At 67.3% G+C, this 57,671-nt stretch carries 41 protein-coding genes and 3 pseudogenes (1 of these 44 running past the window's edge); 17 read left to right on the top strand and 27 right to left on the bottom strand.

Annotated elements, in window-relative coordinates:
- The gene (locus ADK54_RS27795) for an IS3 family transposase (RefSeq protein WP_107090631.1) occupies positions 1–211 on the top strand (it extends 952 nt beyond the left edge of the window). Within the gene, positions 1–211 belong to an annotated coding region that runs on past the window's edge; the region does not span the whole gene.
- A gap of 274 nt (positions 212–485) precedes the next feature.
- Here ADK54_RS27795 and ADK54_RS27790 read toward each other — a convergent pair.
- Complete coding sequence (locus ADK54_RS27790; RefSeq protein ID WP_053728474.1) at positions 486–4,340, bottom strand: FG-GAP-like repeat-containing protein; 3,855 nt, start codon at positions 4,338–4,340, stop codon at positions 486–488.
- Positions 4,341–5,035: 695 nt separating this feature from the next.
- Between ADK54_RS27790 and ADK54_RS48355 the strand changes: the two genes are divergently transcribed.
- Together ADK54_RS48355 and ADK54_RS46270 are read left to right on the top strand one after the other, a co-directional pair.
- Positions 5,036–11,854 carry an RHS repeat-associated core domain-containing protein gene (locus ADK54_RS48355; RefSeq protein WP_159047915.1) on the top strand — a complete coding sequence of 2,273 codons (6,819 nt, stop codon included), beginning with the start codon at positions 5,036–5,038 and terminating at the stop codon, positions 11,852–11,854.
- Positions 11,851–12,441 (top strand): hypothetical protein, encoded by a 591-nt coding sequence (locus ADK54_RS46270; protein ID WP_159047914.1) that lies wholly within the window; start codon positions 11,851–11,853, stop codon positions 12,439–12,441. The genes ADK54_RS48355 and ADK54_RS46270 overlap by 4 nt, the downstream gene beginning before the upstream one ends.
- Positions 12,442–12,634: 193 nt before the next feature.
- Here ADK54_RS46270 and ADK54_RS27780 read toward each other — a convergent pair whose 3' ends face one another.
- Positions 12,635–13,300, bottom strand: coding sequence for an integrase core domain-containing protein (locus ADK54_RS27780; protein WP_234392225.1), 666 nt, complete (start codon positions 13,298–13,300; stop codon positions 12,635–12,637).
- 454 nt (positions 13,301–13,754) lie between these two features.
- Here ADK54_RS27780 and ADK54_RS27775 point away from each other — a divergent pair, with 454 nt between their 5' ends.
- Complete coding sequence (locus ADK54_RS27775) at positions 13,755–14,105, top strand: SH3 domain-containing protein (protein WP_053728472.1); 351 nt, start codon at positions 13,755–13,757, stop codon at positions 14,103–14,105.
- Between the two features lie 79 nt (positions 14,106–14,184).
- On the opposite strand, the gene ADK54_RS27770 is transcribed toward ADK54_RS27775, so the two are convergent.
- From ADK54_RS27770 to ADK54_RS27720, 12 genes and pseudogenes are all read right to left on the bottom strand, one after another.
- The gene (locus ADK54_RS27770) at positions 14,185–14,970 is read right to left on the bottom strand and encodes a helix-turn-helix domain-containing protein (RefSeq protein ID WP_053728471.1); all 786 of its coding nucleotides are present in this window, start codon (positions 14,968–14,970) and stop codon (positions 14,185–14,187) included.
- A gap of 260 nt (positions 14,971–15,230) precedes the next feature.
- Positions 15,231–16,070: a hypothetical protein gene (locus tag ADK54_RS27765; protein WP_053728470.1), complete on the bottom strand. Its 840-nt coding sequence runs from the start codon at positions 16,068–16,070 to the stop codon at positions 15,231–15,233.
- Positions 16,067–16,972 carry an NlpC/P60 family protein gene (locus ADK54_RS27760; protein ID WP_053728469.1) on the bottom strand — a complete coding sequence of 302 codons (906 nt, stop codon included), beginning with the start codon at positions 16,970–16,972 and terminating at the stop codon, positions 16,067–16,069. Before ADK54_RS27760 ends, ADK54_RS27765 begins: the two co-directional genes overlap by 4 nt.
- A gap of 27 nt (positions 16,973–16,999) precedes the next feature.
- The gene (locus tag ADK54_RS27755; protein ID WP_053728468.1) at positions 17,000–17,980 is read right to left on the bottom strand and encodes a replication-relaxation family protein; all 981 of its coding nucleotides are present in this window, start codon (positions 17,978–17,980) and stop codon (positions 17,000–17,002) included.
- A 23-nt stretch (positions 17,981–18,003) separates the two neighbouring features.
- A complete protein-coding gene (locus ADK54_RS27750; protein ID WP_107090629.1) occupies positions 18,004–20,400 on the bottom strand; it encodes a type IV secretory system conjugative DNA transfer family protein in 2,397 nt (798 codons plus the stop codon).
- Complete coding sequence (locus ADK54_RS27745) at positions 20,397–22,187, bottom strand: VirB4 family type IV secretion system protein (protein WP_324610200.1); 1,791 nt, start codon at positions 22,185–22,187, stop codon at positions 20,397–20,399. Before ADK54_RS27745 ends, ADK54_RS27750 begins: the two co-directional genes overlap by 4 nt.
- A gap of 44 nt (positions 22,188–22,231) precedes the next feature.
- On the bottom strand, positions 22,232–23,137 hold the full coding sequence (locus ADK54_RS27740; protein ID WP_053728466.1) for a PrgI family protein: 906 nt from the start codon (positions 23,135–23,137) through the stop codon (positions 22,232–22,234).
- 6 nt (positions 23,138–23,143) lie between these two features.
- Positions 23,144–24,694, bottom strand: a complete 1,551-nt coding sequence (locus ADK54_RS45130) for a hypothetical protein (protein ID WP_053728465.1) — start codon at positions 24,692–24,694, stop codon at positions 23,144–23,146.
- A 386-nt stretch (positions 24,695–25,080) separates the two neighbouring features.
- Positions 25,081–25,380: a pilin gene (locus ADK54_RS27730; RefSeq protein ID WP_107090633.1), complete on the bottom strand. Its 300-nt coding sequence runs from the start codon at positions 25,378–25,380 to the stop codon at positions 25,081–25,083.
- A gap of 484 nt (positions 25,381–25,864) precedes the next feature.
- Positions 25,865–26,515: a hypothetical protein gene (locus ADK54_RS46265; RefSeq protein WP_053728464.1), complete on the bottom strand. Its 651-nt coding sequence runs from the start codon at positions 26,513–26,515 to the stop codon at positions 25,865–25,867.
- Positions 26,516–26,864: 349 nt separating this feature from the next.
- Positions 26,865–26,980: pseudogene (locus ADK54_RS46870) on the bottom strand (transposase); the annotation flags it as partial.
- 171 nt (positions 26,981–27,151) lie between these two features.
- Positions 27,152–28,213, bottom strand: coding sequence for an LAETG motif-containing sortase-dependent surface protein (locus ADK54_RS27720; RefSeq protein ID WP_053728463.1), 1,062 nt, complete (start codon positions 28,211–28,213; stop codon positions 27,152–27,154).
- A gap of 578 nt (positions 28,214–28,791) precedes the next feature.
- On the opposite strand from ADK54_RS27720, the gene ADK54_RS45120 reads away from it, so the two are divergent.
- The 7 genes and pseudogenes from ADK54_RS45120 (at position 28,792) to ADK54_RS47725 (ending at position 35,750) form a co-directional block, all read left to right on the top strand.
- Positions 28,792–29,433, top strand: a complete 642-nt coding sequence (locus tag ADK54_RS45120; RefSeq protein ID WP_053728462.1) for a hypothetical protein — start codon at positions 28,792–28,794, stop codon at positions 29,431–29,433.
- Between the two features lie 13 nt (positions 29,434–29,446).
- Positions 29,447–30,355, top strand: coding sequence for a TRM11 family SAM-dependent methyltransferase (locus tag ADK54_RS27710; protein ID WP_078966683.1), 909 nt, complete (start codon positions 29,447–29,449; stop codon positions 30,353–30,355).
- Positions 30,352–31,260 carry a DNA-methyltransferase gene (locus ADK54_RS27705; RefSeq protein ID WP_063802065.1) on the top strand — a complete coding sequence of 303 codons (909 nt, stop codon included), beginning with the start codon at positions 30,352–30,354 and terminating at the stop codon, positions 31,258–31,260. Before ADK54_RS27710 ends, ADK54_RS27705 begins: the two co-directional genes overlap by 4 nt.
- A gap of 268 nt (positions 31,261–31,528) precedes the next feature.
- Positions 31,529–31,618, top strand: a pseudogene (locus tag ADK54_RS47730) (DNA-binding protein); the annotation flags it as partial.
- A gap of 401 nt (positions 31,619–32,019) precedes the next feature.
- Positions 32,020–32,907, top strand: coding sequence for a GNAT family N-acetyltransferase (locus tag ADK54_RS27700; protein ID WP_053728460.1), 888 nt, complete (start codon positions 32,020–32,022; stop codon positions 32,905–32,907).
- 429 nt (positions 32,908–33,336) lie between these two features.
- The gene (locus ADK54_RS27695; protein ID WP_053728459.1) at positions 33,337–34,197 is read left to right on the top strand and encodes a hypothetical protein; all 861 of its coding nucleotides are present in this window, start codon (positions 33,337–33,339) and stop codon (positions 34,195–34,197) included.
- Between the two features lie 71 nt (positions 34,198–34,268).
- Positions 34,269–35,750: a hypothetical protein gene (locus ADK54_RS47725; protein WP_234392224.1), complete on the top strand. Its 1,482-nt coding sequence runs from the start codon at positions 34,269–34,271 to the stop codon at positions 35,748–35,750.
- 44 nt (positions 35,751–35,794) lie between these two features.
- On the opposite strand, the pseudogene tuf reads toward ADK54_RS47725, so the two are convergent.
- Positions 35,795–36,971 (bottom strand): annotated as a pseudogene (gene tuf, locus ADK54_RS27685) (elongation factor Tu).
- A 571-nt stretch (positions 36,972–37,542) separates the two neighbouring features.
- Between tuf and ADK54_RS27680 the strand changes: the two are divergent.
- Positions 37,543–38,676 carry a hypothetical protein gene (locus ADK54_RS27680; protein ID WP_053728458.1) on the top strand — a complete coding sequence of 378 codons (1,134 nt, stop codon included), beginning with the start codon at positions 37,543–37,545 and terminating at the stop codon, positions 38,674–38,676.
- Here the strand turns inward: ADK54_RS27680 and ADK54_RS27675 are convergent.
- Positions 38,648–39,325, bottom strand: coding sequence for a hypothetical protein (locus tag ADK54_RS27675; protein ID WP_159047913.1), 678 nt, complete (start codon positions 39,323–39,325; stop codon positions 38,648–38,650). The genes ADK54_RS27680 and ADK54_RS27675 overlap by 29 nt on opposite strands.
- 1,726 nt (positions 39,326–41,051) lie before the next feature.
- Between ADK54_RS27675 and ADK54_RS27670 the strand changes: the two genes are divergently transcribed.
- On the top strand, positions 41,052–41,870 hold the full coding sequence (locus tag ADK54_RS27670; protein WP_053728477.1) for an SDR family NAD(P)-dependent oxidoreductase: 819 nt from the start codon (positions 41,052–41,054) through the stop codon (positions 41,868–41,870).
- Positions 41,871–41,872: 2 nt separating this feature from the next.
- Here the strand turns inward: ADK54_RS27670 and ADK54_RS43845 are convergent, their stop codons facing one another.
- From ADK54_RS43845 to ADK54_RS27660, 3 genes are all read right to left on the bottom strand, one after another.
- Positions 41,873–43,030 carry an MAB_1171c family putative transporter gene (locus ADK54_RS43845; RefSeq protein ID WP_159047912.1) on the bottom strand — a complete coding sequence of 386 codons (1,158 nt, stop codon included), beginning with the start codon at positions 43,028–43,030 and terminating at the stop codon, positions 41,873–41,875.
- Positions 43,020–43,541, bottom strand: a complete 522-nt coding sequence (locus ADK54_RS43840) for a hypothetical protein (protein ID WP_078966681.1) — start codon at positions 43,539–43,541, stop codon at positions 43,020–43,022. The genes ADK54_RS43845 and ADK54_RS43840 overlap by 11 nt, the downstream gene beginning before the upstream one ends.
- Positions 43,542–43,649: 108 nt before the next feature.
- Positions 43,650–44,126: a hypothetical protein gene (locus ADK54_RS27660; protein ID WP_053728455.1), complete on the bottom strand. Its 477-nt coding sequence runs from the start codon at positions 44,124–44,126 to the stop codon at positions 43,650–43,652.
- A gap of 1,621 nt (positions 44,127–45,747) precedes the next feature.
- On the opposite strand from ADK54_RS27660, the gene ADK54_RS27655 reads away from it, so the two are divergent.
- Positions 45,748–46,569 (top strand): AfsR/SARP family transcriptional regulator, encoded by an 822-nt coding sequence (locus tag ADK54_RS27655; protein ID WP_078966680.1) that lies wholly within the window; start codon positions 45,748–45,750, stop codon positions 46,567–46,569.
- Positions 46,570–46,688: 119 nt separating this feature from the next.
- Here the strand turns inward: ADK54_RS27655 and ADK54_RS27650 are convergent, their stop codons facing one another.
- Both ADK54_RS27650 and ADK54_RS27645 read right to left on the bottom strand, forming a co-directional pair.
- Positions 46,689–47,165 carry a hypothetical protein gene (locus ADK54_RS27650; protein WP_053728454.1) on the bottom strand — a complete coding sequence of 159 codons (477 nt, stop codon included), beginning with the start codon at positions 47,163–47,165 and terminating at the stop codon, positions 46,689–46,691.
- 51 nt (positions 47,166–47,216) lie between these two features.
- Entirely contained in the window at positions 47,217–48,425 is a 1,209-nt protein-coding gene (locus tag ADK54_RS27645; protein ID WP_053728453.1) for an MFS transporter, read from the bottom strand.
- Between the two features lie 156 nt (positions 48,426–48,581).
- Here ADK54_RS27645 and ADK54_RS27640 point away from each other — a divergent pair, with 156 nt between their 5' ends.
- On the top strand, positions 48,582–49,241 hold the full coding sequence (locus tag ADK54_RS27640) for a TetR/AcrR family transcriptional regulator (protein ID WP_053728452.1): 660 nt from the start codon (positions 48,582–48,584) through the stop codon (positions 49,239–49,241).
- 53 nt (positions 49,242–49,294) lie between these two features.
- Here the strand turns inward: ADK54_RS27640 and ADK54_RS27635 are convergent, their stop codons facing one another.
- The 6 genes from ADK54_RS27635 to ADK54_RS27610 all read right to left on the bottom strand — a co-directional run bounded on the left by ADK54_RS27635 (position 49,295) and on the right by ADK54_RS27610 (position 55,953).
- Positions 49,295–51,070, bottom strand: a complete 1,776-nt coding sequence (locus ADK54_RS27635) for a pyridoxal-dependent decarboxylase (protein ID WP_234392222.1) — start codon at positions 51,068–51,070, stop codon at positions 49,295–49,297.
- Positions 51,071–51,128: 58 nt separating this feature from the next.
- Positions 51,129–52,631 carry an APC family permease gene (locus ADK54_RS27630; protein ID WP_078966678.1) on the bottom strand — a complete coding sequence of 501 codons (1,503 nt, stop codon included), beginning with the start codon at positions 52,629–52,631 and terminating at the stop codon, positions 51,129–51,131.
- A gap of 62 nt (positions 52,632–52,693) precedes the next feature.
- Positions 52,694–53,671 carry a hypothetical protein gene (locus ADK54_RS27625; protein ID WP_053728451.1) on the bottom strand — a complete coding sequence of 326 codons (978 nt, stop codon included), beginning with the start codon at positions 53,669–53,671 and terminating at the stop codon, positions 52,694–52,696.
- 38 nt (positions 53,672–53,709) lie between these two features.
- Positions 53,710–54,303, bottom strand: coding sequence for a flavin reductase family protein (locus ADK54_RS27620; RefSeq protein ID WP_078966677.1), 594 nt, complete (start codon positions 54,301–54,303; stop codon positions 53,710–53,712).
- The gene (locus ADK54_RS27615) at positions 54,300–54,791 is read right to left on the bottom strand and encodes a hypothetical protein (RefSeq protein WP_053728449.1); all 492 of its coding nucleotides are present in this window, start codon (positions 54,789–54,791) and stop codon (positions 54,300–54,302) included. The genes ADK54_RS27620 and ADK54_RS27615 overlap by 4 nt, the downstream gene beginning before the upstream one ends.
- 25 nt (positions 54,792–54,816) lie before the next feature.
- A complete protein-coding gene (locus ADK54_RS27610; RefSeq protein ID WP_053728448.1) occupies positions 54,817–55,953 on the bottom strand; it encodes an acyl-CoA dehydrogenase family protein in 1,137 nt (378 codons plus the stop codon).
- A gap of 371 nt (positions 55,954–56,324) precedes the next feature.
- Between ADK54_RS27610 and ADK54_RS27605 the strand changes: the two genes are divergently transcribed.
- Positions 56,325–57,338, top strand: coding sequence for a bifunctional lysylphosphatidylglycerol flippase/synthetase MprF (locus ADK54_RS27605; RefSeq protein WP_053728447.1), 1,014 nt, complete (start codon positions 56,325–56,327; stop codon positions 57,336–57,338).
- Positions 57,339–57,373: 35 nt separating this feature from the next.
- Positions 57,374–57,538, top strand: a complete 165-nt coding sequence (locus tag ADK54_RS45105) for an ABC transporter ATP-binding protein (RefSeq protein WP_234392221.1) — start codon at positions 57,374–57,376, stop codon at positions 57,536–57,538.
- Positions 57,539–57,671 lie beyond the last annotated feature (133 nt).

The following is a 57,671-nucleotide window of genomic DNA, read 5'->3' as shown; positions in this document are numbered from 1 at the left end:
CGACAACGCGGCCATGGAGTCCTTCTTCAGCCTGCTGCAGAAGAACGTCCTCGACCGCCGGACCTGGACCACCCGCGAGGAACTCCGGATCGCGATCGTGACCTGGATCGAGCGGACCTACCACCGACGCCGCAGACAAGCCGCACTCGGCCGCCTGACCCCCGTCGAATTCGAGACCGTCATGACCACACCGGCCCTCCAGGCCGCGTGACCGAACCCGTCAACCAAACCTGCAGCAGACCCCAGCGATGCCAGTGGGTGACGGGGGGATCGGGGTGAGCAGGCGCCGTGCGGTGTTGAGGGCACCGAGGACGGGCTGGGTGCGTATGAAAGCGCGTTCGGAGTCCGCGGCTGGTCGATCCCGTGACCACCTGCACCGACGTCGGGCGGGTGGAGCGGGCTGCTCGTGTGTGGGCGGGGCATTCGGGTGGTGTGGTGGCTTGGCCCCGGCCGTCGGGCGGGGTCAAGCCACCACGGTGCGTTTGTTAGCTGACGAGTTTCATTCCTCCCCAGGTGCTGTCGGGCCACATGGTGACGGGGTCGCTCAAGTGGCCCGCTCCGTCGCCGGGGTAGAGGTGGAGGGTTCCGTCGCCCCAGATGGCGGCGACATCGGTTTTGCCGTCGCCGGAGAAGTCACCGGCTATGAGGTGTTGGACGGATGACCATGTGTTGCCTCCGATCATCTGGGGGCCCGAGGTCAGGCCGCCGTGGCCGTCGCCGAAGTAGAGGTGGAGCGTTCCGTCGGGCCATTCGGCGAGGATGTCGGCGTAGGTGTCGCCGTTGTAGTCGCCTGCGGCCAGGAGTTTCATTCCACTCCAGCTGTTGTCGGGCCACATGGAGACGTCGGAGTTGAGACCTCCTGCGCCGTCGTTCGCATAGAGGTGGAGGGTGCCGTCGCCCCAGATGGCGACCAGGTCGGTCTTGCCGTCTCCGTTGAAGTCACCGGTGGTCAGCTGCTTGACAGTGCCCCATGTGGTGCCTCCGGGCAGTTGCGTGACGTTCGAGCCGTCCAGCCCGCCCTGTCCGTTGCCGAGATAGAGGTGGAGTGTGCCGTCGGGCCATTCACCGACCACGTCGGCGTTGCCGTCTCCGTTGAAGTCACCGGTGGCCATGAGCTTCATGCCGCCCCACGACTTGTCCCACATCTGGGGGCCGGATGCGAGTCGTCCGCCGGAGTCACCCGTGTAGAGGTGGAGGGTGCCGTCGGTCCACTCGGCGGCGATGTCGGGCCGGGCGTCGCTGTTGAAGTCGCCCCGGCTGGAGGGAAGGTAGGGCGAGCCCTCGATGGACTGTGCCATGGTCGTCCAGCCGCGCTGGCTGAGATCGGTCGGTGTGCCGAGGGTGACCGTGCCGCCGGTGTCCTTCTGCCCAGGAAATTCGGTCAGGCGGCCGTCCCAGCTGACCGCGAGCAGGTCGGGGATCCCGTCGCCGTCGCTGTCGCCGTCGCTGGTGAGTGCAGGGTAGGAAAGGGGCACGAGGCCGCTGCTGATCTGCTGGCGGGCGCTGGTGTCGCCGAGCCTCCTGGGGTCGCCGGCCCGGTTGGCGTAGAGGTACATCGCGCCGGTGGTCTTGTCGCGGGCCCAGAGGTCTGGCAGGCCGTCACCCGTGACGTCGCCAGGGGCCACGACGGTCAGTCCGTCCCAGCCGTCAGTCCCGAGCAGGATGGGGGAGAGCAGGCGTCCACTGCCGTTGCCGGGGAAGAGCCAGAGCTTTCCGCGCTCGACAGTGATCAGGTCGTTGTGATGGGCGGTGTCGCCGTCTACGTTGCCGGCGGCGATGATCTGGCTGGCCTGGGACCAGTCGGTTGCGTAGGTGGAGCAGTCGGTGATCGTGGCGTCGCACGACGGCCGGGGCACTGCCGTTGCCTGTGCCTTGATGAAGTTGCCGGGCCCGGGGTTGAGATAGATGTAGAGCTTGCCGGACTTGAGGACGAACAGGTCGTCCACGTTTGCCGCGCCATGCATGGCGCCCCGGTGGGCGAGAATCGCGCCCTTCCAGTTCTTGTCGGCCGTCGGGGCCTGTGAGGTGGCCACCGGGACGCCCAGGGCAGGGTCGGTCCCCACGGCGTAGAAGCGGATCTGACCGTCCTTGTCGACGACGGCGGTATCGGGCACGCCATCACCTGTCAAGTCGCCGAGGACCGCGTGGGCGGTGAGGCTGTCGGGGACGTAGAAGGCGTACTCGTACGACTGCGAGTGGTTGCCGGCCTTGTCGACGGCGCTGACGTCAAGGTAGTTGGTGCCCCAGTGGCCGGGGGCGAGCTTGATGCTCGCTGAGCCGTTGGTGGCGGGGACGGTGCTGGCGCCGCCGACGGGGAGTGAGGTGTTGAAGGAGTATTCGAAGTGGTCGACGCCGCTGGTGGCGTCGGTCGCGGTGAAGGTGAACTGGCCCTGGAATCCGTCGCCCATGACGTGGGTGGTGCCGGTTGTGGAACCGGCGGCGGGGTAGTCGGTCGAGGTGACGGTGGGCTGGCTCGGTGGGGTTCTGTCGATCTGGAAGTGACAGCCGGCATTGTTGGCCGAGTGGTTGATGCCGTCGTCGGCGCGTACGTTCCAGCTGTAGGTGTGCCCGTCCTCGAGTGCGCCGACGGCCTTGTCGACGGTCGTGTTGTTGCCGACCCAGGGAGTGTTCGAGTTCGCGTCGCCGGTGGAGATGATTCCGGCGCCGCTCACGTAGTCCCATAGCGCGAACTGGCCGCGCACCTGTTGGTTGCTGTCCGGGTCCGAGATGGTGGCCCGCAGATGGATGCCGTCGCTGGCGACGTTGGTCGAGCCGATCCAGCCGAAGGGTGCGTTCACGCCGCAGTCCGGTGTTGCCGGTGACTGGGCGGCCGGGACGGTGGTGGCCGAAGTTGGGACGTTGGGAACGGAGTTGTACTGGACGGTCAGGGTCGGGTTCGTCGAGAACCGCTTGAACGCGTTCTTGTCGCTCTCGTCGGCGGCGAAGACGCCGACCGACAGGCTGCTGCCGGCATGGGCGACGGCGGTGGTGATGTCCGCGATGGTCGGCTGGTTGCCGGGGCAGTCGTTGTTGCGGGTACCGGTGACGGACGCGCTCCCGATCTGCTCGTGTGTCGCCGGTGCGGTGTTCCACGAGATGCCGGAGTTGAAGGAGTCGGCGCGGTAGACGTTGATGCCGTACTTCTCGCAGCCGATCGATGCCGAGTAGGTCTCCAGCATGTTCAGCGTGGCGGAGCCGATGGTCTTGCCGGAGTAGAAGGAGGTGTCGAACTTGTAGAAGACGCGCTCGATACCCGTGTCCGCCAGCCAGCCCTGATAGCCGACGCCAGGGTCTCCCCACTTGGCGGTGTCCCAGGGCTCGGACTGGTGGGCCTCCCAGATGCCACCCCAGGCCGAGTTGCCCGTGTTGCGGGGTATCCAGTTCGGATCGATGTAGACGGGGAAGTGAGTGTCGGCGGCAGTCAGGAGCTTCTGATCCGGTGTCAGGGTGATGCCGCCCTCGCCTACCATCGCCCGCAACCCGGCCTGCTTGGCTCCGGCTGAGGGGCCGGAGGCTGCCCCGTCGGCGGGACTGTTCGAGGCGGGGCTCTGCATGAACAGCGACCGGGACTTGGCCGGTGCCACGGCGGACGTGCTTGAGTCCCACATGACCGGGGTGGGTGCGGTGAAGACGCTTGTCCCCGAACTGTCCTTGGCGTTGAGCGAGCCCGTGCTGTCGCTCGTCAGCGTGAGACCGTTTGTGGCAGCGCTCAGGTGCACGGTGGCGAGCTTGGGGTTGCGCGCTGCATCTGGGGTCTTGACGACCAGGACCTGCGTGAAGCCGCCCTGGTCCTGCGCGGTGACACGGAGGTCGACGTCCGGAAGCACGTTGGGATACAGCGCGCTGGAACCAGAAAGGGTGGGAGCGGGCAGCGGATCGGGCCAGGAGAGCGCGAGTTCCTTGCCGTCAGGAGCGGTCATCGTGGCGAGCGGGCCGCTGCCGCCGGGAGAGAAGAGCAAGGCAGTGGGGGTCGCGGTAGTGGCGATGCTCCCGTCTGCGTTGTGCTGAAGAGTGGCGTCGACCGGTGCCCAGGTGCCGCTCTTGTTGACGCGTACGGGCTGAAGGTTCTGGGTCTGGGTGAAGCTTCCGTCAGGATTGGCCGTCAGGGTGCTCGTCGACGTGGTTGCCGCACTGACCGGGACGGCGGCACCCGTGGACTTGGCCTTGGCCGAGGCCGAGATCGCTTCCGCCTGGCCCGGAGTTGACGGTGCGTCTGCCGGTGTAACTCCACCGGGCTGAAGGGAAGTTGAACCGGTTGTGCCGTATGCCGCCGCCACACCCGTACCGATGGCGAGGGGGATGAGCGTGGCGCCGAGGGCCACGCTCAAAGCGGAGGCCATGCCTCTGCGTCTATATCGGCTCTGTGTCCTCATGCTGCTCCTGACGTGCCGCTGAATTATCGATTTCTATGCCGGATCCGGCGAGCTTTGCGGAGCATATCCGGCATGAAGTTCGAGGGTTCTCGGTGGGAGTCGGCCAGGCTGTCGTGATGGCGGCATCGATGATTTCTCGTTGGAAGTATCGCCAGCTATCGGGCATAGCGGCGCAATCTTTGCTTCTTCGGGCAATTAGTTGCCTACCTTGTGTAGGTACAGTGTCTGTTCTGTGAGTTCTGGCTCGCTGTGTGCCTGATTGTGCTCGATTCATTACCTTCCCATGCCTCATTGTTTTCTGATGCTTTCAATCTTCTTGATCAAGCCATTGGTAATCCGCTGGTAGCTTTCCCGTCTATTTTGTTTCCAGGGGTGGGGCTTTAGTGAAGAGTGGAAGCGGGACTTTCTCGCTGATTTTTGGCTGGATTCGGCATGCCTGCGCGCGGCGGAATACGGTCGCTCTGGCGACCTGTCTGGCGTTGACGTTGACCATGCTCTCGGGGGCTCCGGTCTTTGCGCGCGGACATGATTTGCCGAAGCTGTGGTCACCGCGGCCGCTGGACAAGCAGCACTCGGTCTCCGGGCATGACGGTGTAACCGCGGCGCCTCCGTCGCGCTCGACGCTGCACGGGCAGGGCCAGGGCGGGCCTGTCCCGGCGCCCGTGGTGTGGCCCGCGGCAACCCGCACGCTGGCGAACCCTGCAGCAGGCAGCCTTGGTTCCTCGCAATCGCTCGCGCCGAAGACCGCCCCCTCTGTCGAACCCGGGCCCGCGCCCGTCATCGGTACGCCTGTCTGGCTGGGGCGCCCTGGCTCTCTGACCAATAAGCGCTCGGCCGCTACGACGGGCGCTCAGACGCCGGACAAGGTCGCGGTCAACGTCGCGGGACGCGACGAGGCACAGCGGGCCGGTGTCAACGGCGTCCTGGTCTCCCTGACCAACAACGCCACCTCGCAGAGCGACGGCAAGGTCTCGGTCGGGCTGGAGTACTCCGGGTTCGCCAATGCCTACGGCGGCGACTACGCCTCCCGGCTTCAGCTGGTCCAGCTCCCGCCCTGCGCCCTGACCACGCCGCAGGCAGCGCAGTGCCGCACCGCCAAACCCGTGCCCTTCCACAACGACTACGCCCATCACCGGCTGGTCGCCGATGTCGCTCTGCCCACCTCGGGGACGCCTCCCGGCCCGGCCTCGCCGCCCACGGCCCGCCTGAACGGTGCCGCCTCGCCCCAGGCTTTCTCGGCCGGCGCGCAGCCCATGGTCCTCGCCGCCGCCCCGGCTCCGGGCGGAGCCGGAGGCACCTACAGTGCCACCACCCTTGCGCCATCGGGCAGTTGGAGCGCGGGCACCTCAACGGGTGACTTCACCTGGACCTATCCGATCAGCGTGCCGGCCCCGCTGGGCGGCTCCGCGCCTGCCGTGGCGCTTTCGTACGACTCGGCGAGCCTGGACGGCCGGACCTCGGCCACCAACAACCAGGCGTCGTGGGTCGGTGACGGCTGGGACTACGACCCCGGGTTCATCGAGCGTTCCTACAAGCCGTGTTCGAAGGACGGCCAGCCCAACACGGTGGGTGACAACTGCTGGTCGGGCGAGAGCATGACCATGTCGCTGGGCGGCCGCTCCGTGAAGCTGGTCAAGGACGACGCCACCGGCACCTGGCGGGAGAGCAGCGACGACGGTTCGCGGGTCGAGCACCTCACGGGGGCCGCGAACGGGGCCCAGAACGGCGAGTACTGGCGGATCACCACGACCAACGGAGTCCAGTACTACTTCGGTCTCAACCACGCCCCCGGCAGCACCACCACGCCGGCGACCAACTCCACCTGGACCGCCCCCGTGTTCGGCAACGACGCCGGTGAGCCCTGCCACGGGACGACGTTCGACACCTCCTGGTGCCAGCAGGCCTGGCGCTGGGCCCTCGACTTCGTCGTGGACGCCAACCAGAACGTCACCACCTACGCATACAACACCGAGTCCAACTACTACGCCCGGGGCACGGCCAACACCCTCACCCCGTACATCCGCGGCGGCTACCTGACCACCATCACCTATGGTCAGCGACTGCCCGACGTCCTGGCGGGCAAGAAGGCTGCCGCCCAGGTCCTCTTCACAACGGCAGAGCGCTGCATCCCGGACGCGTCCTTCACCTGCGCTCCGAACCTGCTGACCGCGGCGAACGCGGCCCACTGGCCGGACGTTCCGTTCGACCAGAACTGCCCCTCCACCGGCACCTGCTCGAACCACGCCCCGTCGTTCTGGAGCACCAAGCGGCTCACCACCATCACCACCCAGGTCCTGGTCGGCACCGCCTACTCCACCGCAGACACCTACACCCTCACCCATCAGTTCCCGGCCTCCGGCGACACCAACAAGCCCTCCCTGTGGCTGGCCTCGCTGACCCGCACCGGTAACGACGGCGGCACCGCGGCCACCCCCACGGTCACCTTCCTCGGCCAGCGGATGGCCAACCGGGTCGGCGCGGTCGACAACATCCCACCGATCTTCCGGTTGCGGATCAACGCCATCAACACCGAGTCCGGCGGCCAGATCAACGTCGTCTACAAGGACCCGGAGTGCGTCAAAGGCACCCACATGCCCGCCGCGCCCGACAGCAACACCATGTCCTGCTACCCGGTCTACTGGACGCCACAAGGAGCGAGCGACCCGGTCCTGGACTGGTTCCACAAGTACCTCGTCCAGCAGGTCACCGAGGTCGACAAGACCGGCATCGGCGCGGCCACGAAGTCCACGTCGTACGAGTACCTCGGCGGCGCCGCCTGGCACCACGACGACGAAGAACTCGCCGACCCCAAGAACCGCACCTGGGGCCAGTTCCGCGGGTACGGCGAAGTCATCACCCACACAGGCGCCGCCCCGCAGACACTGACCCAGTCCTCCACGCTCTACCTGCGTGGCATGAACGGCGACGTGAAGGCCGACGGCTCCAAGCGGTCCGTGACCGTGACCGACTCGGGCGGCGGGACGATCGCCGACGACGACCAGCTCGCAGGGTTCTCCCGCGAAAGCCGTACGTACGACACCATCGGCGGCACGCTGAAATCGGCCGCCCTCAACGACCCATGGGCCGGCCGGATCACCGCCACGCACAAGCGGACCGGACTGCCCGACCTGACAGCCCGCCAGGGCGGCATCGCCGCCGTGCACCAGCGCGCGCTGCTCGCGGACGGCTCCTGGCGCACCACCGAAACCGACACCACCTACACCTCCGACGGGCTCGTCGCCACCGTCGACGACAAGGGCGACGGCACCGCCGCTACCCCCGAGACCTGCACCAAGACCAGCTACGCCCAGAACACCGCGGCGAACATGCTGGCCTTCCCCGCCGAAGCCATCAAAATCGCCGGAGGGTGCGCCGCCACCCCGGACGCGTCCAACACCCTCGCGGACAACCGCAACATCTACGACAGCAAGCCCTTCGGCACCCTCGGCGCCACCGGTGACATATCGCAGACCCAGGCGCTCGACCACTTCGACACCTCGGGCACCGCACAGCTCAAGACCATCGGCACCACGACGTACGACGACTACGGCCGTGCCACCAGCGTGACCAACGCGAGCGGTGCCACGACCTCCACCGCCTACACTCCGGCCACCGGGGCGCTGCCGACCTCGGTCACCAGCACCCAGCCGGCCGTCGCCCCCGCCACCACCGGCTGGAAGAGCACCACGACCTACGACCCGCTGCGCGCGGCCCCCCTCACCACCACGGACGCCAACGGACGCATCACCGACGTCACCTACGACCCGCTCGGCCGGATCTCCGCCGTCTGGCTGCCAGGCCGGCCCAAGGCGACCAAGTCACCCAACAACAAGTTCACCTACGCACTCAACAACACCACGCCCAGCGTGGTGACGACCCAGACGCTGCGCGAGGACGAGTCCTACGGCATCGACCACAAGCTGTACGACGGACTGCTCCGGCTGCGCCAGGAGCAGCAGAGCAGCGGTGACGGCGGCTCGGGGCGCCTGATCTCGGACACCTATTACGACAGCCACGGCTGGACGGTGAAGACCAACGCCGAGTACTACAACACGGCCGACCCCTCCGCCACCCTCTACGTCGTCAACGACGACCAGGTGCCTTCACAGACCGGCACCTACTTCGACGGCATGGGCCGCCCCGTCGCCCAGGCGCTCTCCAGCTTCGCCGTCGAGCAGTGGCGCAGCACCACCGCCTACCCCGGAGCCGACCGGGTCGACGTGACCCCGCCGCCCGGCGCGTCCGCGACCAGCAAGGTCACCGACGCCCGCGGCCGCACCACCGCGCTCCTCCAGTACCACGGTGCCACGCCCACCGGCGACGTCGACACCACCCAGTACCACTACAACGCGGCAGGCCAGCCGGACCTGGTGACCGACAGCTCCGGCAACAAGTGGAGCACCAGCTACGACTTGCGCGGCCGCAAGGCCTCGTCCACGGACCCGGACACCGGCACCACCACCTACACCTACAACGACCTCGACCAGGTCGCCTCGACCACGGACGCCCGCAACAAGACCCTGGCCTACACGTACGACGCCCTCGGCCGGAAGACCGCCGAGTACTCCGGCTCGACTACGGGTACCCAGCTCGCCTCGTGGACCTACGACACGCTCGCCAAGGGCTACCCCACCTCGTCGACCCGATTCGTCAACGGCAACGCCTACACGACGTCGGTCACCGGTTACGACACCGGCTATCGCCCCACCGGATCGTCGGTCGCCATCCCCTCCTCGGAAGGGAAGCTGGCGGGCACCTACAACACCGGCATGGCCTACACCCCGAACGTCGGACTGCTTGACAACACGACGATGCCCGCCGCGGGCGGCCTGAACGCCGAGACCGTGTACTACTCGTACAACATCGCCGGACAGCTCCTCCTGGCCGGTGGTGACGCCGACTACCTCAGCGGCATGACCTACACCCCGCTCGGCCAGGTCCAGCGGTCCACCGTCGGCGACGTCCCCAACCAGGTCGTGCAGACCAACAGTTACGAGGCCGCCACCGGCCGAGTCCTGAAGTCGACCCTGGACAAGGAGACCAACACCACCTCCTCGGTCGACGTCACCAACTACACCTACACCCCGTCCGGAGCCGTCACATCGGTGTCCGACGTCCAGGACACGGGCCAGACCGACACCCAGTGCTTCACCTACGACTACCTGAACCGTCTCACCGAGGCCTGGACCGACAAGGGGGGAACCACCACCGAACCGGCCCCGAAGGCCGCCGGCATCGGAGGCTGCACCAACACCAAGCCCAGTGCCGCGAACCTCGGCGGCCCGAACCCGTACTGGCAGTCCTACGGCTACGACCTGACCGGCAACCGCACCAGCGAGGTCGACCACGACGTAACGGGCAACACCGACAAGGACACCACCCACAACGAGACCTACCCCGTCGCCGGACAGCCGCACCCACACGCCGTCCAGTCCATGACCACCGCCAGCAAGGCAGCCGGAACGAGCACGGACACCTTCGCCTACGACGCCTCGGGCAACACCACCGCCCACACCACCGGCGCCGGAACCCAGAACTTCACCTGGACCGACGAGGGCAAGCTCGACACCATCACCAAAACCCAGCAGGACAAGGGCACCGACTTCGTCTACGACGCCGACGGCAACCAGCTCCTGCGCCACGACCCGACCACGGCGACGCTGTACCTGCCAGGCACCGAGGTAGTCCTCGACAAGGCGGCCAACACCACCAGCGCCACCCGCTACTACGCCGCACCCGGCGGCCTGACCGTCGCCCGCAGTACCGATGGCCACCTGACCTACCTGGCCTCCGACCCACATGGCACCGACAACGTCGCCATCGACTCGGCCACCCTGTCCGTCCAGCGACGCCCGATGACCCCCTTCGGCCAGAACCGCAACGGCGCACCAGCGCCAACCAGTTGGCCGGGAGACAAGGGCTTCGTCGGCGGCACCACAGACACCGACACCGGCCTCACCAACCTCGGCGCCCGCGAATACGACCCCAACCTGGGCCGCTTCCTCTCGGTCGACCCGATCCTCGACCCGACCAACCCCCAGTCCATCAACGGCTACGCCTACTCGAACAACACTCCCGTCACCAGCAGCGACCCGACCGGTCTGATGCAGATGTGCGGCGAGGGCGGCGCGGCCTGCTACCCCGACGACTGGAACACCGACGGCACGGCCAACACCGACGGCAACCGGGCCACCACTGACGACAAGCCGAAGCCGAAGCCGACATACGTCAGCAAGCCGAAGCCGAAGAAGCACCACCACTGGTGGCAGAAGGCCGTCGACTGGGCCGCCGACCACGTCGTGGAGATCGCGGTCACCGTGGTCGTCGTCTCCGTCGTCGTCGGATGCGTCGCCGCAACAGCAGGAGCCTGCGCCGGCGTACTGATGGCTGCGGCTGAGGGATTCACCGCAGGTGCGGAATTCGGTGTGACCGCAGCGGTCACAGGAGCCGCCGTCGGGGCAGGCGCCGAAGCACTATCTGTGCTGGGCGTCGGAGCAGCAGTCGTAGCCGGCGCCGCCAAGGTGGCCAAGGCGGCAAAGGGCGGCGCCGGCAAGGCAGGAGGCGAAGGCGAGGCCGCCGCGGCAGCCGCCAAGAGCGAGGGAGGCGCGGCCGCTGGCAAGCAGGAACCCGCATCGTCCACATGTGACAGCTTCCCCGCCCCGACGACGGTGCTCCTCGCCAGTGGTGCGGCCATCCCGATCGGCCAGGTCAAGGTCGGCGACACCGTCCAGGCCACGGACCCGCTGACCAACACCACCAAGCCGGAGAAAGTCACCCACGTCGAAGTCACCCTGACCGACAAGGACTTCACCGACACCAAGGTCCACACCACCACCGGCGACCAGACGATCACCTCCACCCAGCACCACCCGTACTGGGACGCCACCCGCAAGCAATGGGTCGACGCAGCCGACCTGAAACCGGGCGAACAACTCCGCCAGCCCGACGGCACCCTCACCACAGTCGTCAACGTACGCAACTACCACCGTGCCGTTACCACGTACAACCTCACCGTCGACCACACCCACACGTACTATGTGCTGGCCGGCTCGACACCGGTCCTCGTCCACAATTGCGGTCCAGTATCTTCTAACCGCTATCCGGATCGACTTGAGGGCGAGATGGGTTTGATGAAACTGGTCGGTGCCGCCCCGATGGAAGCTGGCTCTTCTCAGTTCGGCGCAGCCATGGCCGGGAGCGGGAATTACATTTGGTCGGTCGATACGGCTGGTAAGCTCAGGATCATTGACGGAGGCTTCAATCATACCGTGCTCACAGGAGGGGCTGATGTTGTGGGTGCTGGAGGCGTCCGTGTCTTGAATGGGCAGGTAATACACCTCGATAACAGGACAGGTCACTACCTTCCTTTTGAGGATCAGGCGGCTCAGGCATTGCAGAATGGCGTGGGTGCATTCAGAAATGCGGGCGTTCATGTTCCGGATAGCGTAACGTTTAATCTCGGAGGAGAACCGAGGCCGTGATGACCGATCCGCTAGACCTGTATGAGCGGCTACGTGCCGATAGCCCGGCGGACTATCGCGTGTGGATAGCCGCGAACATGCCCGCAGACACACATCTTCAGGCCTGGGGTGCAGTCAATGATTTGCTAAAGACGGACGCAATATATGCGCTGGCTGATCCCGATAATCACCCGCAGGTAGATTTCGACCGCGCCGTCGAGTTCGTGATCGCCGCTATTGAATCCGGGCGAATTCCGGCGTTCATGGGGGTCAACTGGCTAGGCGTCTATGTAATGACGGCTGATCGGTTTGGATGGACCATTGAAAATCCGAAACTCAGTCCGGACAACTTCGGGCGGCGCGTTCTGGCATGCCTTCCACTGGAGCGATCCGAGGCATCCAAACTTGCCGAGCGAATGCGTATTGAAGGGCACCTGCGAGAGACCGACCTCGGGCTAGATCGAGACGCATGGTTGGCGATGAGGTCGGTCAGGCTGGAATTGGAATGGGCCGTGCCGCGGATCAAAGATCCACAACTCGCAACCATGGCGAAGGAATGGCTCGAACTCATATGCCATATCGACGCCTTGATCGATCGAACGAGCTAGCTTCGATTTAGCGCCAGAAGCCCCGCCTGATTACAGATCTGGTGGGGCTTCTGGCGGTCTTGACGGCAGTAGTTGACGGAAACGTCAGCGGGCAGGGGCTGCATAATACGGCGGATCGTCGCCGTCGTCGGGGCCGCATCCTGTGGGGCTCAAATATGGGATTCGGCCGCTGATCTGCGGGTTCGTAGCAGTGTCAACTGGCGATCTGGTACTCGTTAATGAGTCCGCCGAGGACCGCTGTGCGGTGGATGCGGTGCTCGGCGAGGTCGATGGGGCGCGGGGGTCCGGCTTCAGCTTGCGATGGACAGAGCTGGCTCAGTGCGCGGTGGGGCCGGTGCCCGTTGTAGTGCTCCAGGTACCTGGTGAGGGTTCGGCGCAGGTGCCGTTCGTTGAGGATGAGTGTCCGGTCGAGGAGCTCGCGGCGCAGGGTACCGATGAACCTTTCGCAGTGTGCGTTCGCCTTCGGGACCTGGGGTGGGCTTTTGAGGACGCGCAGACCGACGTCGGCGAAGACGGCGTCGAAGGCGTCGGTGAGCTGGCCGCCGCGGTCACGGATCAGGAACTTGGTGCCTGCGCTGTTCATGCCGGTGTCCATGAGGAAGTTGCGGGCGGCCTGGGTGGTCCATGGGCCGGTGGGGTTGGCGGTGACGCCGAGCAGGTGCGCACGGCGGCTGCTGTGTTCGAGCATGACCAGGGCGTAGATGCGTTTGAGGTTGATGGTGTCGACGTGCAGGAAGTCGACGGCGACGATGTGCTTGGCCTGGGCTGCGAGGAACTGCCTCCAGGTCGGTCCGGTACGACGTGGGGCGGGGTCGATGCCGGCCTGGTTCAGGATGTTCCACACGGTGGAGGCGGCCATCTTGTGGCCGAGGTGGGTGAGTTCGCCGTGGATGCGCCGATGGCCCCATCCCGGGTTCTCGGCTGCCAGACGCAGGACCAGGGCTTTGACTGCGGCGGCCGTGGGCGGGCGTCCGGGTCGGCGCCGCCAGCTGTAGTCCCACTGTCCGGCCTTGCGGGAAGCCCGGACAGTGCCGTATCCGTCCTCGTCTGCAGGGACAAAGGCGGTAAGGGCACCTCGGTGATCATCCGAGACAGGGGCGTCTCACCAGGCGTCGCGGCCGCCGGCAGCCGACGATCCCGTTGGGCTGACGCATGCCGGACAAACTCGTGGTGCGGGATGGACACTGCTGAAGGGGCAGGATGACCCGAAGCGGTGGAAACCGGCTGGAAGGAGATCACGGAGGGGGTCAGAGGGAGAGACTGGCGGCCTTCCCAGCCCTTGCCGGGCTGAACGTCTTTGCAAGGAGCGCCGGTTGACCCGCCACCACGTTTTGCTGCTCGCGCCGGGCATGCTTGCCGTTCCGCTGATGGCGATGTCCGCTTCCGCGGTGGCCGCTGCCCCGCAGCGTGCCGCCACCGCGTCTGTGGTCAGCGCGGATTTCTGCCGGATCACGGGCTCGTCGGCGACGGTCCGTGCCGAGCCCCGCCGACAGGCGACAGCTCTGGGGACCGCGGAGCAGGGGGATACGTGTGTAGCGCACGGCTGGGCAAACGGCGACGGCGTGTGGGTGAGGGTCACGATGAAGCGCACCGGTGTTACGGGATATGTGCACTCCTCGCTGGTGGCCTGGGGTAAAGAGGAATTGACTAAAACCGGCCCGTGACCACGCTGCACGACCGTGCGACGGCAGGAGTGGCAGCCGGGCTGCCTTTTCAGGGGGCCCGACTGCCGTCGTGCGGAGGCTACTTGCCGTCGGTTGCCGGGTTGGCCAGCTGGTAGGTGCGTGGTGTGTCACTTACCTGCTGGGCGATCTGCTGCTTGACCAGGGTGGCCAGGCAGTTGGCGATGGCGCCCGAGCTTTTCTCGAGCACCCGGCTGATGCGGGTCGCTGTGAAGGCCTCGTCCGGGTGGGCCGTCAGGTGGGCGACGACCATCTGACGCAGCCCGCCCGGTGCGAGCCGCACTTTCTGTCCCGGGGCGGGGGTGGGCTGTTGTGTCGGGGGCACGACCGCCCCATCCGCCGATGTGTCACTCTCCGGGGCTCCTTCGGCGGTGTCGCTCATGCTGGGTGCCGGGGCGGCAGCGGTGTCGGGGGCGGGTGTGTCGGTCGTAGGGGCAGCAGTCTCAGGGGCCGACTCCGGGGCGGTGCCCGTAGTGTCCTGTGCCGGGGGCTGGGCGGTGTCCGGTCCGTCGCTCGTGGGCTCCGCATTCACGGTGTCCTTGGCGTCGGTGTCGGGGGTGGGGCTGGTCTGGACGAGGCGCCAGCGGTCGGGGGTGCGGCGGGGGCCGTCGTGTCCGCCGGGTTCACGCAGGGCCAGGCCGTGCTGTTCGAGGGTGGTCAGGGCTTTGCTGGTGGTGGAGCGGCCGAGGCCTGCGGCGAGGGCGAGTTCGGCGGCGGTGGCAGGTTCGGTCAGCCCTACGAGTTCGGTGTAGATGGCGGCGGGGGCGCCGGTGAGGCCGGTGAGCGGTTCGGGTTCGGGGGCGGCGTGCAGCGTCCGTGTGTTGGTGGTGTCGGAGTCGTTGGACATAGTGGGGCCTCGTTCCGCGATGGTGATGGTTGGGTGAGGTCCCCGGCCGGGGTGCGACCGCTGGGCGGTTGCGGGTTCGGCGGGCCGCGTGCGCAGCGCGGAGCTGTCCCGCCGGTTCGCCCGTCGGGCTTCGGGATTCGTGAACCCGAGCGCTTCGGGGCGGACCACCATGGACGCTCCGCTCGCCGCTGAAGTCAAGCCGCTCATGATGCTGTTCGGGTCGATGGTGAAGAGCACCGATCGGGTGCCGATCGGCCTGGTCACGAGGGTGGTGGCGCGCCGTGGGGGCGGCGTTGGAGGAGCTGGGCGTGGATCTGCTGGGCCCGGTCGGGGCCGAGGCGCAGCTCGGTGCGTAGTCGCCATACGCTGGCCGGCCGTCCGGTCACGGCGCGTACCGCGTCGTCGATCGCCTGGGCGTGTGCCCACAGGGCGGCGTCTGTCGCGCCCGCCGTGCTGCCGGGGTCCGTGGGTGCCTGTGGAGCCATGGAGGGCGGGCCGTCGGCGACGTGGGGCCGTGTACCGGCCATGCCTTCGTGCTGATGGGTCGGCAGCGACTTCAACCCGTCAGACGGTGCTGCCGATTCGCTGGTTCGGTTGGATCTGTCTGTTGGTTCTTCGGGCGGTCTGGGATCGGTCGTGGGATCGGCAGTGCCGATCGGGTTGAGGAGGGGGGTGATGGTGCGCCGGTAGGCGGCGGTGGTTTCGGTGAGCAGGATCAGCAGGATGGTCGGGACGCCGTGGAGGAGGATGCCGGCTGGATCTGGGTGGATCGGTGCGCGGATCTGGGTGTCGGGCCAGATCGAGTCCCAGGTGTTCATCAGGGTGGCGGTGATGGCGGTGAACCAGCGCAAGGCTGCCGACCAGCGCGGTGGGCGGATGCCCCAGGCGGCGAGGCGGGCGTCCGCGTAGAGGATCGCGGCGAGTGCGAGGGCGACCATCGGGTCGAGCAGGACGGCGATGGTGGGGGCGACGCCGCGGCTGGTGGCGAACAGGGTGACGTTCACGGCGGTGAAGACGAGCGCGAGCACACCGACTGCGGCCAGCGCCCGGGTCAGCGCGGTCAGCAGGGACCGTGCCTCGGCCGGGGTCGGGTCGGTCACCCGGCACCTCCCCGGAGAGTGGGGCGGGTGGCGCCCTGGAAGTCACCCCGGCGGCTGACGTCGATGGGGCGTTCGCGCACGACCGCCCCGGGGTGGGGTGCGTCGATCATGAGGCCGGGGCCGCTGTAGATCCCGACGTGAGTGATGCTGCCGGGGTCGGTGCCGAAGAACAGCAAGTCCCCTGGCGCGAGTGGGGAGTTGGCGGGGATGCGGGGCCCGACGTTGTACTGGGCTTGTGCCACGCGGGGGATGGTGATGCCGGCGGCGTGGTAGGCGGCTTGGGTCAGTCCGGAGCAGTCGAAGCCGCCGTCGGCCGGTCCGTTGCCGCCCCACACGTACGGGGTGCCGAGCTGGCGGCGTGCAAAGGCCACCGCGGTGGCTGCGGCCCCGGTCGGAGCGGGAGCGGCGACGGCGTACTGGCTGGCGATGCGCAGGACTTCGGCGACGTACTGCTCGGAGTGGTTGTAGGCGAACACGGCGCGGTGCAGGTCGGTGCCGCCGCGTGCCCCGTTGGCGCACAGCATGCGGGCGGCGGCGTAGACGGCGTCGACCGGGTCCCAGGGGGTGGGCGGGTTCTTCCCGCCGGGAGGCACTGGGTAGGCGTATGCCGCGAAGGTGGCCGGGAGAAACTGCATCGGTCCGACGGCACCTGCCGTGGAGATCATGGTGGGCTGGCGTGCGTGGTCGGTCTCCACCTTCCCGATGGCGGCCAGGATGGTCCAGGACAGGCCCGGGCATTCGGGGGCGGCCCGCCGGTACAGGGCCAGCATCGCCGGCGGGATGTCGGCGAGCGCGCGGCTGCTGGGCGCGGCGGCCGCACCGCCGCCGGGGGCGAGTGGGTTGAGTAGCGCGGCGATGGTGAGGGCGGCGAGTAGGGGAAGGACGAGGACGGTGCAGCCCACCCCCGCCCGCGGTCTTGGCGAGCGCGCTCACGCTCCGATACCCGCCGTTGGGGGCTGGGGTGGGACGGGGTGCCACGGCAGGGTGGTGTGCCGGCCCAGCTGCGGCATCGCTGTTTCCGCGGTGAGTGCGGGGACGAGGTCGTGCCAGTGGGTGGCGAGTTCGGCGGGCATGAGCCTCGTGCCGGGGGCGGGTCCCAGGGGCAGCCAGGCTGCGCCGGTCGGTTCGGCGAGCTGGGCGTTGCCGGTGGCGACGGGCAGGTCGAGGCGGTCGGCGGTGTCGGTGAGGCGGCGGCGCAGGGCTGCTTCGCGGGCTGCGGTGGCGGTGTGGATGAGCAGTGGGGTGCGGGTGGCGATGGTGGAGGCCAGCGCCGCGTAGCCGGGGAGTTTGGCTTCGAGGCGGGCGAGGTTGTAGGAGCCGGTGTCGTACTCCAGGAAGAACGGCAGGAGTTGGCCGGTGGCGGTTGTTTGGTGGGCGTAGGCGTCGGGGTGGATCCAGTCGCCCCACAGTCGGGTGGCGGAGCGTTCGGACAGCCACACCGGCAGTTGTCCGGCGGCGGCGAAGTGGACGAGGAGGGTGTTGACGCCGAGGGTGTGTTCCAGGGTGGGGGAGAAGGCGATGCGGGCGCAGGTGTCTTTGCGCCAGCCGGTGGCCGGGAGGTCGGTGCCGGCGCGGGCGGCGAGGAGTTCGGCCCCTGCGCGGCCGAGAGTGTAGTGCTCGGGGGCGGAGCCGGTCTGGCGCAGGGGGCGGAAGGAGTCGAGGACGCCGAGGAAGTACAGCTCGCGAAGGCGGCGGTTGGCGGTGCGGTGCCCGGTGAAGGCGAGGGCGGTGATGTGGTGGGAGGTGAGGACCTTGTGCTCGTGGAGCATCTCGATGAGCCACACATCGCGGCTGGTGAGGCGGGTGGCGAGATGAGCCAGGTCGGTGCGGGTCCGGGCGGGTTGGGCGGGGCGGCGTCGGCGGGACGCGGCGCGGGGGACGTAGCCGGGGTTCGGGCTGGGCGTGGGCATGGCCTTCTCCTGCGGTAGGGGGTCTAGAGGGGCAGGTGGGGCGAGCGGCTGGTGGTGCCGCCGACCCGGCGGGCGGCTGCGGCTCGCAGTTCGGCCGACCGCCCGGGCACGGCCGGGGTCAGGGGGCGGGTGGTGAGGGTGAACGCTGCGGCTTTGGCGCCGCCGGCCAGGAGGTGGGCGGCGGCCTGGTAGGGGCCGAGGTGGGCCAGGTCGTGGGCGCCAAGGGTGGGCAGGGTGTGCCGCTCCAGCTGGGCGGCGTCTTCGGGGGAGGTGTTGAAGAAGACCTTGTTGCGGGCGTTGGCGGAGATCCCTTCGCGCAGGTCGCGGGGGAGCTGGGCGAGGTGCTGGTGGGCCAGGACCATGGACAGCCGGTAGCCGCGGGCCTCGGCGAGCATGTCCTCCAGCGGATACGGGAGGGTGAGGAAGTTGTGTGCCTCGTCGATGTAGAGGGAGGCGTCGATGCGGTCGGTTTCGGGGGTGCGGGCGCGGGCGGCGGCGGCCTGCCAGGTCTTGGCGACGATGAAGGAGCCGAGCAGCCGGCAGGTCTCCTCCCCGAGGGCACCCTTGGGTAGGCGCGCCAGGAGGATGCCGCCGTCCAGGACGTCGGGCAGGTGGAAGGTGGACTCCCCGGAAGCGATGGCCTGGCGGGCGAAGGAGCGCAGCAAGAACGCGCGGAGTTTGTTCATCACCGGGCCGACCACTGCCGCGCGGGAGGGCTCGGACAGCGACTCGTACCACATCCAGAACCCCTTGAGGACGGGGTCCTTGACGGTGGGGATCATGCGCAGGCGGTAGGCGGGTTCGCCGAGCAGGCGCGGGATGTCGGCGAGGGTGACCAGGCGCTGGGTGGCCGCCGCGTGGCGCAGCAGGGTGAGGCAGGCCGCGCGCATGATGTCGTCGGTGCGCGGGCCCCAGAACGCGGAGAAGATGCGGCGGAAGATGCCGGTGATGTTGTCGACGACGACGTCGATGTCCGTGCCGTCCAGCACGTTCAGACAGGGCGGGACGTGGACATCGTCGGGGTCGATCACCACAAGCCGATCGGCGCACGAGCTAGGGAGGCGGTGCAGGAGGTCCGCGACGAGGTCACCTTTGGGGTCGATGACGATGGCGCCGCGGCCGGCGTCGACGTCGTTGAGGACGAGGTTGCCGATCAGCGTGGATTTTCCGGAGCCGGTGGCGCCCATGAGGTGGAGGTGGTGGCGGGCATCGGGCACCGTGAGGCCGACGGCGCGGCGGTTGCCGGTGTCCGCGCAGCCCAGCGGTCTGATGCCGGGCCCGGGCTGGGGGATGGCCGGGGGCGGTGCGATGGAGCGGGCGCCCGCGCGGGCCAGGCCTGGGGCGTCCGCGTCGAGGGGGAGGTGGGCGAGGGCGGCGAGTTCGGGCACCGACAGCAGATCGCCGCGGCCCGGGAAGTGGCGGCTGGTCAGGGCCGGGTGCGGGGTGCGCAGGCGGTGGCGGGAGAGCCAGTTGCGGGCCGCGTACAGCGAGAACGCGGAGGCGAGGGCGTGGGCCCGGCCGCGTAGCCGGGCCCGGGTGTCGTCGGGAGAGGCGGTTGTGGAGGGGAGGGCTGCGGCGTAGCGGAGTTGGACCTCCCACTGGGGGCCGGTGAGTTTGCTGACGCTCTGGCGTACCTCGGTGCCGTGGGAGGGGTCGGTGGCGGCCGGGGTGGTGCGCTGTGGGGTGTGGGCGAACAGCCGGAAGAGGGAGGAGAGGCGGGGTGTGGTGCGGCCGGCCTTCAGGCGGCGTGCTTGGCGTCGGGCGCGGCGCAGCCGGGCACCGGTCGCGGGGCGGGCCAGCACCTGCACGAGGGCGTGTTCGCCGTCGGCCAGGCCGGTCGCGGCCTGGAGCAGCGCGCGCAGCGGATCACTCTTGTGGTCGGTGCGCAGCGGCAGGATCTCCGGGCGGGCCAGCCGCAGGCGCCCGGCCGTGCACTCGTGCGTGCAGGGAAACGGGGCGGTGGCATCGGTGAGGGTGGTGTGGGCGCCGGGCCAGGCGGCCTCGACAGCGCGTCGCACGAGCGCGGTGGGGATGCTGCCGGGCAGCCACAGCCGCACGGACAACCCGCCGCTGCTCCAGGCGTATTCGAAACCGACGTGTGGTTGGCCGTGCAGCAGGCGCTGATACCAGGGTCTGAGCAGGCCCGACAGCTGGGCCCAGAGCACCTCGCCGCCGCCGGCGGGCACGGTGGGCGGGGCGAGCACGGTCACCAGGCGCGCGCCGTCGCCGAACGCCCGCTGGCGCCGCTGCAGGAGTGCGGTGCGCCCGGTGATGGCGGCGGCTCCCAGTGCGGCGACCGGAGCCAGCCACGGCCAGGAGCCCGCGAGCGTGCCGACGACGGCGTCAATCAGCGCAGGGACAAGGCGGTTGGGTGTGGTCAGGAAGTCGCCGATCAGTCCGCCCGGACCCGGGGCGCTCACGGTTCGAGACCCGTCAGGTCCGGTAGCCCGTACGGGTCGTCCGCCTCGTCCTGCAGGTTCTGCTCGCGGGCCTGGAGCTCGACCGGGTCCGTGGTGATGAGGTCGTGTTCGTCGGGGGAGGCGAGCGGGCTGAACGAGATCTTCGTACGGCCCGACAGCAGGAGCGCGCAGCCTCTGGGCGCGGACAGTAGATGGTGCCGCTCGCCGCGGGAGAGACGGAAGGCGCCTGCGATCTGGTCGATGGCCTGCGGGGCCTGGCGCATCAGCAGCTGGGTGGCCGCGTTGTTGACGATCGCCCTCCCGAGATCGGAGGCCAGGACGTCGTCTCCGTCCTGGGTGACCACCGCAAGTCCGGTCCAGTACTTCCGTGCGGCCTTGGCCATCTTGAACAGGAACCGTGCCCCGTCGCCGTCCCGCATCAAAAGCCACGCCTCGTCGACCACGATCAGGCGCCTGCGGAGCGCACCGGTGTGGGCCACCTGCTCCCAGATGGCATCAAGAGCCAGCAGCATGCCCGCACTCTTCAACTCCTCGGGTACCTCCCGCAGCGAGAAGACGACCAGGTGCCCGGCGGGCCGCGTCGTGGTGGGACCCGCGAACAACTGCCGGTGCGAACCAGCCACGTAGGGGTCCAGATGCGCGGCCAGGGTGCGCGCTGCCGGATCCGGCAGGACCGTCAGCTGGGCGGCGAGATCGCCCAGCAACGGCGCCGGGCGCGTCCACGTGGCCGGATCGGCAGTGATCCCGGCCGTGCGGTAGGTGGCCAGCACGGCCTTGTCCAGCACTGCCCGTTCGGTGGCGGAGAGTTCACCGCCGAGCAGCACGGCCAGGAAGGTGTGCAGGAACAACACCCGCCGGGTCAGGACATCCTCACCCTCGCCGTTCCTCGGGGGCAGGTCGAAGGGGTTGAGCCGCACATCGGGGTCACCGAGGCGGATGACGCTGCCGCCGACGGCCTCGGCCAGGCGTACGTACTCGTCCTCCGGGTCGATGACCATCGCCTCGATGCCGGTGAACAGCAGCCGCAGCAGCTCCAGTTTCGTCAGGTACGACTTGCCGGCCCCGGAACGGGCCAACACGACGGAGTTGTAGTTGTCCTGGGCGAAGCGGTCCCACACCACCAGCGAACCACTGGCCGTATTGACCCCGTACAGCACACCGCCCGGCGACAGCGCGGCGCTCGCGGGCAGGTCGGGGGAGGCGAAGGGGAAACAGGCCGCCAACGCCTCGGTGTCGAAGGTCCGCCGCACCTTCAGCGTGTCCAGGCCGAAGGGGAGGGTGGCCAGCCAGCCCGGCAGCGCCCGGTAGGTGGCAGGCGCGGTCGCCACCAGCAGGGACTCGGCGATCGCACGGACCTGCGCCACCTCGTCCGCCAAGTGCTCCTCGTCCTGGCCATAGATGGTCATGTACAGACCGAGTTGGAAGAGCTTCCCCTCGCCGCGGGCGATGCGGTAGGCGAGGTCGGCCGCGTCCTGGGCGGCGGCCTCGGTGTCCGGGTCGTCCAGGCGCCCGCGGCCCCAGTCGGCGCGGCGCGAGGACTCCAGGCGGGCGCGCTGCTGCTTGAGTTGCTGCGCGGCCAAAGGACTGGGAGTCGGCTCGATGTGCAGGGCGATGTCGAGGCGGCCGGGGTAGGTCAGCAGCGGATCGAGCCAGCCGGGGACGACCTCGGCCGGGTAACCGGTCACGATCAGAGTGGCGGCGAGATGACCACCCACCGCGAGGGTTCGAGCGTGGACTTCGACAGCGTCCGGGCCCAGGCAGGCCAGCTCAGTGCTCGCATCAACCACCCGGCTGGAGCTACGAGTTCGGTAGGCAAGGAGTCGGTGGAGCATCACGGGCCTGCCAGAGGGAGCGCATCGGGGTCAGCGGCGAGACGAAGCATGTCGGTGGCGGCCTCCGTGTCCAGCGATGTGACGGTGATCTCGGCGGCTTCCAGAGCGCGCGCGGCTTCGGTGAGGCGATGACTCGCCCGCGCCCCGCTGGAAGCTGCGGGCTCGCGGGTCACCAGCAGGACCTGACGGGTGAGCAGGTCCCGTTCCGCGGCGAGCCCGGCGAGGAAGTCACCATGGGCGCGCGCGGCCCGCTCCAACGCGGGGTGCGTCAGTGTCGGTGCGAGCTGGGTCAGCTCGTCGACAAGGGGGGTGACGTCGAGGCGGTGGGCGCGCACCAGGACCTGGGTCGGGCCGGTCAGCGAGTTGAGCCAGCGGGCGAACGCTTCGGTCAGCGCCTGCTGTTCGCCGCCGGTGCGCAGGTGGAAGTTGACCGTGGAGCACACCGCGAGCGCACTGTGCCCATCCCCCGCGAGGCCCAGCACACCGGTCTCGGAGACCTCACCGCACGGCAGGTCGAGCACGGCTGGGGCTGAGCCGGCCTGCGCCCGCCACTCTGCGGGAACAAACTCCGGGAGGGGCTGGACTCCTTCAGGCGCGGGGACGCGCCGTTTGGGCGTGCGGTGGTAGTGGACGGCGGCGAGCAGGAGACGGTCCAGGCCGATGCCGTCCCGCCGCCCCACCGCGATGACCGTCACGACCACCGCGACCGGCGCGGTCAGCGCCGCATAGGCGAGCGGATGCATGAATGGACGAGAGGCCCAGTACCCGCCGTACAGCATTAGCCCGGCGACGGCCAGGATCGCGGTCTGCCGTGCGGTCAACGGGCCAAGAATGCGGTCGGCTTTGGACACGTCGGCGGGGATCCGGGCCGACGTGACGTGCTCGTCGTCCAGGTCGGCGGTCATCGCGGTTCACCTCCGGGAAGGAGACGGGGGAGCGGGCGGTTCAAGGGGCAGGCGCAACTGCACGGGCCGGACTGGGCGGGTGCGAACGCGGGCGGCCGGTACTGGGAGCGCCATCTGCCGGACACGGCGTACCGGCGCCGGTACGCCGGACGACTGAGGTGCTGTCGGGGTCGCGCCAGCCAGGGGCTTGGAGCTGGTGATGCGTGGCACACGCTGAGCGGTGACGGGCAGACGCAGCTGGGTTGGCCGCCCGGGACGGGCCGGGACGCGCTTGGCGGGAATGGGCAGCGTCAACTGCCGGGTGCGGCGAGCCTGCGAGGGATGGATGACCGAGCGGGGGCCGGCGGTCCCGCGCGCCGGGCTGGTCGGCGCACCCCCGGGCCGAGCCGTGCGCAGGCCAATGGGGGTGGAGACTTGGCCTCCGGTTGCCGCTGTGGCAGCGGGCGCACGACTGCTGGCGCGCGAGCCGGCTCTCGCGACCAGGGCCCTTCCCCGGCGCAGGGCGATTCCGGCGACGCCGCCCGGTACCGGCAGCCGGCCACCACCCCGACCGCCCGTTGGGCGGCCGGGACGGTTGCCTCCACCGCGTGGGGGACCCGGAGGTGTACCGCGTCCACCCGGTCCGCCAGGCCGCCCACCCCTCCCGCCACCGCCGGGGCGGCGGCGCAGCACCGCGGCGCCGGGAACGTACCGGTTGATCAGCCGCCACAGGGCGACCGACTGCAACATCCGCAGCGAAGCCGGGAGTTGGGGATGGAGGGGAGTAGCCCGGAAGATGACGCGCGTACACCAGCCCGGGATCTTGAACAGGATCCAGAACAGGGCGAGTCCGGCAAGCAGCGTGCCGAGCTGGGTTGGTTTGGGGAAGCCGAGCAGGGTGGCGCCCGGGGCGAAGAACAGCTTCAGCGCGACGATCAATGTGACGGACTGGGCGACCTGGATCGTCAGACACCCGGCCAGCGCCCGCCACCACATCCGGGCCACCGGGTCGGTGACCGGGTGCGCGTGACAGGACAGGGCGAGCGGCCCGGAGACGGCGATCACGGCGATGACCGCGATGCGGACGATGTAGCCGACGAGGACGGCCAGGATCAGAAAGATCGTGAGGATCGCGATCAACAGCACGTACAGGGCCATGCCGTGACCGCCGAACAGGGCGAACGGGATGGCCCGTTCGATCAGGCCCTTGCCGGCATCGGAGGCGTCGGTACCCAACAGCGCGTAGGAGAGGGCGTTGGCCAGGGAGATGGCCTTGCCCAGCACCGTGAGCGAGGCTGCGGCGGCGATGATGCCGATCAGCAGGCGCGGCGCGATCTGCTTGAGCGCGTAGCGGCTCTGCAGAGTCTCGTGTGCCATGACCGTGAGCCCGCCCGCGGTCACGAACAACACGTAGATCCCGCCCGTGAGTCCGAGCGAACCGGTCCACAGGCGTTTGATGTCGGCCTGCTCCGTGAGATCGGGAGTCGAGAGGAGGGTGGCGCCGAGGAGTTCCCGCAGCGGCTTCATGATCTGGTCGACGAGCGTCCCGAGGAATGCCGTGATCGCATTGACGATCATGGTGGGAACGTCGAGGAGGCTGCCGAAGCCGGTGCTGCCCTTGTCACAGGGGATCCCGGCTACCTCGCACGCGGGCGGGACCAGGCTAGGTGCGGGCTCCGGAGGGCGAGGTGGCTGGGGGCGTGGTGCGGAGGGGCCGGGTGCCGGGAGGGGGCCCGGGGCGGGAGCGGGGGTCGGTTGCGGGGCAGGGCCGGGTGCAGGCGCTGGGGCCGGTGTGGGTTGCGGAGCGGGTCCGGCTGACGGGACAGGTTCGGGCTCAGCAGGCGCCATTCGGACCCCGGCCGGGGCCGAGGCCGAAGTGGCGTGCGCAGACGGCGAGACCAGGTCCGTCGCGCCAAGCAGCACCGCGGTTAGCACCCCGGCGGAGGCGAGGACGCGGCGGGCCGTCATGTTCCGGCTCCGACGATGCCCTGAAGGACGGTGACCAGTACCGGGGCGAGGATGGCCAGGCCGTAGCCGATGGCCGCGGCCTTCAAGGCCCGTTTGGCCGCCTCGACTTCGCCCGGGTCACCTCCGGCCATCAGGTAGCGCAGCCCGCCGAAGGTGAGGAACAGCGTGGCAAGTCCCGTCAGCAGCCCCACGATCCAGTTCCGCAGATTGTTGATCACCGTGGGGACGTCCGCGACGGCCCATGAGTTCGGTGGATGCGCCAGCAGGGTGGCGAGCGCGCACACCGTGATGCACAGGGCCCGGACAGCTATACGGCCCAGTTGGCGCCACGTCAGTCGGCGGGTCCTTGCCCGCAGCGGGTGCAGAGGTACGGGCACGGACACACACCTCCTCGTGAAGGCGCAGACAGCAGGTGAGTGAAGAAGAAGGAGGAGGGGGCGATGAGGGTTCCGTCCCTGGGAGTCCAGGCTGGCCCGCGACAGCGCTTCACCTCCTTGCAGGCAAGGTGAGCCGCTGGATGCGGGGAGGGGCGGGTTCGGGGTGTCAGCACGAGACGCCGTGCCCGAACTCCCAGGGACGAGAGGGAGGTGAGAGTGGCTACGGCACAGGGGGTTCCGTAGGTGCTCTCACTCTCTTAAGGAGAAAAGCGGGGCCTGATCGTGCCACTGTTGCCTCAGACCTCCTGCGCGGCCAGCGCGACGGCCAGGCGCCGCTCGGCGGCGGCCCGGTGGCGGAAGGCGGCGCGCACACTCATGCCCACCGTGCTCGCCGCCTTGGCCATCACCTGGCGCTCCAGCCGGGTCTGCGCGATGAGTTCAGCCTCCCTCTCGGTGAGGACCCCGGCCCGGACGGCCCGCAGGAGCACGGCGAACGCCTCCGCCATGCCGCGGGCGGGCAGGGCCGCGGCACCGCGTTCTCATCCAGCGCCACGGCCTCGATGCGCCGGGTGCGCTGCGCGGCGTACAGCAGACGGTGCGCGGCCCGGTCGCCGGCCCGCACCAGCCGCAGCCCGGCCTGCGGCTCGTCCGTGGTCAGGAGGGCGAGTTCGGCGGTGACCGCCGCCAGGACTTCCTGCTCCAGCTCACATGCCTCGACTTCCGCCAGTCGCGGCAGCCGGGACAGGGTGCGCCGCAGTGCGGGAAGGGTGAGGCCGACGGCGACGGTGCCCCACGGCTCTCCGAGCAGCGCCCGCCGGCGCAGGATTTCGTTCCACACTCCGGCGCGGGCCTGTTCGGTGCAGCTGGGGTGCACCATCCGGGCACGGACTCGGGTGACGCACAGCGGGCTGACGGTGTCCGAGTCGGCGGACAGCGCCACCGGCACAGTGAGCGGACGGCCCTCTGCGGCCAGCGAGAGGAACGCGGACTCGACCTGGTCCAGGGGCGAGATGGACCAGAGCGGGGGGTGGGGACGAGGGGACGTGGGGCGCATGGCGGCTCCTAGCCTTGATGCGGCGGATGGGTCGCCGCCCATCGCGCCAGCCGCCCTTGCCACGGTCTTGCCGCCGGAGGGTTACCGGTCCGCTGCGAGGGTGCCGTAGCCCTGCCATCTGGCCGCCAAGCGCTGGCAGATCTCGCGCTGACCAGTGCTTCTTCCCTCGGCCCGGCCCGAGAGGAATTCCCTGAAGAATTTTGAAGAGCCCCCTGGACTTGCTGGTGGCAGGCGCTTGCCCGCCCGTGAGGGCGCCCGTAGTCACCCAGTCCGTACTCTGCCTCGCAGGGTGACGGGTCCCGTGGCAGATCGTGCGCTGACCAGCACGTTTCGCTGGCGGGTCAAGGGTCTGCTCGGTGAGGACCGCGGTGCTCAGGCGGAGGGCGGCGTCGCGGTCGGGGAAATACCGACCACGTCGGTGCGTCGGTGAATCTCCTTGTTCAGCTGCTCTTGGGGATTACACGAGGACGGCCCGACTACCCCAACGGGGTCGTACGGGCCGTCGTCACACAACTCCCGGATTCGCCAACGGAGTCCCTGGAGGGCGAGGGCGGAGGGGAGTCTGAGGGCAGTCGGCAGTGCAGATAGCGAGCACTGCCGGTGTGACACCAGACAAGCCCGCGCTTTGGCGCTGGGTTATGCGGTGGTTCGGGCCTTGCGGCGGCGGGCGATGAAGAGGGCTCCGCTCCCGGCGGCCACGGCGGCGGCACCGACGGCCGCGACGACGGGGGTGGTGGACGATGAGCCGGTCTCAGCGAGGCGGCCGCTGACCGGCAACTGGGTGCGATCGCCCTGGGCGACCGGGCGGTTCTGCGGCACACCCGGGCTGCCGGACTTGACCGGCTTGCCCTTGGCGTCGCTCTGGTCCTTCGTGGGCTTGGTGCCCGCGGGGACGATGGTGAAGTCCCATTGGTAGAGCTCACCGAAGCTGCAGCGGCCGTCGCCTTCGCCCATGGAGTAGCCGGAGGTGAAGAAGAAGCCGGCCGCGGCGGGGGCTTTGCCGTCCACCTTGATTCGCATCCGGGCCTCGACGTACTCGCTGGCCTTGATGTTCTTCGCGCCGGCGAAGTAGCCCCACAGGTCCTTGCCCCGCTCGGTGGTGGTCCGCCACTGGCCGCTCGTGGTGTCGAACCACTCGACGGTCACCAGGAGTTCGCTGATGTCACTCACCCGGTGGTCGACGGTGCCCAGTTCCATGTCGAGGTTGACCCGCTCCAGGGTCCGGTCGGAGATGTTCAGTGCGCGGTAGGTGAACTCGTGCCAGCCGGATCCGGCGACGATCTTGTTGGGCAGGCCGCGCAGCGAGGTCCGGACCGAGTCTTCGTCGGCGGGGTACTGCTTGCATTCTCCGAGCCCGGGAGTCGGCAGCTTGGAAACCTCGGTGGTAGGCGTACGGGTGGGCTGCTCGTTCGCCTTCTTCGCCTTCTTCGCGTTCTTCGGGTCGGTGACAGAACCGGAAGGAGAAGGGGTGACAGCCTTCGGAGTGCTGGAGGCGCCGGGGTCTGGCACCGTGTCGTTGCCTGTCTTCGGGTCGGCCGCGCTGGAGGACGGGGTGGAGTGCGGTGCGGTGCTGGGCGCCTCGCTCGCACCGGTGATGCTGTCCCCCGTCGTTGCGGAAGCCAGCGGCGCTGCCGTCAGTGTGGCGGTTCCGATCGCCGTCATGACTGCGGCGGTCGCCCATACGCGGCGGAGCTTCATGGTGTCTCTTTCAGGTGGTGCGAGTGCCGACAGCAGCGGGGGCTGTGGCGGTTGGTCGGGCGGTATGACTGCTTGTACGCCGTAATGGTTGTAAGGCTCCGAGCCGTGAGGTGCGTCACGGCATGTCCTCATGCGGCTCCCCGAGGGGCAGCGTTCCGCGTTGCCCGGCTCGTCGGCGCACGCTCCAGTCGCGCGTGTGCTGCGCGCGCGGATACCGCGATCGCAGGAACGTACCTGGAGCCCCGCCGTGTCCGGTTCCCCGCCTGACCAGGGCGCCCGGCACATGAGTTCAGGCAGCGGGGAGGCCTGCCCCGGAGGCGGTCGTGTCGCCCGAGAGCGCGTCCGGCACGAGGTCCGCGCTGTGGGAGGGGGCCTGGTAGCGGAAGTGTGCGAGGCGGGGGAGGCAGACGCATGCCTGGTTCAGGACGAGGACCCGGGAAACGGATCGGTCGAAAGACCGGCACTGAGTCCCAGGCCGACTCCACTATCCGCTCGAGCCTGGCACGATCCCGCCGGAGGATTCTCCTTAGATAGGTGTCAGCACTCTTCGGCGCCCGGCCCGCTCAGCGCGCCCACCCATGACCAACCCCCGTACCACGACGGCCCCGTCACCGCTGCCGACCAGCATCTGGCTGCCCGGCCCCCGCGACGCGGACACCCCACCGCCCTTCCCGGCCGTCCTGCCAGACTGGGCGATCGGCAAGATCCGCACCGAGTTCACGCAGCGCCACAGCCGTCAGCCAGCCCCACTGTGGCGCCTGACCGTCTGCGACACCAACGAGGGAATGGACGCCCGCACGCCCTGCGCGGCCGACCACACGCCCGGTGCCCGGAACGCACGGCGTACACCGGTGATCCTTGCGGAACTCCACCCCGACACCCTCCCGGCTACCACCCCGCACAGCCGATACGGCACCGATGAGCAGGGCGCGATCGATAACGGCTGGCCCGGGTTCCTCCATCGCACCCACCGCCTTCTGCGCACGGACGACGTTCTGCTGCTGGCCACCCGGCAGCGCCGCGACGCCGGGAAGCTGACCGACCCGCTCGGCCTGCTCATCGCCGCCGCCCGCACCGCAGGGTTCCGCTACCTCCAGCACATCGTGATCGTCCACGGCCACGCCGTCGACGACCAGATCGTTGCTACCCCACCCGAAGGCACGCCGCCCGGGCTCATCCACTCCGACCTCCTCGTGCTGTCCGCCGTCCACACCGCGTAAAGAGGAGCCCGCCGTGCGCAACTTGGACTCGGTGTGGAACACCGCCCCGACCTCCGCACCCGCCCAACGTGCCGACCGCTACGTTCCCGGCTCAGCCGCCCACCCCGCCAAGATGCTCCCGCAGATCGCCCGCCACGCGATCGTCACCTACACCCAGCCCGGCGACCTGGTCCTGGACCCGATGTGCGGCATCGGCACCACCCTCGTCGAAGCCGTCCACCTCGGCCGCCACGCCCTGGGCACCGAGTATGAGCCCCAGTGGGCCGACCTGGCCGAGCGGAATCTGCGCCGTGCCGACGCCCAGGGCGCCACCGCCTCCGGGGCGGTCTACTGCGGCGACGCCCGCCAGCTCACCACCCTGGTACCCGCAGCTTTCCATGGCCTGGTCGATCTGGTGGTCACCTCACCCCCGTACGGTGCCAGCGTCCACGGACAGGTCCGCTCCACCCGCGAGTCCGGCGAACGCGGCGTCGTCAAAAGGCACTACCGCTACAGCCACGACCCCAACAACCTGGCCCACGTCGGCCTGGAGACCCTCCTTCAGGCGTTCACGGACATCCTCACCCAGTGCCGCCACCTGCTCCGGCCCGGTGGAACCGCCGTGATCACCACCCGGCCCTGGCGCACACGCGGCGAACTCATCGACCTGCCCTCCGCCGTCCAGGCCGCAGCCGAGAACGCCGGCCTCATCCCCGCCGAGCGCAACATCGCCCTCCTCGCCGGCATCCGCGACGGCCAACTCATCCCCCGCCCCTCCTTCTTCCAGATGAAAAACATCCGCGACGCCCGCCGTACCGGCACCCCGCTGGCGGTGATCGCGCACGAGGACGCCCTGATCGCTCGCCGGCAGACCGCACCTTCCCGAACTGAGCCTGCCGAGCGTGTACTTCGGGAGCCGCTCGTCACGGAGGTCGGACGATGAACCCGACTGTGTGGCACAAGGACGACCACGTCACCCTGCTGCTCGGCGACGCCGCCACCGTCCTCGCGGCCCTGCCGGAGAGCAGCGTCGACTGCGTGGTCACATCCCCGCCCTATTACGCGATGCGGGACTGGGGCGCGGGCCAGATCGGTCAGGAGGACACCCCCGCCGCCTACCTCGACGCCCTGCGCGCGGTCTTCCGCCAAGTGCACCGCGTGCTGCGCGACGACGGCACCTGCTTCGTGAACATTGCCGATGTGTACGCCACCGGCTCGGCCGCCCGCCGTACCGTTGTCGTGGGGCAGCCGCCGGTTGCGGTCAAGTCGCTGCTGGGCCTGGGCTGGAGACTCATGCTCGCTCTTCAGGGCGATGGCTGGCTGATCCGTAACGAGACGGTCTGGGCCAAGCCGAACGCGATCCCGGAGTCCTGCCGCGACCGCCTCGCCCGCAGACACGAGCCGGTGTACTTCCTCACAAAGACCGGCCAATACCACTTCGACCTCGACGCCATCCGCCAGCCTTACACCGGCGACCGCGCCCTGTCCCGCCGGGCGCACCACAGCGCGAACAAGCCCAACACTGTCCGAGGCACTTGGCCACCGACCGAGGGACGGCAGACCAAAGGCCGTAATCCGGGCACTGTGTGGACCATCCCGACGAGACCAACTCGCCATGCGCATACGGCTGCCTTCCCCGTCGGCCTCGCATCGCGGTGTGTCGCTGCCGGCTGCCCGCCGGGCGCCGTCAGGCTTGATCCGTTCAGCGGCTCAGGTACCACACTTGAAGCCGCCCTGCGCCTGGGCCGCCGAGCAGTCGGTATCGACCTCCGCGCCGACTTCCACGCGTTCGCCGAGGTCCGGCTGCGTCAGCTGCTCCGGACCCGCAACCCGCATCCGGAAGCATGAACGGGTTCCTGCGCACCTGCTGTGACCAGGAGAAAGAACCGCTTGACGACGCGCCCGACGCGGAGCGTCCATGGCCGCCGGTCGGCACGGCGGCCCAGCCTGCTTACGCCATGCCTGCACGCCCTGATCCGAGCACGGAAGGAGAACGTCATGAACGGTCTGGGGGCGGTGCGCGTGTGACTCGCGGCGGGAGCAAGCGGCTGCTGCCCCCGAAGAGGTCGCCGAGTGGCTCAGGGTCAGTGAGGCCACCGTCAGGAACAAGTACCGCGCCTGGGGACTCAAGCCCCAGAAGGTGGGGCGTCTCCTGCGGTTCCGCGAACGCGACATTGTGATCTACCTGGACGAGCACTACGGGTGAGGCCGGTGCCCGGACCGCGGGAGTAGGCCTGGTGGCCACGTTCTATCAGCGATGCAAGAGCGACAAGCGAAACGTCAACTTCCCCTGTGACAAGCCCCGCTGCGGGCACCCGTAGACCGTCCGCTACCGCGAACACGGCGAACCCGCATCGCCCGAACGCCAGCCGAGTTTCCCGAAGAAGTTCCAGGCAGAGGCCTTCGCCGCGAATCTCGATCACGACAAGTACGAGGGTCTCTGCCTCGCCCCCAAGCGCGGCGAGATCACCGTACGGGATTTAGCTGTATCCCGGGCCAGCACCCCTGCAGCACCCGTAGGCGCCGCGCTGGACGAGGGGAACGGGACGTGGCTGAAAGGCGTTGAAGGAGCGGTCCCGAGGTCGAGGTCGTCCGGGATCATGAGGCATGCTCCCGGACGACTGGCACCTCACCCAGGACATCGACGCCTTCCTTGCCCGAGCCGGGCACTTCCTGCGCTCGCGCGCCGCTCTGCACAACACGCCGCTGACGGACATCGAGAAGCTGCGGACACACGGGGCGGCCGATCAGGACGCCGAAGCCGCCGTTTTCGGCCGACTGGAGTCACGGGGCGAGGTCCGTGCGATCTTCTATCTCACCCCCCTCGGACGCTTGGGCATCACGCCTCTCTCTGCCGAGCAGACCGATGCCCTCGCTGCACACCTGGCCGGCCTCGGTCACTCACCCGCCAACGTCATTGCGGACCACGACACCGCTGGCGCCTTCTCCGAGTCATGGCAGAAGCACACGGGCGCGGCGTCGGTACTTTTCTGGCGAACGCATCTCTACCGTCTCGGCACGCTCACCCCACCGCAGCCGCGCCCGGAGGGCCAGGGCCGCCTCACGAGCGGTAAGGACCGCGACCAGATCGTGCGCTGGTGCCGCGACTTCTGCGTCGACGTCGGGGAGCAGCACTCCATCGACCTGATCGACGTCGGCTCCTGGGACGACTCACGTTTCGGCGACAGGCACTTCACGTTCTGGGAGACCCCGGAGGGCAACCCCGTCTCGATGGCGGCCTCGACCTCGGTCGTCGGCGGCATGGTCCGGGTGGACCCCGTCTACACCCCTGCCCACCTCCGCGGCCGCGGCTACGCGGGAGCTGTGACGGTCGAGGCGAGCAGGGCCGCGCAGGCCGCAGGGGCGACGGACGTTGTCCTGTTCACAGACCCGGACAACCCCACGAGCAACGCCCTCTACCAGCGTATCGGGTACGTCCATGTCGCGGACTTCGCCGGATACAGGTTCTCCTACGGCGCACCAGAGGCCGGATGACGGGCTTTCCTGGACAACGGCCTAGGAGGGATCGCAGGTAGCTCCCGCATCGACGATCCGGCGGGCTGGGCGCACCATCTGCCGCGGACCGCTGCGCGAATAGTGCAGGGATCGAATACTGCCTCTTCACCAGTGCCTCTACATCCCGCGCGCCGTCCACACCCACGGCGCGTTTTTGCAGCACCGCACGTGGATCTGATGGCCGATTTCGCACCGAAGAGTCCTCGGAAGGGCTGAACTCGGCGCGGTCGCTGCGTCGTGGACGCCACCTGGTCGTCTACCTCAACATCCCTGCCTAGACCATCCCCAAGGACCTCTCCGCTCTCCGCGCCCGGCTACCCCATAACCCGCCCCGACACCCGCAATAGCATCACCACTGCCATCCTGAATGAGCGTCTTCATAGACGGACTCGCAGGGGAGGAACGGTGATGGAGACAGGAGAGTTTTGGGCGCACCGCGCGCGGGCAAACGACCCCGTCGCTCGTGTGGAAGTGCTGCGTATCGGCACCCAGCGCCCGCCGCGTGTCAAGATCCGCTTCACCGCGGACGAGGACGAGGGCCGTGAAGGCTGGGTGCCACGTTCGCAGTTGCGCGTTCCGTGGGAGCAAGCCGACCACTGGCTGGCGGAAGAATGCCGCTGGAAAGCCCTGCGAGCCGCTACGCCGTCGCGCGATGCCCCCGAGTGCCGCGCGGCGGATATCGTCTTCGAAGCCTGCCCTTGGGAGGAACTGGCGAGCATCGGCTATTCGCGGCACGACGAGGGGGTCTTGTACGTACATGACCTGGCGGCGTTCGCGGAGGCGCTGGAGGAGAACGCAGAGTTTTTCACCCGTGACTCGCTGACGGTGCTGCATGACGATGGGAGCGCGGTGGCGCCCTGGCCCGTAACACTGGCGTGTGCCCGCAAGGGCGCCGCCCTGCACACGGAGCGTGTCATGAAAGACGTGGAACAGGCTGAGCGGCAGGCGCAGCGCGAAGCGATCTACGGTTCCTACAGTCCAGGCCGGGGCAAACGGGAGGGGCATCACTTCAGCCCGGAGATCTGCGCCAAGGCCGACAGGGAGTTCAGCCCCGCACGCGATCTCGTACGGCAGTGGTGCGGCGCGGAAGCCGCCGAGGCCTTCGCTGAAATCCACGTCCTGCGTGCCGAGGTCCTGAGGCTCGGCAGGATCGTCGAGCAGGCCGTCGGCATGCTCCGGCAAGCGGGCAGGGGCAAGGACGCCACGAAGATCGAGGCGGAGTTCGAGATTCCTGTCGAGGCGTTCCGCAGGATGACGCCACCTGGGTGAGCCAGGCATGGGCCAGGATCGGATTTCTGTCGAGCGGATTGTCGTCCGCATCACGTGAGCAGGAGCAAGTGATGGCGAAGAGACCACTCAACGAGCGGCAAAGGGACGTGCTCCGCTGGATTGCTGATGGCTGCCCAGCCGGGGTGTGGCACGACGTCACCTACAAGATGAGTGCGCAGGCGCTTCAGAACCGCGGGCTGGCGAAGATCGCCAGACATCGTGGAGTGTGGAGCGCGGAGACCACGGCTACGGGTCGTCATTACCTGGAACACGGGACCTATCCCGCATCCGAACCGCGACAGGACCAGACAGCACGGCGCGCCAGGACCATGGCGACTCCGTCAGCGGCCGCGCCCAGCCCCAGCCCCCTGCCCGCCCCCGTCCCTGATGAGCCCTCCGTCCTTGAATCCGGGGCGAGCGCTGCACAAACGCCGCGAGCAGCGCCGAAGCAGCAGAAGAAGACTCTTGGCGAGCAGCTCATCGACGATGTCTTGGCGGCCGGCGGCTCACTCGTGATCAAACAGAAATACGGGGCAGGCGCTCCCAACTGGCCGGCGCGGATCAGGTCGGCGCAGCGATGCGGAAAGCTGCCCGCAGGGAAGGAGCTGGTAGACGGCTGGCGAGCAGGGGGCTATGAGATCACCATCCAAGACATCCCGGCGTGGAAGCTGGCGGTCCTGGACCCGGTCCCTGTTCCGGAGCGACTCCACAAGCCGCATGCCATCGTGGCCACGCTGCAGGACGGTGAACCCGCCCTGCACTTGAGTAAATCCGTCCAGCAACGGGCGCTGCGCCTCGTCCAAGCCATCGTGACGGAGGCCGAGCGCCGCGGGTACAAGGTTCAACTCGCCACTGGCGAACACCGCGGACGTCGCTCACGCAGATCGGACGCCGCTGGACTCTTCACCATCACGGCTCACGGCCAGCAGTGCGTTGTCTCCTTCGGGCAGGAACAGGACCGGACGGAGCATGTGCCCACGCCCCAGGAACTCGCCGACGCCAAGCGCTACTCCTGGGTCAAGGTTCCCGCGCACGACTACTCGGCTTCCGACCGGCTCACCATCACCCTCAACGGGGGGATCACCCACCGCCAGTCCGTCTGGGCAGACACCGCCGACCGCTCCTTGGCAGTCCAACTTCCGGAAATCCTGCAGGAAGTGGACCTGCGGGGCCTGGCTGCCGAACGGCAGCGAGCCGAAGACGAGGAACAGGCCCGGCTCAAGCGGCTCCGATGGGAAGCGGCGATGCGGCAGGCCCACGCCGACTACGCCGAGGCCTACCGCGTCAGAGTGCTGGGACAACAGGAGAAGGCGTGGCGGCAGGCCACACGGCTCACCGCGTACTTGACGGCTGCACGCGACCGTATCGAAGGCCTACCGGACGGCGCAGAACGAGCCGACGCCGAGGCCTGGCTGTCTTGGGCGACGAACCACGTACGGTCGCTCGATCCGCTCACCCGACCGCTTCGCATGCCCAAGGTGCCCGAGCCCCGGCCCAGTGACCTGGAACCCTTCCTGCACGGCTGGAGTCCGTATGGCCCCCACAATCGCTGAGGAGATGCCGTGGCAGACGCCCTCAGGCCCCTGACCGCCAGCCGCTAGCCGAGAACCTCGACAATGGTGCCCGCGCCGACCGTGCGCCCGCCCTCGCGGATCGCGAAGCCGAGGCCCGGGGCGTATCACGGCCGAGTTCGACCGTCATGGTGACGGTGTCGCCGGGCCGGGCCACGGAGGACTCACCCAGGTCTACGTCGCCGACCACGTCCGCGGTGCGGATGTAGAACTGCGGCCGGTAGCCGGAGGCGACTGGCGTCGACCGGCCGCCGTCCTTTGTCGACAAGATGTGCACCTGCGCGGTGAAGCGACGCGCGGGTGTGATGCTCCCGGGCGCTGCCACGATGTCGCCGCGGCGCACCCCGTCTCGGGGTACGCCGCGCAGGAGCAGCGCGACGTTGTCGCCGGCCTGGGCGCTGTCCATCGGCTTGCCGAATGTCTCGAGTCCGGTGACCACCGTCTCGATGCCCGCGCCGAGGACGCTGACGCGGTCGCCGACCTCGACGGCACCGCGCTCGACGGCTCCGGTGTCGACCGTGCCGCGACCAGTGATCGTGAAGGTGTTCTCGACGGGCAGCCGGAACGGCGCGTCCACGTAGCGCTCGGGCATGGGCACATAGGTGTCCACGGCGTCGAGCAGCGCACCGATCGCCTCGGTCCAGCGCGGCTCGCCCTCCAGGGCCTTGAGCCCGGAGACCCGGACGACGGGCACGGAGTCTCCCCCGTATCCGTGCGCGGAGAGCAGTTCGCGCACTTCGAGCTCGACCAGGTCCGTGAGCACCGTGTCCTCGCCGTCGTCGACGGCGTCCGCCTTGTTGAGCGCGACCACGATGCGGTGCACACCCACTTGCCGGGCGAGCAGGACGTGCTCTGCTGTCTGCGGCATGATCCCGTCGAGCGCGGAGACCACGAGGATCGCCCCGTCGAGCTGGGCGGCGCCGGTGATCATGTTCTTGACGTAGTCGGCGTGGCCCGGCATGTCGACGTGCGCGTAGTGGCGGGTGTCGGTCTCGTACTCGACGTGTGCGATGTTGATGGTGATGCCGCGGGCGGCCTCCTCCGGGGCCCGGTCGATCCGGTCGAACGGCACGAAGGTGCCGCTGCTGCGCTCGGCGAGCACTTTGGTGATGGCTGCGGTCAGGGTCGTCTTGCCGTGGTCGACGTGGCTCATGGTGCCGATGTTGAGATGGTCTTGGTGCGTATGTATGCCGTCTTGGGCATGGCTCTTCCCTGGTTCAACTCGAAGCAACGGTCTCGACCGCCGGGCTCGTGGATGAGCGGTGGGAGACGGGAGCCCCTGGGCTGGTCCGACCCTCCCCACGCGGGGTCCGCCGGAGTGTCCGGGGAGGGTCAGCTTCGGGCGCCATCGAAAGAGTAGATGAGGAAATCAGCCGCGGAATCGGTCTGGAAGACGGCGGCCTGAGCAGCGTCCGCGACTGCGGACGGAGCTGCGAGGAAGGCGTGCCGGAACATGAGGCCAGTCATTGCCGATGACGGGGCGCCTGTCGAATGGTCTTCCTGGCAGGGGAGTTCCTGCCACGGTATGGCTGCCCGTTCCTGTCAGATCGCCATAGGAGTGACCCGCGAACGCGAACGCGAAGTCCTGTTCCGGCTCGACCCCAAACTGGGCAGGACGCCGGCCAAAGCCGTCTGGGACTGAAGCGTGCGCGGGGGACAGGAGCGCAACATTCGCGGTCCTGTTCCCAAGGCACGCGCTCTTGCCAGAGTCATCGGCCCGTTGCACTCTGTAATACGTTGAGGTGTAGCTCGATCCGTGCCGGGGGGACAGCGGATGACGGGGTACGAGAACGACGGCTTATCCGGGCCGAGACGGCCCGCCCGGCAGGCCCTGGGCGACAAGGTCCTGCTCCACACACGTACCGCAGAGCCGCCGACAGACGATGGCACTGCCTTCGGCGGGATCATCCTCTGCGGCACCAAAGCTCTCGCACAATCCAAGGACGCGCAGCGTCACCTCGTAGACGAAGCGCTGCTACTCGACCCGGCCTTGTACGAACAGCACACGGCCAGCACCCAGGAGTCCTTCCTGCAGGAACGGCCGCGTTCCGCATCGCCAGGTCTCTACCCCGAGCCGGATGCCACAAGGTACCCAGGATCCGAACAACTCGACGTCGGCGTGACCGCCGTCCTCACCCCCACACGGTGCTTCGAGCCAGGAGACACCGGAGCCGTCGCGGCAGCCACCCGCCGCATGCAGCAACTCGATTCCGATTCCGTCATCTTCACCGTCCCGCTCGACGCCCGGTGGCTTCAGAGCGACGACGCGGTCAGCTTCCTGATCCGCACCCTCAACCGGGTACCTCACCTCAAAGCCATCGCGCTCGGATCTGTCGACGAGCCGCTCCCGCAGCGGGAGACCGCCCTGCGCTTGCGTGCACTCATGTCCCGCATCGACAGTGTTGGCCTCATCCGGACCGGGCTTGCCGGACTCGACGCCCTCGCTCACGGCGCGACGTTCGTCTCCATCGGGGTTCAGCCAGCCTGCCGCACCTTCCGCCCACCGGGAGCAGCCGGGACGCCCGGCGCCAACCCCTCTGGCAAGCGCCGCGCCCGCGTCCTGCACCCCGTCCTGATGGAGTACTTCCACGGCGACCAACTCGCCCACCTCTACGGATTCTCCGACGCACCCGAGTGCCACTGCGACGCCTGCAACGGCCTCAGCCTCGCCCGCTTCAGCGATGACGAAGAAGACATCCAGGCCGCCGACCGGCACAACGTCGCCACCTGGCTGCCCTGGGCGCAAGAACTGCAGAGAACGCCAGCAGGCCCTCAGCGCCGAAGGCTGTGGCAGAAGCGCTGCTGGAAAGCCATCGACGACCGGGGAGAAATAGTGCTCCGATGGAGGCTCGCCAAGACCCCTGAACCCCCCGCCGCCCTCATGCAGTGGGCGATCGCAGTGGACTGACTTCCCCAGGTCCCCCAACCCGACCCGATACTTGCTCATAGGCATGCTCCGTGAACCGCCAGCCGGCCGCCGTAATGGTCACGTCCGCTAGAGGCTGCACGGGAACCAGCACCTTCGGTTCACCGGCGTTCTGCCAGTGCACGACCCCCGTGCTGAATCGAGCCGCCTCCTCCAGCAACTGCTCCGAGCCCGCCGACAGGCAGTCCAGCCAGATGGCCTGTGGCGCGTATGCGCCGAACGGCATCACGTGCAATGCCTCCAAGCTCGCGGTTTCGCTGCACACCACGGCCAGATCCACCCACAGCGGCAGTGTCGCCACCCGCTCCACCATGTCCCCGCGCTGCTCCGCCGTTCCGGCCGGCCACCCCTTGGACAGCCGACGCCGGTCCCTGCCTTCCAAGTTAGCCAGCGGCACCGGCCTGCCCACGGGCAGCTTCAACAGGGTCTCCAGCAGCCACAGATCATTGAGAGGCTCGGCGTTCAATGCGTCTCGCCGGGCGTGTTCCGCCTCGTCGAGCCGGTACACCAACACCACCCGCACACCCCACAACGTCACCTCAGAGACCCGGGCGACCGACGGAAGCTTCCCGCCCGACACAGCCTCAACCACCCGTCGTGTGCGCTCATCAGCCGGTACGAACTCGGGCATGCCCCACAACCTCAACCTTCTCGACGACCCCAAGCACCCAACCACGGCGACGACGGACGCTGGAACTTTTCATGGGTATCGGTCACCCGGGACGCCGAAACGGCGTACAAGCACTGGCCGATCGTGTGGAGGCACCTTCGGCGCTGCAACACGACCAACTACTGCTCGTCATGGCGCCGTTCTGCGTCCACGAGGAACACGGTGGCGTCCAGATCCAATTTGGGTCAGGCCGCGTTCGTGAGGGTCGTCCGGCCTGCGCGAGAACTTCGTCCCCGAACAGCGCCGCACGATCCGGACGACCACCCCGACCATCCTCGCGGTGTGGGCCTACGACCGTCTCCGGCCGCAGATCAACGGCGGGTCATAGGCGACCAACGCCATGGGTGTCCCTGAGCGATGCGCCGTCCTGACGGAACGAGTGGTGGAGTGTGTACCGCTTGGAAGACGGTTCGGTCGGGCGGGGTTTCGTCGTGGGAGACGGGCGTCGGCCCACTCGGTGAAGGCGATCGCGCGTTCATCGCTGGATGTCAGGTGGACGTGTGCGGCGAGCAGGCCCGGAGCCGGCCCAGCCACGTCCCTGCAAGTCGCTCACTGCCGTCCTGCTCACCACGAAGATGCCAGACGGCGCGCCGCATCGTGCATCACGCTGCGTTGAGCCCGGGACGCTCGATCCCCGGTACGAGCCTATCGATGCGGCTGGCTACATCGGCGCGACGGGCGCGCGCCCAGGCCAGGTGGTCCTCATCGCTGGACTACTGAGCATAGAAGAGAAGACCCATGCCGTCCGTGGAGAGGAAGACGTGCTGGGCCAAGCGCCCTGACGGCGTCGTCCGCGGCCACGGCAACGACGGACGCAGGATCACGATCCGTCAGCTCCTCCAGCACACCAGCGGCATCCCCGACTACTTGGACTACCTCAAGCCGGAGGACGTCCTCAACGACCCACTGGCGCACCACGACACCCGCGCCCCCGCGAAACTCGCGCTCGCCCATCCTCCGGCCTTCAGTCCGGCATCGGCTGGAGCTACTCCAACACGGGTTACCTGCTGGCCGGCATACTCATGCCTGCGGCGGCCTCGCCTGGGGGCACGACGACAGCATCCCCGGCTACCAGACGACGGGGGCTGCCACGGTCGACGGCAGGCAGGCCACGGCCATGGTGAACCTCTACCCGGGCGGCACGGACGCCCAGAACGACGACATGACGTCCGCCGCTCAGACGGCACTCTGCGAGGGCTGCGCTTCGAGCGCGCAATAGCCAGGGCCTCGGTGGCGGGCAGCAACACCTCCATCGCCTGCACCAGCCACCGCTCCACCTCGGTCAGTCGCTGATGAAGATGTTCCCGTCACAGGCGGCGGTCAGGGCGCGCGGGACGCTTTCAGGGGGGGATCAACCAGTCGCCTGTAGACGCTGCGGTGGCTGCACTGACCAGGAGGGCAGAAGCCGCATTTGGACGGGCCTACGCGAGACACAGCCTGACAGGTGCCCACGAATCCTCGCCGGGTTAATTTTAGGACAGTGTTTGGCTGAGTCGACCCAAGGCGGTCAGGGGCGCACGCCCGTGCCTTCATCGGCTGCGCCCCGGAAGTGTTCGAGCGATCGTTGATTCCTGTCAGTGGCACAACCGGCCAGATGCCGACGCTACCAAGCGCGCTGGTCAGCCGGGTTCTACGGCCTTGCATAGGATCTTGTCCCATGTTTCCGAGTGGTGAGGAGATCAAGTCCATGGCAGGGGAGCGAGTTTTCATCGTTACCGGCGGGGGGTCTGGAATCGGCGCTGAGACCGCCCGGTTGCTGCGAGCCGGCGGGCACAATGTTGTTATTTTCGGCCGGAGGCCGGAGCCGCTGCACCAAGTTGCCTCCGAGATCGGGGCCTTGGCTCATCCCGGTGATGTCACAGACCTTGATGATGTCCAGGACTTGGTCACGACCACGATGGCCACCTACGGTCGGCTGGATGGCCTGGTCCTGAACGCAGGCGTCGGACGCGGTGGGGCAGTGGGGGACCTGTCGGATGAGACATGGGAAATGGTGCTCGAGACCAACCTGACGGGCCCTTTCCGACTGTTGCGTGCAGCGCTCCCGCACCTGCTTGAGGCCCGCGGCGCGGTAGTCGCGGTGGCCTCGGTGTCCGCGCTCCGCAACGGGCCCGGCAACGCGGCCTATGCCACGTCCAAGGCCGCCCTGCTGCAATTGTGCCGGTCGCTGGCGGTCGACTACGGCCGTGCGGGTCTGCGAGCCAACACCGTGTGTCCTAGCTGGGTACGCACCGAGATGGCCGACCGCCGCATGGCCCGCTTCGCCGAGGAGTCGGGACGCCTGGGCGGGGGAGTCGACGCGGCGTACGAGGAAGCGACGTTGCTCATTCCAGCGGGACGCCCGGGCGAGGCCCGCGAGGTCGCTGAAGCTGTCAGCTGGCTGCTCTCGCCCGCCGCATCGTTCGTCAACGGGGCGGTACTCACGGTGGACGGTGGTGTGACAGCGCTCGACCCTGGGACTGCGGCGTTCGACTTTCATCTTGAGCCCCGAGTCGGAAGCCGCTGACCTTACCTGGTTGTGAAGCTGTGGACGGCTGTCGAGTCGTAGGCTCGCGCCAGCTCTAGGAGGAACACTTTCTCGCTCGCAAGATCCCCGCTGCCACTGATGAAGAGATTTGTTTCGTGAGGTTGCGGGGACTCTCCTCTAATTTTTGCCTGTTGGGCGTCTCTGATAACACAGGCCAGAACCGCAGCATCTACGTTCGGCTCCGGAATGGCCGCTTCGGCCAGGTGGCTGCGTGCCCTGCTGGGGACACCAGGTCCGATGTAGTCGCTGAGGACCAGGATTGCGTCGCGGGCTTCAATGACTTTTCGGTACACGATCAGTTTGCGAGGCACCCCGGGCCAGAGAAGGTCACGTATGCGAGTACGGGGGCTGGTCAGAGCAACGTGTGGGACGGACTTCACCAGGTCGCGCCACAGAGGCCACAACTTCCAGGCGGTTTTGACGTCTGATGCGGCACCCTGCACTGCCAGCAATAGGGGAGTGAGGATGGCCGCTGCCCGCAACAGGCCGTGCATGCTCATAAGTAGCGGCATGTATGGTACCGGCCAGTTGAATCCCATGGTGAGATGTATCAGAAGTGCGATCCAGTAGAGGCTGGCGCAGCTCGTTCCCAGGGCGAACAGTCGCAGACTTGCAGAAAGCGGCCGAGCCTTTGCGCGCCCACTGTACTGCCAACACACATAGACACATAGCGTGTTGGTGATGAGGTGGGTTGACATCAGAACGAGCCAGTAGGCAAGCGAGGGGAGCGGATCGGAGGTATCAGGGATTCCGGGTTGTGGGCCATGGCCCGCCACCATGGCCAAGATCAGGAGAGTCGGAGTCACGAAGACAGTGGTGAACCACAACACTGTTGTCAGTAGACGGTTGGTGACGGTAGATGACGCAATGAAGTACAGAACGGCATCTGCGGACACGACACCGAGAAGGTTCTTCGCCAACGGGATGCAATGGGGCAAGATGCCATGGTGCAGGGCGAAGGCGGTCAGAGACGGCAGGTTCAGTAGCATCGCCAATGCTGCGGAGGCGGCTGCGAGCCAGATGCCGCGCTGCTGTTGACAGCGGACTGCGGCAGGCGAGCGCAGGAGTACGGCTACGCACAGGACAATGACGCTGGGTTCGCTCAGCCACTCTCCGAGATCTCTGAGCTCAGCCGTCATGCCGGCCACTTACGCCTAATGCTGCTTCCAGTCGCCCCAGAGTGTCGCCTGGTTGTGTCCCTCCGGGTTGCCCCGCGCTCATGCGTATCAAGCTGGCCAGCATCTCGGCTTCCCGCTCCTGGCGCGTACCGTAGTTTGTGCGTGCGAGCAGGCGCTGAATCAATCGCGGATCGAGATCGGGAAGCAGCATGCTTCGGTCTGCATCGTTCTCGATATTGACTGCCTGATGACCAAAGAGAAGATGACCGACTTCGTGCAGGATGATGTGCTCTTGATGGAGCCGGGCTGTTCGCTGTTCGTAAAAGATGTGGTCATCGGTCGCAGTTTCGAGCAGTAGGCCGCAGGCTCCCGCAATGGCTGCGTTTGGTGGCAACGAGTGAAGATGCAGGGGTCTCCCGCGCAGGTCTGCCAGATGATGGAGGAGTGCCGGTATGGAGAACGGGTAAGGAAGGCTGAACTGTTTGAGCTTCGATTGGCAGCGTCGACGCAGGGTTAAGTGTCCGTACGGCATGAGTAATTCCGTTACGTCCCTTCTCGGGCAGCGGCGGTAGGCGTGCGAGCGAATGCCACCGGGACTGCATTTCACGAGCTTTTTTATTCGTTGGCAACATCCGATGTCCTAACCACCCGCCCCGCTTCGCCCGTCACGGTCGTGTGTATCCGTCAGGTTCTGTACTTGGCGCGCGGCGTTCACCATGGCGAGCAGCGCGTCAAGGCTGGCAGCAGAGAGTCCTTCAGCCCTGAGTGCAATATTGCGGATCCGCGTATCACGCAAGGCTGCGGCCAGAGCCAGCTGATCATTTACGCGTTTGGCCACCTCATCGTTGAGGAAGTACTCCGGTGGCACGCCAAAGTACTCGGAGAGCACCGCCAATTGCTGCAGAGTTACGTTGCGCTTTTTGCCGGTAGCCAGCTCCCACAGGTACGTACCCGAGATCGAGCCTCCCGTCGTCGCGCGTATATCCTCAGCCAGCTTGGCGTAGCCAGGGCGTTTGCGCTCGTCTGGGTAGATGGTGGCAATCAGCCCCTGGAGTCGCTCATCAAGCTGGTTCAGCAAGCGTCGACTCGGCTCATGTGGTGCTGATCTGCTGCTCATGCATCGTCCTTACCTAGAGAAACCGTGCACTTGAGGCACCGCCGAACACCTGGAAGCGCTTCCCCATTACTGCCACGATCAACCCCACCTGGCAAGCGGCCATTTAGTCTCGCTGACAATGACAAGATCTCGCCCCCGCTGGCGTGAACAGGTCTGGATGCAGATCAAGCCAGTCCCGGCCTTGAGGCGCAGCCGTGCGTGGCGGGCGAGCGAGCTCCTCGCGCCTCCGCACACCCCGAAATCCCAGGTTGGAGAGGTGAGGTGGGGGAAGGGCAGCCGACTGTTTCACGACAGGTTCCCCTGTTCGCTGAAGTTGATACGTTGACACCACATCGACCGCTGACATAGCGTCGCCGATTGATGGCACCTTGAATACCAGACGGTTCGTAGCTGACTACTGAGATAAGGCGAGTCGATGACTTCGCGCACACCGCGAGAGGTCCTAGTCCCTGTTCTTCAGTCATAAGTAAATGCCAGGCCGAACGCGGTCCGCCATGACATGCGGCCGGCGCCGGAGCCCCGTGAGATCAGTCAGGTTGCGGCCGTCGTGCCAGGCGGAGCCGGTTTAGCCGCAGTGCCTTACGGGCAGTGTGCGTTGCGTCAGAAACGGGGGGACCTTTGCGCTGCTATCGCCGAAATAGAACTGATCTGCCGGCCTGTGTACCGGCTAGATACTCCTGCCTTTCGCTCCAGCGGCGAGCCCGGGGAAACCCGATTGTGCTGCAGGGGTACAGGTTGGAGCTGGCGAGTGTGACTGCCGGGAAGTCGATATGGGCCCTTGCCGAATTCCGGGCACGCGGGGAAATGCCGGATCAGGCACCCGTTTCGCAGTTCGCAGGAACTCTGAGGGCGATCGCGTCTGATGTGTGTTCAGCTGTCTTCGGTGGATGGGCCCACAGGCCGGCGAGACAAGGATGTCGTGGGTTCAACGCACCGTTTCGCTGTGGCCGGGAGGTAGCGTCCCGGCGCCCTCTCTCTTGCGAGTGGGTGGATCTGTGGAACGGTGGTGCTGATGTGATGCCATCGCTCGAGGGGGCGCCGTCGGGCTGACCAGAACAGCCCCCAGTCCTCCAGCAGGGCACTGGTCGGCGATATGCCGTCGTGTGCGATGCGCTGAACGCCTTGCGTGCAGCCGACCTGAGGCCGCAAGGAAGGCTGGCGGCGCCCCCGGTCGCTGTCCTCCTCGCCGAGCTCGGTCTCTCCTTCAAAGTGGCCGCTCGTCGCCGCGGTCAAATCCGGCTGCCCAATAGTCTCAGCCCTGTTGCCCGTCCTGAAGATTACTCTTCGCCGATGATTGTTGACCCAAGGGCGGGCCTATGTGAGCATTTCATGACCGACGGTCGGTCAAATGTGCAATGGGCCCCATCTCTTGGGTGTTCCGGCTGACGGCAAGGCTCCTTTCATGAGCCCTCGTGAGCTGCCGAACGCAGCAGAGCGAGCCCCCTCACCGCCTCCGACTTCTGAGTGCCCATCCCTCCACCGTCGGCCCTGCCCTCCCGCCCCCTCAACACAGTGACTGTCATGCCCTCTCGAGCACGAGCGCACAGTGCCGTCCGCTCTCTGCCGAGCAGCTCCCGCAGTCGAGGAGCGCCCCACAGCCCTTCTTCCATTCGGAGCCGTGATGCTGAAGTTTCAGATCCTTGGAAAGATCGAGATCCAGGCCGCAGACTGCACAGTCCGCCCCAAAGGAACCCTTCAACGTGCGCTACTGGCCACATTTTTGGTCAGCGAAGGACATCTGGTGCCGACGAAGACGATCATTGATGAGGTGTGGGGGAGCGAGCCTCCCGACGGCGTGGAGAATGCCGTGCAGGCGCACATAAGCCGGCTGCGACGGAAGCTCGCCGAGTTGGAACAGGACTCCGGAGCATCCCGCTTGGTAACCCACCCCCGAGGCTACCGACTTGTCCTCGGGGAGGAGCAACTCGATGCTCTCGCGTTCATCCGGGGCTACGAACGTCTCAAGGACGCCCCTGACAGTCCGCCTGCCGAGACCTCCTCCGAGATCAGGCGTGTGCTGGCCCTGTGGGACGGTCCCCTCTTCGGTGGGCCGGTTGGCGGGCTGTTCTGCAAGGCGGCCGCTGCACGTTACGAAGAAGCGCGGCTGGCACTTCAAGAACGGCTCTTCGACTGCGAATTAGAGGGCGCAAGGTATCAGCACGTCATTCCGGAACTGCGTGATCACCTGATCTCGAACCCTTACCAAGAGCGGATGCATCAGCAGCTGATGGTTGCCCTCTACCGGGCCGGCCGCCAGACTGAGGCCCTGCAGGTGTATCGCGATCTGAGCGCACGGCTGGCCGACGAACTCGGCCTGCTGCCTTCGCCCGCCATGCAGGCCTACGAGCGTGCGGTCCTGGAGCAGGATCCTGCCCTCCACTGGAGCTCCGTGCTTGGTCCGAGTTCACGCCGGACCCTCACACGCCAGCCCACGCGGTACTGAACTGGGGTGGCTTGGTTTGTTCGGGTAGTCCCGGGCTCCGCACGGACGGATCTCCTGTGCGGAGCCCGGGACATTGTGGCGGGTGCGTGGAGAACTCGCCGGTTCCTGACCTGGCTGTCCTACAGCGTTGGCAGGGCGTTGGCGAGCGCCGCCTGATGGCCAGGAATGTGTTGGCGTGTGCGCATCTCGATCAGTGTCGCCCAGGACATCACCGAGTCGCTCACGTACTCCCCGTTGCGGTCGTGCATGCGCAGTTTGAGTTGTGCCTGGGCGTCCAGTGAGGAGTACGTCTCGATGAGAGTGCGCAACTCGGCCCAGTTGCGGCGCACGTTGTCGATGCGCTGCGGGTGCGTCGATGTGCTGATCATCGAGGCGATCCTGTCGGGGTCCATCGAGGGCTGGTTATCAACGACTGCAGTGTGGCCGCTGAGCTGCTCTCGGGCGGCATTGGCGATGATCCTGTCGGCCAGTGCGATGTGGCACAGCCGCCAGTCGACATCGTCGCGCGTCTCGGCGTCGAGGGGCGTGTCGGCCGAAATGGCTTCGGCGGCGACTAGCAACTGACGGTAGGCGGCGGTGAGTTCGGTGACGTCCATGGGTTCATCCGTTGTGTAGGTGTCTGGGACGGGGAATAAAGGTGGAACGGATCAGATGCGCTGGCGTCGACTGCGGGCCAGGATCGCAAGGTCGATCAGGCAGAGGGCAGCCACGACGGCAGCGAACAGCTGGACGGCTTCGAGCAGGCCAGTCGCCGCAGCCAGGAACCCGACGCCGATGACGGGAACGCCGACGCCCAGGTAGATGACGACGTAGTAGCTCGACAGTACGTCGGCATGGCGGTCCTTGGGGGCGACGCGATTGATCTCGGTGATGCCCCCCAGGAAGGCCATGCCCTGGCCCACTCCACCGATGACAGTGGCGACGAGCAGCAGGGGCAGCGAGGAGACACCGCCAGCAATAGCCAGCATCACGAGCCCGACGGCCAGCAGGGCGAGCCCGGCAACCTGCAGGCCGACGGCGTCCTTGCCGGAGGCGACGATCTGCGCGATCACGGAGCAGGCAAGCATCAAGGTGACGGCACCACCGGCGAGGGCGAGATTGTCGCTGCCGGACAGTTTCGTGACGTACGTCGGCACCAGACTGAGGAAGAGACCGATCACAGTGAAGGCCAGGAAGCTGGCAGTACCGCTGGAGACGAACACGCTGCGCATCGTGGCCGGGATGGAGGGGCGCCGGGGACGCCACTTCGTCGAGGGCCGGGTGGTGCGCAGGGTGGCCATCGCGATGGCTGCGGGCACCAACAGGATGATCTCGACGACGAACGGCAGCACGTGGGGTGCCGGCGCGTACTGGGCGAGAAGCCCTGCGATCAGCGGCCCCGCGCCCAGCCCGCCGACCGAGGCCACGGTCGATACGAGGGCTGCCCGGCGGCGGTCGCCGTGCGGTTCGAGTTCGCTCAGTGCCGCTGTGAGCGCACCGGAGGCAGCGCCGACGGCCAGGCCTTGCAGGAGGCGGGCGCCGAAGAGCCAGGCGACGTTCTCGGCGAGTGCGAAGGCCAGCGAGCCAAGCGCGGCCAGGACCACCGCCGGCAACAGGACCTTGCGGCGTCCGATCGAGTCCGAGAGCGGCCCCGCGATTAAGAGGGAGGGGATCAGCGAGGCCACATACACCGCGAAGATCAGCGTCACCATGAGCGGCGAGAACCCGAAGGACTGCTGGTATCCGCGGTACAGGGGGGTGGGGAGGTTTGTGCCGGTCAGAAGGAACAGCAGCGTGTACGCGGTCGCCCAGAAGCGGGCCGGGCTGCTCACGGTGGCCGTGCCGCTGACGGAGGCCGCCAATCGTTCCGTTGTCATGTCGTCCTCGTGGTTCTCGTAGACGGGATCGCGGGATCGAAGCGCCGCGATCAGTGGCCGACGGTCAGTCAATCAAATGACCGTCGGTCAGTCAATCAACGGATCGGCCACTCCGTCAGATATGCTGGGTAGCCTGGTGTCCGGACGGAGGTGGGTATGGCGACGGCGAAGACGCGACGCAAGCGGGTCACCAAGAATCCCGACGACCGCAGAGACGACATCCTGCGTGCGGGAGAGAAGGTCTTCGGGACCACGGGCTTTGAGCGGGCCACGATCTCTGAGCTCGCGGACGCGGCCGAGATCGGCAAGGGCACCTTCTATCTGTATTTCGAGTCCAAGGACCATCTGCTGGGCGCGATGTGGGAGCGCTACGTCGACGCCATCGTCACCACCGCGCAGAGCATCCTCGCCGAAGGGGACGCCTGGTGGCCCACGATCGACCGGGGGATGGCGGCGCTGGTCGGGCACGCCCTCAAAAATGCTGAACTGCACCGACTCGTCTATGGGTCGGCCAACGCCAAGGCCCTGGAGCTGTGCCGGCAGGCCAATCAGCGCGTCATCAACCTCATGTGCGACTTCGTCAAGCAGGGCACCCACGCCGGCGCCTTCCAGGCGCTCGACACCGAGCTGGCCTTCCGCATGATGTACCACGCCGCCGACGGCCTGCTCGATGACCTCATCTCGCAGGGCGACGACATTGATGATGCCCAAGTCATCGCTCTGGTTCTTGAGTTGGCCCACCGCGCACTCGGCGACCCCCACTGCGTTGCGCAGCCCGTAGAGGTTCGCCCCGCTACAGGAACTTCAGGGGGATAGCAGAGTGCCGGGCCGGGGGTATGCCCCCGGCCCGGCACTGTATGCCTCCTGCGTCAGGCGGACCGCTCGCCCGCAGCCAGTACGCCGACACAGCCACTGTCCGATTCGTCATCCGCCAGGATGTCGGCCGCCCCAGCCCAGCTATGTGCGGTTGGCAGGGCGATGCCAGGGAAGGCTCCGGGCTGGCGCATGTCGCGCACCAACTCATCGACAAGTTCACGGGTGAGATGCTTCATCGCGTAGAGATGCACATACGTCCGTTGCTCTCCTCCCACGTACAGGGTCTCGCAGGACAGCGAGTACCGACGCACGATGTCCTCGCTGGGCTGGCGGAAGCGGACCGTGAGGGCTTGTGGGCTGCGCGCCACCCAGAGGTCGATCCCCAGTTTCTCCTGAAGCGCCAGCAACCGGTCATGGGCGTAACCTGCCAGGCGGTCGCACTCGGCGGCGAGACGCACCTGGTCATCGTATGAGTGCCGGGACAGATAGTCCCATAGGAGCAAGGCCGAGAACCCGTTGCGTGATCCCGCAAACGTGGTGTCGGCCGCCCCGATGTACTCCGACGACTTCGGCGGAATCATCTGCAGCCCAGTTCTGGTCATGTAGACGCCGCAGGCCCAAGGCGCGCCGATCCACTTGTGCCCGCTCATGGTCAGCGAGTGCACCTCGGGCAGCCGGAAATCGAAGACCGGTGGTGCGTCGTCGACCATGCCCGCATCACGGGCCATCTGGAGATAGGGGGCGTACCCTGCCCCCAGCGCAGCATCGATGTGGATCCAATACCCGCTACGCACATCGAAGTCGCTGTCCTTGTCCCGGTCGCGATATACCCGGCGCTCGTCCAGGCCGTACTCCGTGCAGATGTCACGGACGGTGTGGGCGACGGCCTCGACATCGTCGTAAGCACCCTTGAATGTCGATCCGTAGTTGAGGCTGACAAGGATCGGGTAGCCCTTGCTCGCAAAAAAGCGGACCAGAACAGCGAGTTTGTCCACATCGATCGCTCCGGTGCCTGCGGCCCCTCCGACGGAGGGGACTTCGGTGGGCCACGGCGCACCGGGCTCGAGCGGGTTCTCGTCCGGGTAGACGGTACTGCCGACCGTGTGGAAGGTGTCGATGCCCAGGACCCGGACGGCCTTGGTCAGCGAGTAGTGGGTGTCCTGAGAGAAGAACGCCACCGGCTGGTAGGCGTGCGGGCTTTGGCCCTCCCGCCGCAGCGCCTGCTCGTACACGACCGGGGCCGCCTCGGAGCCGGCGGACTGTTGCTGACGAAGCAGCTTGCCGGACAGGTAGTCACGCGCATTCCACAGTCCATAGAGGTTGCCCTCGCTGGACCCCATGGTCAGCAGATACCCCCAGTACGACTCCGGATCGTCGGCGTTGTGAGGCCACTTCGCATTCCATAAGGAGGCGAAGTAATCGAGCACTGCCCGCTCAAGTATCTTCGAGTTCAGGGTGTAGGAACTGGACTCGTAAGGGTCTCCGACGTTGTTGAGATGCCGGTTGAGGTAGTGGCTGAGGCGGCCCTCGTAGTCCAGGTCGCTGGTGACCTGGTAGCCGGCGAAGTTGTGTGTCTGAGCGTCCACGTAGCTACGGAAGAGACGTTCGGCCTCCGCGTACTGCTGCGGATCCAGTCCGTTCGGCGGGATCTGAACCTTGGCGTACGGGACTTCGGGGATCTCCATGTATGCCCGCCGGGGGTCCTCGGATGGAGCGGTGACACGTGGCACGCCGTCAACCACCCGGAGGCTGCTGAAGGTCTTCTGCCACGGAGTGTCCTCCGGGCCGAAAGGGAGATCCACCTTAGAGGGAGCAGAGGAGGTCGTCACGGCGTTGTTCCTTTCGCTGGGGAATGGCTTCCGGGGCGGAGGCGCCATGGTGACGCCATCACGCAGCAGGCGTCTTCCGGAAGCTGCGGTCCGCGGGCGCCCGTGTGACGGGAGCCTCTGGGGCCGGATCGGGGACGGACTGCGCCCTTCCGAGCCGGGCATAGTGGCTTGGCGAGGCCGAGCGCGTGTGCCGGGCGCGGACCACGCCGACGGCGCCGGCCGCGACCAGGATCCAGGGAAGAGATGTCACTACGGGGTCCGAAGTTCCCGTCAGAACTGCGAAGTTGCGCACCACGAGCACTGTGGCGGCCGCTAGCCCAAGAGTGGCCAGAACAGGGGCGACAACAGTCCGCCACCAGCGTCGCGGACGACGCCGGAAGTAGCCGAGCACAGCCACCGATGCCAGCGCCTGGAGCACGATCACACCCAGTGTGCCCAGTCCGACCATGCTGGTCGACATGTTCACGTAAGGGTTTAGGCCGGCAGCGGCGTACACGAGGACGACGGCCGAACTCACCACGGTCTGGGCCAGGCTCGCCCGGTGCACCGACCCGTGCCGCGTATGCACGCGGTCCAGCCATCGAGGCAGCACCCCATCAACGCCCAGCGCGTACATGTAGCGGTTCGCCGCATTGTGCAGGGCCAGCCAACTGGCAAGCAGGCTCGTACACAGCAGCAGTTGCATGACCGTGGTGGCCTCGGAGCCGAGGTAGGTGGCGCTCAGGCCGAAGAACAGATCCCCCAGGTGCTGGGAGGCCTCGCCTCTGACGCGCGCCGGACCCACCGCACCGACGGCAACCCAGCTGGTGAACGCATAGAACGAGGCAACCACGAGAACGGCGATGACCGTGGCACGCGGTACGCTCCGGCCTGGATCCTTGGCCTCCTCGCCGTACAGACCGGCAGACTCGAAGCCCAGGAACGAGGCGAACGCGAACATCACCGATACTCCGATGCCGGGCGCGAGCGCGGAATCTGGACTGAAAGAGGCACTGGGCAGAGCGCTGAGACCACGGTCGACGAGAACAGATGTGTCCAGTGCAAGGAGAACGGCGATCTCACACACCATGCATACGGCCAGCACACGTGCGCTCAGCTCGGCATCCCGGTAGCCGAGCACGCCGACGAAAACCAGGCCTACGACAGCCCACACCGACCAGTGCAGATGCAGCCCGTGATCGGCCGCCACCGACTGGGTGAAATACGCGAAGGCTCCCAGAACTCCGACGGTAACTGCGTTGTAAGAGATCACGGCGATCAGACCGGCGCCGACGGCCGGAGGGCGGCCCAGCCCGTGGGCGATCTGACTGTAGAACCCACTGCCGCTGCTGAGTTCTTTGCTGATGGCGGAATATCCCGCAGTGAAGCACAGCAGCGTCAGCCCGGCGAACGCGAACATCGCCGGCACGCCCGGCCCGGTGCCCAAGGCGAAGGACAGCGGCACGGTGAAGACCATGGCGGCCAGCGGGGCCGCCGCGGCAATCACGATAAAAACGATCTTGGGGGTGGTGAGGGTGCGCTGAAGGAGTCCGCTCTGCCCGGTCCGGGGAGCACTGTCCATGGAGGTCTCCTGCACAAAGCTCAAGTGCGGCGGCGAACACGGTTCGCCGCCGCACGGCGGGATCAGGTCAGTCGGAGGATCTCTACAGCCTCGTCGAGCCCCATGTAGGCCAGGCGTGCGGCCGCCATCTTGTCCGTCCAGCGCTCCGCCGTGGCATACCGTTCCTCGGCGGTGGTATCCAGCAGCCGCTGCCCGGGCCACACCTCGTAGTCGCCGATGACGTCAGCGTGCTGGTGCATGCCCTCCTGGAACAGGTGCTCGCGCTCGAGGATGTACTTCTTGTCGGGGATTTCGTCCCACAGCTTGCGGCCGCGCTGGATGATGTCCATCAGCCGAGGCCGGTACTCCGGGTGAGTCTGCAGGTGCTCGCGCACGATGGAACTGCCGACCGTGAGGTGTCGGATCTCGTCGATGGCCGCGCCGCGGGCGATCGCGCTGGCCGCCGGGTCGATCAGACTCCACTTACGCTCACTCAGTTCGGCCGCCGGAGCCAGGACGCCTTCGATGATGATGGTGAAGACCGCCACGCCGCCGATGAAATCGCCCTCGTCGCGCACTGCACGGACCGCGAACTGCAGGATCGGGTCGAGTACCTCCTGCTTGTAGTCGGCTGACAACTTCGCAATCGTGGAGTGCAACTCGTCAGCTGGCAGGCCCATCTCCACAAGGTGGTTGCGAAACACCATCGAATGCCGGGCTTCGTCCATGAGCTGGGTGGCAAAGAAGTCCATCTCTGCGACACCCGTGGCATTGGCGACGTAGTACGCCAGCACTCGGGTGCCCTGTTCCTCGGCCACCGACCGGCAGCCCAGTTCCAGCATCTGCGCGTCACGCAGTGGGCCGTCGGCGCGCATATGAACCGGCGTGATTTCGGCCGAAGTGTGCCCGGTCTCAGCCCGGCCGCGTAGCGTGCCCTGCGCGACACCGCTGAACCAGTAGGCCAGGTTGCAGTCCTGCGCCGACAGGTCCAGGGTCATCGCGCCGTCGAGCAGCCCCGGCGCCTGGTCCCAGTCGGTCTCGGGGGGAAGGGAGTGCGTCATGCTGTCATTCCTCTCAACAGATACAGTCGTGATGAGCGCTAATCGAATGTTGTGATCGCACCGGCCTGCTCGCGCCGGGCCCGGAACACATCTCGGAACTCGACGTCGTGAAGCTGCCCGGCGAAATTGACCAGGGGGCGGCCCTCGCGGCCTTGGCCCTCGAGCACCTCTGCGACGAGAAAATCGTCTGTGGCTCCCAGAGAGACCGAGTCGGTCAGGCGGCAGGTGAAGTGCGCGAGACAGCCGCCCAGGACGGGGATGCCACTCTGTTTGTGCGCAGTCCAGGGAACGTAGTCGAACTGGCGCATTCCACGGGGGCGTTCCGGATTGGCGAACCAGTCGGCCACTGCCGCCTGGCGCGAGGAGAGCACGTTCAGGACGAATTCACCGCGCTGGCGCACTAGATCGGCCAGGTAGGAGCCCCTGCGCAAACTGGCACCGAACCGCAGCGGGTGCTGCGACACCACGCTGGCGGTGCTGACCGTGGCGCCATGCGCCGCATTGCTGTAAGTGACCGTCACGACGGAGACTCCCGTAGGCAGGCAGCGCGAGAACCCGCGAAGCGATTGCCAACGCGTCTCATCATCAACAGGAGCCAGCGTGGGGCGCAGGGAGGGGGCCGACGCGGTCATCGCTGGGAACCCACAACGGGCGAGACCGGCGAGGCTGACGGCACCGGTTTCCGGAACAGCGCCTGGGACAGGTAGGCGAATTCCTCGTTGACCACCGGCTCGAAAGGCAAGGCGAAGGGCTTGAGGAAGTTGCCGAAGACTCCGCGGTCGGCACACAGATGGATGGGAATGACGAGCAGGGCCCACTCAGGCCCGCTCACCCAGATCCACAGGCCCACCACGACCCCCTGCGTGATCAGGCTGTGCATGGTGTTGTACAGGACGTAGAACGCTTTGTGGATCCGGTGATTGGGACTGCGCCGATAGGCGATGGCGCCGGGAATGTACCCGATCAGATCGATGTAGACGAACAAGAGAACCGCCGGCAGCCAGCGGACTTCACCGACGTGCACGATGAAGAGCACCAGTGAGACGCCCAGTCCGACCAGATACTCGGATCGGTGCAGACGAGTGGTGGTAGGCGATTCGAAGGAATTGAGCTGGTCCATGGGGTGATCCGCCTCTCGGCACGGGTCAGATCTGCAGCGGTCCGCCGTTGAAGTACTCGACCAGATGGGAGGAGGAGCTGCTCCTGCCCGGCGGGTGGAAGGCAAGCGGGTGTAGGGCGGACGACAAATAGGCAACCTCGGGCGACTTGATGAACGCGATCCCGCCCAGGAGCTCAACAGCCTGCTCAGAAATGGCAGCCAGGGCCTTCTGCACAGCGAAGCGGGCGGTCAACGCCGCGGCCACCGCGTCTTCGCCGAACAGCCCGTCACGTAGCGCGCGTGCCACGCCCTCGGTCAGCCCGACGGCTGCCTCCAGCTGGATCCCGAGCGCGGCCCGGTCGGTAACCGCGCCCCGCTCTCGATGCATCACCAGCTCCGTCAGAGAGCTCGCGGCTCCTACGTAGGCCGAGGTGATCAACAGCTCGAACCAGACGAATGTCGCTGTCTGCAGGTCATCGAGCCGACTGGGGTCGTCAGGGGTGCCGCGGATAATGAGACGCTCGGGAACATGCACGTCTTTCAGACGTACCTCGTTGCTTTGCGCGCCGGCCAGGACTGGGCTGTCCCAGAACGGGTGCACTGAGATTCCCGGCGAGTCCGCCATGATGAGCGGGACGGCGAGCGAGGGCTGCTGGTCCTCACTGGGCAGTGTCACGCTCGCCGTCAAGATGCTCATCGAGCGCGACAAGCTGCACGGCTTCTTTGATCCATTGAGAATGAACCCGTCGTCTACCTCAGTGGCTGTCACCGACGGGTTGAGGATGTCCTGCTGAGTCCTCCCCTCGGCCCACCCCGAGGCCAAGAGCATGCCCTCTGGCGCCACACGCGATAGCAGCTGCTTCTGCTCTTCGGTGGGCGGAACGACCCGGTCGGCCAGGGCGAACAGCATCGCCGCCGTGAAGTTGTGCATCGTCGCAGCTGCCGCCAGCGACGGAGAATAGGCGCCCATCGCACGCGTCACGCGTACTGCCTCAAGCGCGTCCACACCGGCTCCGCCGTACTCCTGTGGGACCAGCAGGCCCGCCCCGTCATGTTCCCGGAATACCTCCAGGACCGGGCTGTCGGCCGATTCCCTTTCAAGGAGGGGTATCTCCTCAAGTGCTTTGATCAGCCCGGGGTGATGGCGCTCACAGGCATCACGGGCAATATCGAGAGAACGCATGTTGGGGTAACCTCCGGCGTCCGTCGGCGAGATTAAGCTCCGGCGTGAAGGCCACCGGAAGCCTGAGACTGGAACGTGCGGAAACGGTCATGGGAAGACTCGCCTCAGTGGCACGTAACGCCAGCTTTGCAGCTTTACCTGACGACTTCCTGACACTCACATGACGCTCTGAAGCTGCCCACGTCAGGGCTTCTCACCTGACACCTGAGTGATAACTAGCTGATGCCTGGGACCCGTCTCGCTGCTTGCCTATTGCATACCTCGAACTTGCGCCGCACGATGACCACCGGTACGTCTTGCCCCAGGAACGGGCATGCAGGGGCCCGACCGGTCCCTACGGCCAAAGAGCAACAGACAAGGAGTCTTTCCACATGGACATCCAAGTGGCGAAAGGTAGTTCGAGCGCCTCTCCTGAATATGCTCTCAGCGCGATACAAGAATTCAGCGCATCCGAGAACCCGAGCTCATTCCTCGCGGTAAACGAGGGGAACTCCTACTTCACACTCCCCGGCCGCCCTGGCGTGATCGTCTACCGGCCGGCCGGCGACTATATGGTCCAGTTCGGCGGCCCTTTCGCGCCCGACGACTCCTACGCCGATCTTCTTCAGGCCTTCACCGAGTACACCAGGCGCAACGACCGCAAGCTCGCGGCCATCCAGCTTCAGAAGCGTGACGCGGACATCTACGCCCGCCACGGTTTCACCGTGAACCAGGTCGGAGCGTCCTATGCCGTGGATCTGACCACCCACACCCTGGCCGGCTCGCGCTATATGCAGCTGCGGAACAAGATCTCCCGAGCTCTGCGCAGCGGCCTGACCATCATCGAGGCCGATTATGAGCAGTGGCAGGACGGCGTCCGTGACATCAACACCCGCTGGCTGCCACTCAAAGGCGAGGGAGCCCGCCCACTCGAGTACCTCGTCGGGCAGACCGGTGGGGAAATGCAAAAGCATCGTCGTCTGTTCATCGGACACATCGAGGGGCAAGCCATCGGATACGTCTCCTACTCTCCGGTGTACGGCACCAATGAAGGCTGGATGCACGACCTGAGCCGCCGACTCCCAGAAAGCCCGGCAGGCGTCATGGAAGCGATCAACAAGGCGGCCATTGACGTTTTCTGCGAAGAAGGAGTCCCATGGCTCCACTTCGGTTTCACGCCATTCACCAGCCTCAGCGAAGACAGGGAAGTGCAGGGCCACAGTCTGGGCTTCAAATGGCTTATGCACTACCTGTGGGAAAACCAAGTGGTCTATCCCGCATCCTCGCAACTGGCTTACAAACAAAAGTGGAACCAAAGCCTCGTTCTCACGGAGTACGCGGCTTTCCCGGGGAAGTCCAGCGCTGAGGGATTCGTCAACATCTGGCGTGCCGCGAACGCCATGTGAAGCCAACGCAACCCCACCACGAGGAACGGTCCAACATGACGAAAGACCTGAACGCCGACACAACGCTCGAAGAAACCAAGAAAACCCTGGCAGATAATTTCATCCAGCTGTGCGGAAACCCAGATGATCGCGCGGCCGCCGAAAGCGCCGACAGCGCACTGCACCGCCTGGACGTCCTCCTCGCGGAAGCCGACGGATGATCTACGCCACGGAAAGTCAGCCGATGACCGGGCGGGCCACCGGGGCCCACCATCCGCAGCCGCGGCCCCGTAACGGCGGACACCAGTCCGCGACCGTTGAGCACGTCACGGGCGCGAAGTCCCTCATCCGTTC

The organism is Streptomyces sp. WM6378 (assembly GCF_001279695.1).
GTDB lineage: Bacteria > Actinomycetota > Actinomycetes > Streptomycetales > Streptomycetaceae > Streptomyces.
This window is presented reverse-complemented; position numbering and strand designations above follow the sequence as displayed.

What these genes read in the sequence shown, in the direction of transcription:
- ADK54_RS27670 (WP_053728477.1), top strand. Translation starts at nt 41,052, where the DNA reads ATGGCAGGGGAGCGAGTTTTCATCGTTACCGGCGGGGGGTCTGGAATC.
- ADK54_RS45130 (WP_053728465.1), bottom strand. Translation starts at nt 24,694, where the DNA reads ATGATCGTCAATGCGATCACGGCATTCCTCGGGACGCTCGTCGACCAG.
- ADK54_RS27650 (WP_053728454.1), bottom strand. Translation starts at nt 47,165, where the DNA reads ATGGACGTCACCGAACTCACCGCCGCCTACCGTCAGTTGCTAGTCGCC.
- ADK54_RS27680 (WP_053728458.1), top strand. Translation starts at nt 37,543, where the DNA reads ATGACGGGGTACGAGAACGACGGCTTATCCGGGCCGAGACGGCCCGCC.
- ADK54_RS27610 (WP_053728448.1), bottom strand. Translation starts at nt 55,953, where the DNA reads ATGCGTTCTCTCGATATTGCCCGTGATGCCTGTGAGCGCCATCACCCC.
- ADK54_RS27790 (WP_053728474.1), bottom strand. Translation starts at nt 4,340, where the DNA reads ATGGCCTCCGCTTTGAGCGTGGCCCTCGGCGCCACGCTCATCCCCCTC.
- ADK54_RS27700 (WP_053728460.1), top strand. Translation starts at nt 32,020, where the DNA reads ATGCTCCCGGACGACTGGCACCTCACCCAGGACATCGACGCCTTCCTT.
- ADK54_RS46265 (WP_053728464.1), bottom strand. Translation starts at nt 26,515, where the DNA reads ATGCGCCCCACGTCCCCTCGTCCCCACCCCCCGCTCTGGTCCATCTCG.
- ADK54_RS27720 (WP_053728463.1), bottom strand. Translation starts at nt 28,213, where the DNA reads ATGAAGCTCCGCCGCGTATGGGCGACCGCCGCAGTCATGACGGCGATC.
- ADK54_RS27625 (WP_053728451.1), bottom strand. Translation starts at nt 53,671, where the DNA reads ATGACGCACTCCCTTCCCCCCGAGACCGACTGGGACCAGGCGCCGGGG.
- ADK54_RS27705 (WP_063802065.1), top strand. Translation starts at nt 30,352, where the DNA reads ATGAACCCGACTGTGTGGCACAAGGACGACCACGTCACCCTGCTGCTC.
- ADK54_RS27780 (WP_234392225.1), bottom strand. Translation starts at nt 13,300, where the DNA reads ATGGCCGCCTCCACCGTGTGGAACATCCTGAACCAGGCCGGCATCGAC.
- ADK54_RS27740 (WP_053728466.1), bottom strand. Translation starts at nt 23,137, where the DNA reads ATGACCGCCGACCTGGACGACGAGCACGTCACGTCGGCCCGGATCCCC.
- ADK54_RS27630 (WP_078966678.1), bottom strand. Translation starts at nt 52,631, where the DNA reads ATGGACAGTGCTCCCCGGACCGGGCAGAGCGGACTCCTTCAGCGCACC.
- ADK54_RS43840 (WP_078966681.1), bottom strand. Translation starts at nt 43,541, where the DNA reads ATGCCGTACGGACACTTAACCCTGCGTCGACGCTGCCAATCGAAGCTC.
- ADK54_RS27645 (WP_053728453.1), bottom strand. Translation starts at nt 48,425, where the DNA reads ATGACAACGGAACGATTGGCGGCCTCCGTCAGCGGCACGGCCACCGTG.
- ADK54_RS27655 (WP_078966680.1), top strand. Translation starts at nt 45,748, where the DNA reads ATGCTGAAGTTTCAGATCCTTGGAAAGATCGAGATCCAGGCCGCAGAC.
- ADK54_RS27755 (WP_053728468.1), bottom strand. Translation starts at nt 17,980, where the DNA reads ATGCCCACGCCCAGCCCGAACCCCGGCTACGTCCCCCGCGCCGCGTCC.
- ADK54_RS47725 (WP_234392224.1), top strand. Translation starts at nt 34,269, where the DNA reads ATGGCGAAGAGACCACTCAACGAGCGGCAAAGGGACGTGCTCCGCTGG.
- ADK54_RS43845 (WP_159047912.1), bottom strand. Translation starts at nt 43,030, where the DNA reads ATGACGGCTGAGCTCAGAGATCTCGGAGAGTGGCTGAGCGAACCCAGC.
- ADK54_RS27770 (WP_053728471.1), bottom strand. Translation starts at nt 14,970, where the DNA reads ATGTCCAACGACTCCGACACCACCAACACACGGACGCTGCACGCCGCC.
- ADK54_RS45120 (WP_053728462.1), top strand. Translation starts at nt 28,792, where the DNA reads ATGACCAACCCCCGTACCACGACGGCCCCGTCACCGCTGCCGACCAGC.
- ADK54_RS27695 (WP_053728459.1), top strand. Translation starts at nt 33,337, where the DNA reads ATGGAGACAGGAGAGTTTTGGGCGCACCGCGCGCGGGCAAACGACCCC.
- ADK54_RS27620 (WP_078966677.1), bottom strand. Translation starts at nt 54,303, where the DNA reads ATGACCGCGTCGGCCCCCTCCCTGCGCCCCACGCTGGCTCCTGTTGAT.
- ADK54_RS27605 (WP_053728447.1), top strand. Translation starts at nt 56,325, where the DNA reads ATGGACATCCAAGTGGCGAAAGGTAGTTCGAGCGCCTCTCCTGAATAT.
- ADK54_RS27675 (WP_159047913.1), bottom strand. Translation starts at nt 39,325, where the DNA reads ATGCCCGAGTTCGTACCGGCTGATGAGCGCACACGACGGGTGGTTGAG.
- ADK54_RS27640 (WP_053728452.1), top strand. Translation starts at nt 48,582, where the DNA reads ATGGCGACGGCGAAGACGCGACGCAAGCGGGTCACCAAGAATCCCGAC.
- ADK54_RS27615 (WP_053728449.1), bottom strand. Translation starts at nt 54,791, where the DNA reads ATGGACCAGCTCAATTCCTTCGAATCGCCTACCACCACTCGTCTGCAC.
- ADK54_RS45105 (WP_234392221.1), top strand. Translation starts at nt 57,374, where the DNA reads ATGACGAAAGACCTGAACGCCGACACAACGCTCGAAGAAACCAAGAAA.
- ADK54_RS27660 (WP_053728455.1), bottom strand. Translation starts at nt 44,126, where the DNA reads ATGAGCAGCAGATCAGCACCACATGAGCCGAGTCGACGCTTGCTGAAC.